Origin of the sequence: Pseudoalteromonas sp. A25 (assembly GCF_009176705.1) — a bacterium.
Taxonomy (GTDB): Bacteria; Pseudomonadota; Gammaproteobacteria; order Enterobacterales; family Alteromonadaceae; genus Pseudoalteromonas.
On the sequence record NZ_AP021846.1, the window covers coordinates 3,163,570 to 3,221,240 of the forward strand.

A 57,671-nucleotide genomic window follows, 5' to 3' on the forward strand; every position below is an offset into this window, starting at 1 on the left:
TTTCAGCTAAAGTGAACTTTTCACGCTCATCAGGCATTGACCAGCCCATACGGCCTAGGTAGTTCAACACGGCTTCTGGTAAAAAGCCCATTTCTTTGTAGTAATTGATTGATGTTGGGTTCTTACGTTTAGATAGCTTTGATTTATCTGGGTTACGCAATAGTGGTAAATGCCCAAGCACCGGTGGCTGCCAACCAAAATCTTCATAAAGCTTTAGCAATTTAGGCGCAGAGTTGATCCATTCTTCACCACGGAAAATATGGCTGATCTGCATATGATGATCATCCACTACATTGGCTAAAAAGTACGTTGGGAAGCCATCTGCTTTTAGCAGCACCTGCATATCAACGTTTTCCCAAGGGATCTCAATTTCGCCTCGTAGGTAATCGTTGAACTTGAAGGTCCCTTCCTCTGGGATCTTCATGCGAATAACATAAGGCTTACCAGCATCAAGGTTGGCTTTAACTTCGTCTTCGCTTAGCAATAAACCACGGCCATCATATTTAGGACGCAAGCCTTCTGCCATTTGCTGCTCGCGCATTTCATCCAACTCTTCTGCGGTTGCAAAACAGTAAAACGCTTTACCTTGTGCAACTAACTGGTGCGCATATTTTTTATATAAATCGCTACGCTCAGACTGGCGATAAGGGCCGAACTCGCCGCCAACATCGGGACCATGATCCCAATTTAGGCCTAACCAACGTAAGCTATCCATAATCGCTTGTTCTGACTCTGGTGTACTACGTACTTGGTCAGTATCTTCGATACGTAAAACAAACTCCCCACCTTGCTGTTTAGCAAAACAGTAGTTAAAAAGGGCAATATAAGCGGTACCTAAATGCGGATCACCCGTAGGTGAAGGGGCAACACGAGTACGGATAGTCATGGTGTTTCTCTTTAAATTTCTGACAATAGATGATGGGCGGTTATGCTAGCATAACCGCTTAGTAACTCAAACGCTCACACGTAGATAGTGGACTAAATTATGCGGCTTGCTCGAGCTTTTCAAGGTAGTTTACAATATCACTTGATTCGTATAGCCAAGTAACTTGGTTGTCCTGCTCTATACGCAAACAAGGCACTTTGACTTTCCCCCCTTGCTTCGCAAGTTCATCTCTAAAGTGCGGGTTATTTTTCGCATCGCGAGTTTCAATTTTAAGCCCTTGTCGCTTAATAGCACGACGAACTTTGACACAAAAGGGGCACGCTTTAAATTGATACAGCTTCAAATTTTGCGTATGAGCGTCTAACCTTTTTTGCTCATCAGAAGGACGCTTTTTGCCACGTGGAGTAAATATAAAATCAAGCAACAATATAATGCGCCCCAAAAACCAACGTATAAACTTCATGTTCGCTCCCATTAATAAACTTTAATGGGCGCTATAATAACACAGCCTAAAACAATTCAATATCGCCAGTTTGCTGCACTTTGTCTACGTAATTTAAACTAGAAAATGCGGTTACACGATTACGGCCAACTGACTTTGAGTGATAGAGCGCTCTGTCTGCACGGTCAACGTAATCAGATACTTGTACCCCTTCATTTATTTCTGTCACGCCCAAACTAATTGTGACATTATTCACTTGTGGAAAGCGCGTTGATGCAATCACCTCTCGTACATTGTCTAACTTATCAAGTGCTTCACCTTCATTTTTACACGGAAACACCATTGCAAACTCTTCTCCGCCATATCGAAAAACATAGTCACCAATACGAAAGTTGCTTTTTAACAACTGTGCCACCAGCAATATCACCTCATCACCAATCACATGACCGTAAGTATCATTAACAAGTTTAAAGTGATCGATGTCTGCCATTGCTAGATACCAACATATGTCGTTGCAGTGCTCTCTGACCAACCATGCTTCTTTTCCTGCGACAATTTCTAACACCTTTTCATCAAATGTTTGCCGGTTTAATAGTTGTGTAAGTGGATCGATCCGTGCGTATTGTAAAGTGGCTAGCTGATGCACATAAATATTAAGTATATGACTGAGCACGTTATGCTCTGAATTAGATATGAGTGTGTTTTGGGTCACAACCAAAAACCCCAACACAAGGCCTTGATAGCGTATTGGCAATACTTGCATCTGAGCTAAACTAAGCACTTGCACATCATGATTAAGTTTGTTTAAGCGCTCAAGAAGTGAAGGAACATCAATGTGTTCACAACAAGGCATCTGTTTTGATGTGAAGATTAAACATGGCACTTGTTGTATTGATAAACTTTTGCTGAAGAAAAACGCAAACGAACAAGTTTTACCTAAAACGGTTGATAAGATAATCGCTAAACACTTATCAAGGGTATGTTCACTATTTTGCGAAACAAGCTCAATTGTCCACTCATACCCGCATGATGAGACCTTACTCATTGGCTTCCTCACCTCATTCACAGTAAGTATAAGCTTAGCGTATGGTGCTCATTTTGCATGCGTTCAACTGGCTTTATAATAAAACCATATCATCTCTGTGGATCACAACACTGGACGCTTTGTAGCCCAGTGCACAAGCAATTTCAGCGCTATGGCACCCCTTGATGGTATCCAGCTCTCTATCTGAAAAACCACACAATCCTTTAGCAATAGCCTGTCCACTGGTATCCATGACGGTGATTAAATCCCCCCTTACAAATTGCCCAGTTATGGCAACAATCCCCTTAGCTAATAGGCTAGCCCCTTGTGTAGCGATTGCTCGACATGCCCCCTCATCTACTATTACGGTTCCGGTCGACTTTGGCGCTGATAAAAGCCATTTTTTGCGGCCTTCAACGGGGGCATCAAAACGCATAAATGTAGTGCTTTGTGCCTCTTTTGCCATAACCTTTAGCACTATATTCGCTTCACTACCTTTAGCTATCACCGTCTCAATGCCGGCGCGCTGCGCAATATCTGCTGCTTGCAACTTAGTTGCCATACCGCCTGTGCCCAAAGTTGTACCACTGCCACCCGCCAATGCGCGTAAGTCATCATCTATACGGTTTACTTGGGCAATTAATTCGGCTTCAGGGTTAGTACGAGGGTCTGCGGTGAATAAACCGACCTGATCAGTCAACAGGATCAACTTGCTTGCGTTAGCTAAAATAGCCACCATCGCAGATAAATTGTCGTTATCACCTACTTTAATTTCGCTAGTCGCTACAGCATCATTTTCATTAATGATAGGGATCACTTGATGTTTTAGCAGCTGTGTGAGGGTGTCTCTGGCCGTTAGATATCGTTCACGATGTTCTACATCAGCTCTCGTAAGCAGCATTTGTGCAACGGGAATATCGTACAGAGCAAATAAAGTTTGCCATAAATGAATAAGCTGACCTTGCCCTATTGCGGCCAACATTTGTTTTTCTGAAATAGAATCGCCACAGGGCTGAGCTAATTGAGAACGACCAGCGGCAACTGCCCCACTAGAAACCAATACAATTTGATGACCTTGTTTTTTTAGTTCAGCACATTGGCGAACCAGCTCAACCATGCGCGGTTTGTTTAAGTGAACATCTCCCGCAGTAAGCACACTAGTTCCCAATTTTATTACTATTATTTGCTGCCCCATAGCCCTATTCCAGTATTTAAAAAAGCAGTTATATCAAAGCCTGCGCGTGGCACAAGTTAATTTTGTTCATCTATGACTATGATGATAAAATCGCACGTCACTTTAAAGGCTTACACGTTGTAAAAGCACGGTTTATCAAGTGATAAATAAAACGCGTAAATGACTTTAATGATCAGCATCAATAATTGTTTGCTAAAAAAGCATCACACTGATAGGCGGGAGATTACATACATGAAAACACATTCAAAACGCAAAGAGCTGATCATGCTACCACTTTTACTTGTGACTATCTTATTATGCATAGGTGGGCATTACATCTTACAACCCAACTACCAAGACAGCCATATCGCAGAGTATGCATTAGCAGCGTTACCATTTCTAATGTTTGCCATTGTGCTTATTGCCATTAAAATTGCGATAAAAGCAGATAAGCACGAGTAAATGCTCACAGGATATGATAACCAAACCAATCCGGTGACAAAGCTTGGTTTTTGCCACTTGGCTTTAACTCAATAAAGTACTGTTCATCTAGTAAGTCAATGGCAAAGCAGTCGTCCACATCATGTAAGTTGTCTTTATGAAGGTGGCTCATGCCACTGAGTAACTGTTGTTTGGCTTTTGCTTTAGCCTCATGCGTATTGTGTGCAACAAACAAAGCAAAATCATGCTGCTCAGCTAAGCGCTCTGGCACATACGCTCCCATGTTTACAAAGTACAGTTTGAGTGAGTGTTCAGGCCGCTTTTTAGTCAAGCTTACTTCATACCCATCAACATGCTTTATTGCAACATAAGCGTCCATATGCACAGCGGCTTTATCACCAACCCATTGTGCTTTTAACTTTTGATAGCAAGCTTCAATTTTATCGCCAATCACAAAACGTACATCGTGCATTTCAATATGGCAGCCATTCACTCGACCGCCTAAATAGACCATAAACAACTGCATTGTAAGTTTCTCTTTTAACAACAAACTTCAATCATATCATTATTTTGAGTCAATCTTAAAACTAAGTTATGGTGGGTAATAATGACAATATAAAAATAGGCCCACCATGAAACTGTTCGCAAGTCTTGCTATTTTACTGTGCAGCACCATCAGCTATGCGCAAACCACAATTATTCATAATATTCACGGTTACACCCCTACCCTAAAAGGAGATTTAAATGAATTTAAAGTGTTGGTTTTTAAAGACGGAAAAGTCGTAAAAACTGGCGAACAAGACATTATAAAAGAGTTCCCTCAGGCAACTAAAATAGATGGCAAAGGCCACACAATGTTACCCGGTTTAATCGATGCACATGGCCATGTTATTGGTTTAGGTAACAACTTACTCAGGTTAGATGTCAGGGGCCTTAAATCAGTCTCAGCCATTGGAAAAAAGCTACGAGAATACGCTAAGAGCGCGCCCAAAGGATGGTTAATTGGTAGAGGCTGGGATCAAACCCTGTGGCCAGATAAACAGTTCCCAACCGCGAAACAGTTAGACCAATATGTTAGTGACCGGCCAGTCGTCCTAACTCGAGTAGACGGGCACGCTATATGGGTTAACAGTAAAGCAATGGCACTGGCTGGCGTTGATAAAAATGCAAAGGCGCCTGCAGGCGGAGAAATAATTCGCCTATCAAACCAACACCCAAGCGGTATTTTCATTGATAAAGCAGAGCAACTTATCAAAAGTCATATTCCTCCCGTAACGCCAGAGCAACGACAACTTGCTTTAAATAAAGCGGGCCAACACTTACTCAGTTTGGGTATCACATCAACGCATGATGCAGGGATTGAGTATGCAACCTGGCGCCTTTACCAGCAACGCGCTGAGCAACATACTCTTCCACTAAGAATTTATGCGATGTTGAGCGCCGACGATGAGCGCTTATCGGAAATGCTCAAACAAGGCGTAATCAAAGACAAAGGTGATTTTTTAAGTATCCGCAGCGTTAAGATTTATGCTGATGGCGCATTGGGTAGCCGAGGCGCAGCACTGTTAGAAGACTACCATGATAGGAAAAACCATAAGGGCCTCATGTTAGAGACACAAGCGCAGCTAGAATCATTGCTTAAACAAAGTTTCGCTCACGGCTACAGTGCACACACTCATGCAATTGGCGACAAAGCCAACCGCACGGTGCTTGATAGCTACGAGAACATATTTAAAACGGTTGGTGGCAAACTGCTACGTAACCGTATAGAGCACGCACAAATAGTTCATCCAGACGATATTCCAAGGTTTAAAACACTCAGCATTATCCCTTCAATGCAACCAATCCATGCAACATCAGATATGCATATGGCCGAGCAGCGCTTGAATGAGCAACAACTTCGCGGAGCTTACGCTTGGCAAACATTTTTAAAACAGGGGAGTAAAATAGCTGCTGGCTCTGACTTTCCGGTTGAATTAGCAAACCCATTTTTTGGTTTACATGCAGCGATCACTCGCATGTCTCGTGATGACAAACCTGAAAAGGGCTGGCGAGCTCAAGAAAAGCTAAACAAAGAGCAGGCATTAAGCGCATTTACGATTGATGCAGCCTACAGCGCATTTCAAGAGTACAAGTTAGGCAGTTTAGAAAAAGGTAAGTGGGCTGATTTTATTTTAATCGACAAAGACTATTTTAAAATGGATAAAACTGATATTGATGAGATAAACGTGATGCAAACTTGGCTTGGCGGACGCTTAGTCTATCAGCGCTAGGCTAGAAGAGCTGCATAGCGGTTAGTGCGCTCTATGCAGCTTATACAAATGGTAAATATTTACCAATGCCAGTAGTCCATTAGTAAAGGCAACTGGCCACGCACTGATCATTACACCATAAATTGTAAAACACACGCACCCAGTTAAATTAAACCAACGTAGCTTAATCACATTGCTCATCATTAAAGAGATCACTAAAAAAACAGAGGCGATATAACCTAAATATTCCCAAGTCATTTGTTCTCTCCGAAAAGTTGGGTTAGCATAGTGGGTCGCGTGATAACGATGTATGTATGGTTTAAGCCTAGAATAAAAAAACTAACTCACAAACCCCTTTAAATTAGTACCCTAGTAAGCTCTAACACGGGATTGGGGGGCTAAACGAGAAAACCTCAATAGCAAGCGTGAGTTAGCATAAAAATCATTAAGGCCATGCTATCTTTATTCAATATTAATAAATAGGACATATGTCCGAAGAGCCATCTAGATGTTTCAATATCATTTTTCAACCAACCTTGTGGAACAATTGCTAAGCTTTGCTGGTAATGCGTTTATACACAGTAAAAAAGACGTCTTAATCCACCAAGACGAGCCTTTAACTAAATTAATTTTAGTACGCAGTGGCACGGTTTCTTTTAGTTATGATGTTGGCAACGGTCGTCGCCTACTGCTCGGACAGCTAGACTGTAACAATACGCTCATAGGCGAAATAGAAGCGCTCAATAACCAGCCGTGTATTTATACAGTAACCTGTTTGAGCGATGTGCAATATAATTTAATTGAGCTGAAGCATTGGCGTCAACTGTTGCTAGACCAACCTGAGCTAAGCCTTTATACAGCGCAAACCATCGCAGCCAAGTTTGCAGAAAATCAAAAAATAAACCTTGATAAGTTGCTACTACCTTTGAGTTACAATATAGCCAAAGATTGCTTGTTGAGAGCGGAAAACAACAATCCAACGTTGCTACGAGCCTACCCGACAGTCAACGCAGAAGCAGAGCGCTTTGCAACCACTGAGCGAGCCTACAGACGCGTTGTAACAGAACTGGTTGATAAAGGGCTTATCGTGAGAAGTAACGAGGGATTAAAGCCGGTAGATTTAGATGCACTACAAGATTTTGTTGATAGCTTTGCACAAATATAATAACTAAGCTGGTTAACTCACCAGCTTAGTGTAAACAAGCGTTACTTAAACAACCCCTGAATATTGCGCAGATCAGACTTACCTTCGATGATCTCATCAGGCGTCAAACCTGATAGCTCATGAGGAAATACCAACCATTCGTCTGACTCATGAATAAAGTAGTCAGGCTTCATTGGCACTTTCGTATTCTTAGGTTTGTAATACGGGCAAGCAACACGAATTTCTTTTGGTAAATTAAGACGCATTAGCTCTGCCAGCTTTTCTTTTAGTGCATATATACTGCGACCAGAATCAAATACATCATCCACAATCAATAACGAGTCACCCGCATTGGCATTTTCTATAATGTAATGCAAACCATGTACTTTAATTTCTTTTGACTGTTTACCAATGCCGTAATACGACGAAGTACGCACGGCAATATGGTCAGTTTCAATGCCTTTGTAGTCATAATATTCCTGTACAGCGATGCCAATTGGCGCGCCACCTCGCCAAATACCAATAATAAAGTCTGGACGAAAGCCATCTTCATAAACTTGTGCAGCAAGACGAAATGAATCTTCTAGCAATTGTTGTGCGGTGATATAGCACTTATCTGACATACAAAAACCCCGTGAGAATGCAAATAATGTCGTGTATTCGCTACTTCAAAAGCTTCCCGAAAGATCGAAACAGCACATAAAGCAGCTTAAGTTATAACCGCTTATTTTAGCCCAGATAAATAAAAAATGCTTGTGTTGATACTCACGAGCAATAAAAAGAAACTGCACAAATGCCAATAGTTGTGAGAATACGCTCACAGTATTTTAAATTGTGTTTAAGCAGAATTATTATCTACACTGTGAATTAATGAATATGGATTATTCAACACAACCAAACTAACAAGGAGTAGACCGCATGCCAATTGATATAAATGTAAGATGGGTAGGATATTACGCAGTATTGTGCTTACTGTTTCCCGTATTAGCGTACTTTTTACTTAGGGGAGATAGAGCAACACCAGTAAAAGATTCATTTATAATCTTGCTACTGTCGGTCGCTCCTCCTCTGCAGCTTGTGGCTTTATTAGTATTTTATTCAATACCAAATAAACAGCCCGAGCATTAACACTATACGAAATAATGAACCTAGCGCTTTGCTGGGTTCATTATTTCGCTCGGATAAAAGTTAGCGTCATAAAAATACAAATGAGTCATAGTGATAAACATGAACCTAAGGCCCCTACAAAGCTTTTAAATAAGCCGTTCACATACAAAACTTGCATGCAAAACTAAAGATTGGCTTCATCTTTTGACTTTTGGATGAGAAATGAGAGTACTTCCAAAATTTGATGGTTAATTTTTTGTCGGACCTACATTTGAGCACCACCGCACGGCAAAGTAACGCTTACAAGTAAAATGCGAGTAATTATTTCTGGGGGAGTTTGAGACATAAAAAAACCCTAGCCATATGGCTAGGGTCATAAAAAGTGGTACCAGTGGGCGGACTTGAACCGCCACGCCCGAAGGCAACGGATTTTGAATCCGTCATGTCTACCAATTCCATCACACTGGCATAATTTTTCTTTCATCTTCTAAAACAAGAGAAAATAAAGAAAAACCACTTTGAGCTAGGGCTTTATTTATCATGCCTTCGTCTCTATGCTTTGCATTATACAAACATCACTTCACTGGGCAAGCAATTTTTTAACTATCCCACCTCAACTGCTTGGTATTTGTACAAAGCAGCCATAAATCTACTATTTATAATGATTTTCGCCATTGCTTGTTTGGTTGTGTAAAATACAAAATAATTAGTCTTGTTTGTTTTGCATAAGAGTTTACACATGTCACAAATCACTAAAGCTGGTTTCTTGCGTCGGTTCGCTTCGTTAATTTACGATGGGTTAGTTGTTATTGCTTTTGCAATGCTTACAACCGTTCTCTACCTTCTACTGGTACAAGGTCTTATTTCTGTTGGTCTATTAACGATTGGGGAGCATCCCGACGTATCGGCTTACATTCAAGACTCCCCCATTCTATACGGCATTCGCGCAGGTTTACTGGTGTTGGTTAGTATTTTGTTCTTTGCCTACTTTTGGACCAAAAGTGGCCAAACTATCGGTATGCGGGCTTGGCGCCTAAGAGTTCAAACCCACTGCGGTGAATTATTACCTTGGCCTACAGCCGTACTAAGAAGCTTATGTGCATTATGCGGTTTAGGTAACTTGTTGGTGCTCATTGACTTTAAAAAGAAGCGAGCCTTACAAGACTTATTGTGCAAAACCGAAGTGATTGTTTTAAGTAAAGAAGAGAATAAAAGAGTGTATAACAGCTTAGACTAACATGGATAAGCCCAGCCGACCTTGGCTGGGCTTATAAAGCTTATTGTTTGCGCTTTAATAGATAACTGGCGACCACAACAAATAAAACACTAGGCATCATTGCGCCCACCACCGCAGGCACGTTATACACCATAACAATTGGACCAAATATCTCATTGCTCAAATGAAACGCAAGCCCCGTGATCACGCCCATAATTATCCGAGCTCCCATACTCACAGAACGCAGTGGACCAAAAATAAAAGACAAAGCAACCAGCAGCATCACTGCAATGGTAAGCGGTTGCATCACCTTGCGCCACAAGGCTAAATCATAACTGCTGGTATCTTGATCATTTTGCTCAAGATAAGACAAGTAAGACCAAATACCTCTGAATGACAGGGACTCAGGGTCAACAGATACCACGTCTAACTTCTCTGCCGTAAGTTGTGAGTTATAGATTTGCGATTCCCGATAGTGGGTGGTTATTTTATCTTCGCTTAAGGTCACTTCTTCAATGCCATTAAAGATCCACCCTTGTGGTACGCTTTTCCCATGCTCTACCCGCATCACTTTACTGAGTGCTAAATCGTCATCAAAATAGTAAATGCTTACATCTTTAAGGTCGCCAGACTTTTCAATATTGCCGATATTAATAAAATTATTGCCATCTTTAGCCCAAACCCCTTTTTGGGCATTAAACACTTCTCCACCAAAAATGGCATTATTTCTTAGTTGCTTAGCTGCTTTCTCTGCTTGTGGAACGCCCCATTCACCCAAGGCCATCATGCACAGCGCAAGTACAATCGCCGTTTTCATTACTGAGCCAATTATTTGTAAACGCGACATACCTGCAGCTTGCATCACAACCAACTCGCTACTAGAAGCCAAAGCCCCCAACCCGGTTAGACCACCAATAAGCGCAGCCATTGGGAAAAATACAACGATATCAGCAGGCATGCTGTACAAGGTGTACAACATAGCGTCAGTCATATCGTAACTACCACGCCCTACCGACTTAAGCTGTTCTATGTACTTGATTAAAGTGTTTATTCCTACAAATACCAGCAGTGCAAACCCGGTGGTTTGCAAAATACTTCTACCTAAATACCAATCGAGAGTTTTCATCATGCAAGCGACGCCCGTTTAGTTAGCAGTGAACGCACCCAAACGCCAAATGGACGCCCTTTAGCAATCAAGTAAGCGCCTATAAATAAGATACTTAAGTGGATCCACCAAAGCCCAACCGCAGGAGGGAGCTTGCCTTCGGCCACCAAAAACTTGCCTGCGTTTAATAAAATAAAATAACCAAGATAGAGACTAATGGCTGGCACAAGTTTGGCAAACTTACCTTGACGAGGGTTCACCACACTAAGTGGCACAGCGAGTAAGGTTAGTAAAACAATTGAAATGGGCACTGATAAACGCAATTGCAACTGTGCAGCAGCTTGGGGAGTGTTCATTTCAAGTAGCTGTAAAGTGGGTATTGCTTCTAATTTACGTCGCTGATGTTCAATAATTTGCTCACGTATTTGTACTTGATAACTGGCAAATTCGGTTTTGCTCAATGCTTGACTCAAGCCATCGGTTTCATAGCGCTTGCCTTCGTTCAACACTAACTGTTGCTCACCACTTTCTTGCTCAATAACGCGACCTTTTTGAGCATAAACAATACGTGCTGCTTGATTTGAATCTTTATTGGGAAGTTGAGCAACGAAAACTTTATCCAGCTCTTTGCCCTGCTCAAGGATATTATGAACAAACACCACGGCTTTCTCGTTACCTGTTTGTTGAAATCGCCCAGCTCTTAGCGCAGACAGCCCTGATTCAGCTTCAGCTTGCTCTTTTAATTGATATTCTTTTTCAGATGCCCATGGCGCAACATATAAACTAATCACCCCGGCTAACACAGCAAAAACGGCACTTGATACCAAGGTTACTCGAACCACATACCACTCGCTGACACCACATGCTCTTAATACTGTCATTTCACTATCAGCATATACACGGCTGTACGCTAGAATAATCCCTAAAAACAAACTTAGCGGTAAAATATAGACTGCCAATTGGGGGAGTTTGAGCATCAACACCGATGCCACCAGCTTTGCTGGCAAGTCACCGTCTGACGCATCACTTAAGATCCGAACAAACTTTTGCGAGAGAAAAATCGTCATCAACGTGAGAAACACGGCGATTTGCGATTTTAATACCTCAGCAGTTAAATAACGAAAGATTAGCAATGTTTGCCCCTATAAAACTTCGTGTTTCACTGGAATAGTGGGAAATTTTGAGTAAACTGGTTATTTTAGTCAGTTTATTATATGCCATCAAATTTAATTATCATACCAACAGTCAGATATAATAACGCATTAATGGTATTGATAGTCACTTCGGCATAAAGTTCAAAAAGACATAACTTTAGACTCAGGAGTCGCAATGGAATTCAGCGTAAAAAGTGGTAGCCCAGAGAAACAACGCAGTGCCTGCATCGTAGTTGGTGTATATGAGCCTCGCCGTTTATCTCCCATCGGTGAACAGCTGGATAAGATCAGTGATGGTTACATCTCAAATTTATTACGTCGTGGTGATCTAGAGGGTAAACCAGGTCAAGTATTATTACTGCATCATGTTCCTAATGTACTCAGTGAACGTGTACTTTTGGTTGGTTGTGGTAAAGAAAGAGAATTAGACGACAAGCAATATAAGCAAATCATTTCAAAAACCATCAATACCCTCAACGACACAGGCTCAATGGAAGCAGTTTGCTTTTTAACAGAGCAGCACGTTAAAGGACGAGATACCTATTGGAAAGTTCGCCAAGCAGTTGAAACTACTCAAGATTGCTTATATACATTTAACCAGTTAAAAAGTAAAAAAGTCGATCCTCGCCGCCCACTGCGTAAAATCGTTTTTAATGTACCTACACGTCGTGAATTAACGATTGGTGAATCTGCTATTGAGCATGGCTTAGCGATTGCCGCTGGTGCAAAGCTGTGTAAAGACGTAGCAAATATGCCGCCTAATATCTGTAACCCTCGCTATTTAGGTGAGCAGGCAAAAGCATTAGAAGAGTTCGACAACGTTTCTGTTAACCTTGTTGGTGAAAAAGAAATGGAAGAGCTAGGCATGCACTCTTACCTGGCCGTTGGACGAGGCAGCGCTAATGAGTCGGTTATGTCGGTTATTCATTACAACGGCGGCACTGATGAACAAGCGCCTATCGTATTTGTAGGTAAAGGCCTGACTTTTGATTCTGGTGGTATCTCACTCAAGCCAGGCGAAGCCATGGATGAGATGAAATACGACATGGGCGGTGCTGCGGGCGTATTAGGTTTAATGCGCTCATTGGTAGAAATGCAACTTCCTATCAATGTTATTGGCGTGCTGGCTGGTTGTGAAAATATGCCCAGCTCAAACGCTTATCGCCCGGGCGACATACTCACTACCATGTCAGGTCAAACTGTTGAGGTGTTAAATACTGACGCCGAAGGCCGTTTAGTACTGTGTGATGCACTCACATATGTAGAAGCTTTTGAACCAGAGACAGTAGTCGATGTGGCCACATTAACAGGTGCTTGTATTGTTGCCCTAGGTGCCCATGCAACAGGGCTTTTATCAACGCATAACCCTTTGGCACACGACTTACTTAAAGCGGGTGAACAAAGTGGCGACAGAGCATGGCAACTGCCTTTATGGGATGACTATCAAGAGCAGCTGGAAAGCCCGTTTGCTGATTTTACCAATTTAGGGGGCCGTGCAGCAGGTACCATCACTGCCGCATGCTTTTTATCTAAGTTCACTAAAAAGTATAACTGGGCACACCTAGATATCGCAGGTACAGCTTGGCGCAGTGGCAAAAACAAAGGCGCAACAGGGCGACCTGTACCAATGTTAACCCAATACTTGTTAAATCGCGTTAACGTGAGTGACGCACAGCAAGATTAACCTAGCCAGATTGATTGATGGCATGGGGTTTCTGTGTCAAAATGCGGCTTTATTTTGAACGCTGAGTTTTGCCTGTAGTAATACAGAATAACCGCCCATTATGAAGTCAACGCCATGACCATCAATGCACAATTCTATGTGTTAAAGCATGACAATGAGCCGGATGCTAAACTACCGGCTCATTTTGATCTAGCAGCTCGCACGGCAGCTGCACAGTATAGAGCAGGTCAACGCGTATTTATCTATGTTGATAACGTTGAAGATGCCCATGCTATTGACGAGCATTTATGGTGTTTTGAAGCTGACAGCTTTGTGCCCCACAACCTACAAGGTGAAGGCCCAAAAGGGGGAGCACCAGTAGAGATTGGTCAAACACCTCCCGTTGGTAGGCGAACAGTACTCATCAATTTGGCGACTAGGCTACCGGACTTTATCCGACGCTTTGTACAGATTTATGATTTTGTACCGAGTGAGCCTGAGGCAACTCAAGCAGCACGCGAACGGTTTAAGCACCTACGCCAACTTGGCGCCAGTATTTCAACCAAAGAAATTGCAAACAAAAGTATTTATTAAGGTTCTGTGAAATGGATAAAACCTATAATCCACAAGATATAGAACAGTCTTTATATCAAGACTGGGAAGAGAATGGCTACTTCAAGCCATCGGGCAAAGGCGATGCATATTCAATCATGATCCCACCGCCGAATGTCACAGGTAGCCTACACATGGGCCACGCGTTCCAAGACACTATCATGGACACACTCATTCGCTACAAGCGCATGAAAGGTAACAATACTTTATGGCAAGTTGGTACTGACCACGCTGGTATCGCGACACAAATGGTTGTTGAGCGTAAGCTAGCAGCTGAAGAAGATAAAACCCGTCATGATTTAGGACGTGATGCGTTTATCGATAAAATCTGGCAGTGGAAAAACCAATCTGGCGGTACTATCACCAAACAACTTCGCCGTTTAGGCGCTTCGGTAGATTGGGAACGTGAACGCTTTACAATGGATGAAGGTTTATCCGAGGCTGTTAAAGAAGTATTCGTTCGCCTTCATAAAGAAAACCTCATTTACCGCGGTAAACGCTTAGTAAACTGGGATCCAAAATTACACACTGCAATTTCAGATTTAGAAGTTGAGAACAAAGACAAGCAAGGCCATATGTGGAACTTGCGCTACCCTCTTGCTGACGGTGTTAAAACCTTAGACGGCAAAGATTACATCGTAGTTGCAACAACGCGCCCAGAAACCATGTTGGGTGACACAGGCGTAGCAGTCAACCCTGATGATGAGCGTTATCAAAATCTGATCGGTAAAGAAATCTTACTACCAATTGTTAATCGTCGTATTCCTATCGTAGCAGATGAACATGCTGATATGGAAAAAGGGACGGGCTGTGTAAAAATCACCCCTGCTCACGATTTCAATGATAATGAAGTTGGTAAGCGCCATGAGCTACCAATGATCAACGTATTCAATAAAGATGCAGCGATTCTAAGCGTTGGTGAAACATATACTTTTGATGGTAAGCCGCTTGAGCTTGACGCACCTATTCCTGAGCGATTCCATGGCCTCGACCGTTTTGAAGCGCGTAAACTCGTTGTTGACGAATTCGAGCAAGCTGGTCTGTTAGAAAAAATTGATGATCATAGCTTAACCGTACCTTACGGCGACCGCTCTGGCGTTGTAATTGAGCCACTGTTAACTGATCAGTGGTATGTACGTGTTGCACCACTGGCTAAAGTTGCCACCGAAGCTGTTGAAAATGGCGAAATCCAATTTGTACCAAAGCAATACGAAAACATGTATTTTTCTTGGATGCGTGATGTACAAGACTGGTGTATTTCTCGCCAACTTTGGTGGGGACACCGTATCCCAGCTTGGTACGATGCCCAAGGCAATGTCTATGTAGGGCGTGATGAAGCGGAAGTTCGCCGTGATAACAACATCGCCGATGATGTTACTCTAAGCCAAGATGAAGACGTACTTGATACCTGGTTTTCGTCTGCACTTTGGACTTTCTCAACGCAAGGCTGGCCACAAAACACCGATGACTTAAAGGTATTCCACCCATCAGACACTTTGGTGACGGGCTTTGATATTATTTTCTTCTGGGTAGCTCGCATGATCATGATGACCATGCACTTCATCAAAGACGAAAATGGCAAACCACAAGTACCATTTAAAACGGTGTATGTAACAGGTCTTATTCGCGATGAAAATGGCGATAAGATGTCTAAATCTAAAGGTAACGTGCTAGATCCACTAGATATGATCGACGGTATCGACCTTGAAAGCCTCGTTGAAAAACGCACTGGCAACATGATGCAACCGCAACTGGCTAAAAAGATTGAAAAGAACACCCGTAAAACTTTTGCTGAGGGCATTGAACCTCACGGTACAGACGCATTGCGCTTTACATTAGCAGCAATGGCATCAACGGGTCGTGATATCAACTGGGATATGAACCGCCTTGAAGGTTACCGTAACTTCTGTAATAAGCTTTGGAATGCAAGCCGTTACGTACTGATGAACACCGAAGAACAAGATTGTGGTTTTAATGGTGGCGAAAAAGTATATTCATTGGCTGATCGCTGGATCTTAGGTCAGTTCCAAAGCACAGTGAAAACCTATAGTGAACACCTAGATAACTATCGCTTTGACTTAGCGGCTAATACTATCTACGAATTTACTTGGAACCAATTCTGTGACTGGTACCTGGAGCTTACTAAACCTATCCTATTTAAGGGGAATGAGCAGCAGCAACGTGGTACACGCCATACTCTGATCACGGTGCTTGAAGGCTTATTGCGTTTGATGCATCCGCTTATGCCATACATCACAGAAACTATCTGGAAGCGTGTAGCACCACTTGCAAACATTGATGCGCAAACCATCATGCTAGAGCGCTTCCCAGAGTTTGATCAAAGCCAAGTAGATGAAACCGCAATGGCAGATCTTGAGTGGGTTAAGCAGTTTATTCTAGCCATCCGTAATATTCGTGGTGAAATGGACATTAGTCCAAACAAACCACTTAATGTGTTGCTTGCAAAGGCCGATGAACAAGACTTGCGTCGCTTAGAGGAGAATAAAGCGTTCTTAAGTGCACTGGCTAAACTTGAGAGCTTTAAAGTGCTAAACGGCACTGAAGAAGCCCCAGCAAGTGCAACAGCATTTGTCGGCAACCTTGAGATCATGATCCCAATGGCTGGCCTGATTGATGTTGAAGCGGAGCTTGCACGTATCGCTAAACAGCTTGAAAAAGCACAAAAAGGTTTAGAGCAAGTTGAGAAAAAGCTCGCAAATGAAAAGTTTGTTAATAATGCACCTGAGGCAGTACTGGCAAAAGAGAAAGAAAAGCTTGCTGAATTCACTGATGCTAAAGCTAAGTTGCTAGAGCAAAAAGCTAAAATAGAAAGCTTATAATTATCAAGCTGCACAAAAAAGGGCGCACGATGCGCCCTTTTTAATTACAAGCCGTAATTAGCCGAAAGACAGATTAAAAACTTAGGTTATATTGAATACCTGCAACGGTTGCATGACCTTTTGATTCAAAGCCCCAAGCCTGACCCAAATTATCCCTCTCGATAAAATTTTGTGTTTTACCTCGTAAAATACTCAAGCCAAAATCAACTGAACTTTGTTTACCAACGCGATATTCAGCTCCCAATGAATACCACATACGGTCTGTATCTGGAATTGAGATTGAAAGGTGAAATTCATCCGCAGGAGATTCATCATAGGCGATCCCCGCTCTTAACTTCAGCATTGAATTATATTGATGCTCCATCCCGATTGAATAACGCAGTGAGTTAGAAAAGTTTTCGTCTTTACTAAATACCGTGCCACGACCTTCAACTTGTGCCGCAAGCGTTTTAAAGCTACTCCAACCTGTCCACAGTACACTGTAGTGTAGCGTGCTTTGCTCATCCACTAAATGAGACCCAGAAAACTCCGCTATCGCTGGTAAGGTCAGCTCAACAAAGCCAGGTAAAGCTTTGCCTTGAGTGCCGTAAAATGGCGCTCCTGCGGGTAACTGATTGCTAAACTCCCCTGCAAAGCGAATATCTGTTTCACTGCGATAATGAAACCCAAAGCGACTGTTACCATCTAGCTGGTAGCTTAAACCGATATTCCAGCCATAACCGCTGTCATCACCTTCAAGGTGTACCGCTTGAGTTTGCGCAGGCACAGGCAACGAAGAAGCACCAAAAGTACGCTCAATTTTGGCGTCTGCGTATACGTAATTAACACCCAAAGCAACGCTCAGCGCTTCAGATACTTGGTACGCAGCACTCACATTGGTGTTCACAGTCACGATTTCTGTTTCACCGGCAAGTTGGCCTGCGGCATAGTCTTTGGCAAATTTAGTTGCTAACCCAAATTGTGAGAAAACACCCATGCCAATTGACAGATTTTCTGCAACCGGCGTTGTATAATAAACAGCCGGTACAATTGCACTTGGCGCGATACTTGAGTCATCAAGTACACCGGCATCCATACCATTGTTTGTTGATATTCCACGAAGGCTAACATCAGGTTCAACAAACATCGCGCCAATACTCAGCTGAGCACTATCAAACTGGCTCATTAAAGCGGGGTTACGTGCTACTACAGATGCATCATCGGCCGCAGACGCTTCACCAGCATAGGCACGCCCTAACCCTGAAACATTTTGCTCCGCCAGTTGAAACGCAGCTGCGCAGGCTTGTGAAGAAACAAACATCAAGCTTGATGCTAATACAGTTTTCTTAAATACAGACATTTTTCAATCCCATGTGTACAGTCACATTTTTAAAACCCGCACACACTACCGAAAACGAACTCAAAAAGCTGCAAATTCGAGATAATACTCTAATCAATCGAACAATTTTACATCATCGCTTAATTTTCACACTTATCTACAACCCCACAAATAGAATTAATTCTCATTTGTATTGACAGAAAAGCGTGACTTCCTTAGACTTCTGCATAAAGGTTGAACGACAAGTAGGAAGGACATGTTATTACTGGTATTGAGTGCTTTGTTTTTTTCAGGAGCCAGCGTTTATTGTTGGTGTAAAGCCTCCTATTGCGCCTGCCAGCGCGCAGGACAATGTGATAATCCCATTAGTTTCTATTGGCTTGCAGGGATCTGCGCCTCAATGATAGCTCTACTCCTTTGCTGCTTAGCATTACACACAAACACAGGTACGGCATTGTGGTTGATTTTAACGCTGTCCTGTCTAACTGGTGCAACGTTATCAGCCAAATTGAGTGGCCAAAAACAGCGCAAACGCATTAAGCTAAAAGGTGATCTTTTAGTAGGCGAGATAAATTAATCTGATAATCTAAGGGGCGGATACTAGCAATCACTTTAACATCATGCTCAGGTACACTTAAATCAAGTTCTTTGGCCGTTATATGATGCATATGTTTAGTATTATAGAAAATTCTCACATTCGGTGCTGTGGGCGCGTGTTTATTACCTGCGAGCACCAAGGCCAATCGCTCGTTCGTCAATTTAACAATTGACCCTACAGGGTGTACCCCCTGACATTTTATAAAACGCTGCACCAGATCAGGATCAAACTTATCTTTGTTGGTTAACAAGTGACGCAGCGCATGAACGGGCTCTTCTCCTTGTTGATATGGGCGCTCAGATGTCATTGCATCATATACATCAACGATTGCCATGATCCTAGCAGCTTTGCTTATCTTTGAACCTTGTAGCCCTCTTGGGTAGCCGGTACCGTCAAGACGTTCATGATGGTTAATTATCATATCCATGATTAAAGGAGTTACACCTTGCTCGCCTTTTACCAAACCCAAAGAGTGAACCACGTGTTTCTTTACCGCTTTATATTCGTTGTCACTGAGCTTATCTTTTTTATTTACCAACCCTTGAGGCAAACGCGCATGTCCGACATCATGCAACATGGCCCCCATCGCAAGTTGTTGAATGAGACTTTGCGATAACCCTAGGTACTTGGCAAACACACTGATCAAAATTGCACAATTAATCATATGTCGCCAATTGTAACCTTCCTTATCCTGTAAGCGTGTTAAAATTGCCATCGCATTACTATTGCGTAATACCGAATCCACAATCTCTTTACTTATCTCATTGATCAGCCCGATGTCAGCCTTGAGCCCTGAGGTAATGTCGCCATACATGACTTGTACTTTTCTAGTGTGTAGTTCAAAGGCTTGACTAGCTAGTTCAAACTCCCGCTCAAGAGAGGTGGCCTCCGCGGTGCTGGTTTTTTTCTTTTTTACACGCTTTGATGTGGATTTCTCACTCGCTTTACCCGCTCTTCTGCGTCGTTCTCGGGCATCGATTTTTGCAACTTCAGTGGCACTTTCCTGTGCTTTATCTTCTTTTTGGTACTTATCAGGAATGGCTATTTCGCTCAAATCAAAGTCAATATTGAGCTCCAAGACACCTTCAGCAGTGAGCTTATCGATAATGCCACGATCTCTTACCATACCTCGGGATTTAATTTTAACACCCGTATCAGCCCGCTGTTTGTTGACGCTATCAACAAACATACCAGGCTTGAGTTCAGAAATAGGAAGAGTCACGCGCATAGTAGGATAATATCAAAAAGGATAACAGGTACGATTAATAGCACTTTTCGGCTCTAATAGTCTATATTTCGGCCATTAAATAATAATTAACTATTAGATAAAATGGCATTTTGACGGGGTTAACGTGGGGTTGATAGGTGTACACAGTGCGTATACACCTAAGTTTGTTGAAATGAGCTCTGGCTACAAACTACTCTTGGAAGTATGTACCCCAACCGTCATATTCAACATTATATTCTTGCGCCAAAGCAGCTAGTTTATCTACATCTTCCATGATCACATCTGCGTCTAACTCAGCTTCTACGACTATATCAAAGCCCCAGATTTTAGTGCCGTCTTCAAGCTCTAGTTCAGCGGGGTCTTCAACATCATAACCAAGCCTAAACGCCGCTAACGCTGCGTTTTCCAGCTTTTTAAAGTCTTCACATACAAAATGATGCTCAACTTCATACAACTTATCGGTTGCAGAGCCATCTTCTAAAAGTGACTCAACGATGTCTTCACTAATTTCGCGCCAGTTTTCCATTATTCTCTTTTACCTTTTCATCAAGCTCAGCAATACGTTGCGACATAACAGAATGTATCGCTTTTGCATGGTCACGGGCACTGATCTCTTTATCTAAATAAATCGGCGCCAAAATATCAATGTAGATTGTACCATTGTCCCACCTGTTTAGCTTAATACAATTGTTTGTACTATTCATACATACAGGTACAACAGGGACTTGCGCATTCATCGCTGTATGAAAAGCACCTGTTTTAAACGGTAATAAGCCCTGTCCATAACTGCGCGTTCCCTCTGGGAACATCCAAATAGACAAACCTTTACTCTTAATTTTTTCAGCTGACTTGCCAAGCGTTCCTACAGCCTTTGTACGATTACCTCTGTTTATCAGAATATTTCCTGAAAGCCAGTACATCTGACCAAAAAATGGGATCCATTTTAAGCTCTTTTTACCCATACTAACTGTTTTTTCGGGTACTACCGCTGGCAGAGTAAATAAATCATAGTTATTTTGATGATTAGCCACATACACAGCTGGCCCAACATTAATACTATCCGGGTGACGAGAAACAACTAATTTCACACCAATTACGGCTGACATTTTGCCAAACCAACTCGCAATTGTATGAACATTGTTAGGGTGAAATGGCCTTACGATGCACAAAAGTAACCCAAAAATACAGCTAAAAATAATAAACAATGCCATCGCTAAGATGCGTAATATTGCCAACAAAATCATCTCTCCTCACTTACGAACGCGCATTATAATCAAAATAGCGAACACTTGTAAGCTCAAAAAAATACACTCATCGACAAAAAATAAAAAAGCCGCTAACTAACTAGCGGCTTTTCTAAAAAATTCAATTATTTGTTAGCTCATTGCAGCTTGTAACTTTTTCATTGCTGACTTTTCTAACTGACGTACACGCTCTGCTGACACATTATACTTTTCTGCCAGGTCTTGTAGTGTTGCTTTTTCATCAGCTAACCAACGCGCACTGATGATATCTTGTGAACGCTCATCTAACGTTTTAAGGGCATTAAACAAACGAGTCTGTGATTGCTCTTGCCACTGCTCTTCTTCAACTACGTCAGCTAAGTCACCACTTGCATCAGTCAAGTATTGAACAGGAGAATAGCTGCTTGCAGGTGCGTCGTCGTTATCGTCTGATGTTAAATCAAAGCCCATATCTTGGCCGCTCATACGTGATTCCATTTCGCGTACTTCTTTTTCACTCACGCCAAGTTCATTTGCAACTGTGGTTACTTCGTCTTGGTTAAACCAGCCCAAACGCTTTTTATTCTTTCTTAAATTAAAGAACAGTTTACGCTGTGCTTTTGTGGTTGCAACCTTAACAATACGCCAGTTCTTTAACACGTACTCATGAATTTCGGCTTTTATCCAGTGCACCGCAAATGAAACGAGTCTAACACCGACATCAGGATTAAAACGTTTAACAGCCTTCATCAGACCTATGTTACCTTCTTGAATTAAGTCAGCCTGCGGTAAACCGTAACCAGAGTAACTTTTGGCAATATGGGCAACAAAGCGAAGGTGAGAAACGATGAGTTGTTTAGCAGCTTCCAAATCCCCTTCTTGCTGAAGACGGGTGGCCAACACTTTTTCTTGTTCAGCATCAAGCATAGGTATAGCACTTACAGTTTGTAAGTAGCCATCAAGGCTTGCGCTTTGTTGTCCAGCGGTTAGTGCTAATGCGTATAAATCTTTACTCATTTTTCACCTCAGTGATAAATATCTCAGTCCATTTTAGCACTCTTTAAGCAAGAGTGCTAATGTGTATATAATACTTTTTTTAAATAAAAAGCAAGCTTTTTATTTCCACTGTAAAACTAACACTTAAGTTTTTGATTTATATAAGATCAAAATAAAAGAAAGGCGTAGAAAACAGCTAGCAGTAATAGTAGTCTAACGTATTAATATGACTCAATCGTGACATTTTACAGGCACTTAGCAGCAATAAAAGAAAGCGTAAGTGCCAAAAATCCAGACGTTATACCTTATCCGGCTCAATATCTTTTATGTAACGATGTACGGAGAAAAACGACCCGCCAAATCCTAATGTTATCGCCAAAAGCAGTAAAATCATCAATTCATTTAAATTAAGGCCCTGTAATACAAATGAACTTTGATACACCCCAGCAACCATGGAAACCGCCGACTCTAACCACCAAAGCATCATTGCTACGCTCATAAACGCGACTAATCCACCAACAATGCCATACCATATACCTGTCCATATAAATGGGGTGTGAATAAACGTGTTTGTTGCACCAACCAGTTTTAATACTTGAATTTCTTCTTTTTTATCCATTATGGATAGGCGTATGGTGTTACCAATAATCAAGATCACTGCACTGAGTAATAACAGAGCGATGGTAACGACACTTTCTTTCAATAAACTTAAGAGTGCATTTAAACGCTCTAACCATTCAATATCTAGCTTACCAAACTCTACTTCACGTTCCTTTTCTAATTTATCTAGCAACTGCTGAGCAGCTTGAGGCTTTCTATAACGACTAGTCGGTGTAACCAATACCACATTTGGCAAAGGGTTCTCTTCTAGATAATCTAGCGCCTGTCCAAAGCCCGAGATCCGTTTAAACTCTTCCAAAGCTTGCGATTTAGATATTAATTTCACATCTGCTACTTCAGGATATAATGCAAGGCGCTTCACAAGAGTCTGAGTTTGTTGCTCGTTCATTGACTCTTTTACAAAAAGAGATATTTCTGCAGCATCGTTAAAGCCGCTGCTCACCTGCTGTACATTTTTTACCACTATATATAAGGTAGCTGGTAGCGTGAGACTTAACCCCAAAACCAAAATTGTCATCATCGAGGCCATAGGTGTACGCCACATCTCCCCTAAGCTATTTACCCCTTGACGGAATACCGTGAGTACAAAAAAGTAAATACGCAAAAACAAAGACTTATTTTGACTACTCGTTTGTGCTTCACGACTTTTGAATAGCAAACTCATAGCCCTCCCTCCATTAATGGATCTTGGCTCATACGGCCATGGCTCAATGTCAAACTACGATACTTCATTCTAGCGATAAGCCCAAGATCGTGTGTAGCTATAAGTACTGCTGTACCGTGACGATTAAAATCTTCAAATAGTTTCAAAATTTCCATCGATAGCTCAGGGTCTAAGTTACCTGTTGGTTCATCTGCCAGTAATAGTGGTGGAGAATTGACAATGGCCCTGGCAATTCCCACGCGCTGTTGCTCTCCTCCAGATAACGTACTAGGCTGGCAACGTACTTTATCTAAAAGCCCTACTTTATCTAATGCCGCATGGACTCTTTTTGCAATATGCTTATGATGCATACCTTCGATAACCAGGGGTAATGCAACGTTGTCGAATACGTTGTAACGCTCAAGTAAGCGGTGGTTTTGAAAAATGATGCCAATATCGCGTCTTACAAAAGGGATCTGTCGATTTTTAACGCTATTTAAATCAACGCCATTGATAAATACATGTCCTGCCGAGGGGCGCTCCATAACGCTGATCAACTTTAATAAAGTACTTTTACCCGCACCACTGTGACCGGTTAAAAAAGCAAGTTCGCCATTACCTAGCTCAAAACTCACCTTTTCCAGCGCTCTGTGACCACCTGGATATGTTTTGCTGACTTGGTCAAATTTGATCATGTTAGGCCTGCTTATAATTGTGTTTTAGACCAAAGAAAGGGAGCGCTTTGTCTCCCTTACATTCACTTAGTTAAGCATCATCATTACTGAATAATGCGTCAATGAAATCGTCGCTTTTAAATGTTCGCAAATCATCAATACCTTCACCAACACCAATGTAACGAATAGGGATCTGAAACTTATCAGCGACAGCGAAAATCACACCACCTTTAGCCGTACCATCAAGTTTAGTCAGTGTAATACCCGTTAATCCAACTGCTTTATTAAATAGGTTTACTTGGCTTATCGCGTTTTGTCCTGTGCCGGCATCAATAGTTAACATCACTTCATGAGGCGCATCAGGGTCAAGTTTTTTCATAACACGGGCTATTTTTTCTAGCTCTTGCATCAAGTTATCTTTGTTCTGCAGACGCCCAGCAGTATCGGCAATTAACACGTCCATATTACGCGCCTGTGCGGCTTGAAACGCATCAAATACAACTGACGCACTATCAGCACCTGTATGTTGTGCTATCACAGGGATATTATTACGCTCTCCCCAAACTTGAAGCTGTTCAACTGCCGCAGCTCTAAAAGTATCACCAGCTGCGAGCATGACTGACTTGCCCTGTTGTTGAAACTGCTTCGCTAACTTTCCGATCGTAGTCGTTTTACCTACGCCGTTTACACCCACCATTAATATTACAAATGGCTTTTTATTTTCCGGTAACTGCAGTGGCTTTTCAGCTTCTTTGAGCATATCAGCCATTTCTTGCTTCATTAATTCATAAAGCGCATCACCATCTTTTAATTGTTTGCGATCTGCGGCATCAGTCAGGTTGTCGATTAACTTCATTGTTGTATCAACACCAAGATCTGCTGTTAATAGCTGGGTTTCTAGCTCTTCAAATAAGTCATCATCTATTTTCTTACCTTTGAAAATCGAAGCAATACCAGAGCCTAGGTTAACTTTCGTTTTCAATAAGCCTTTCTTCAAACGTGAGAAAAAGCCTTCCTTTTTAGGTTTATCTGCAGCGTCTTTCTCTGCCTGTGCTTTAGCTTCTGCCTCAGCGGCTAAACGTTGACGCTCGGCGTCTTCTCGTGCCGCTTGCTCTGCAGCGTCTTTCTCCGCTTGTGCTTTAGCTTCTGCTTCGGCGGCTAAACGTTGACGCTCGGCGTCTTCTCGTGCCGCTTGCTCTGCAGCGTCTTTCTCTGCCTGTGCTTTAGCTTCTGCCTCAGCGGCTAAACGTTGACGTTCGGCGTCTTCACGTGCCGCTTGCTCTGCAGCGTCTTTCTCTGCCTGTGCTTTAGCTTCAGCCTCAGCGGCTAAACGTTGACGCTCGGCGTCTTCACGTACCGCCAGCTCTGCGGCTTCTTTCTCCGCTTGTGCTTTGGCCTGCGCCTCAGCGGCTAAACGTTGACGCTCAGCCTCTTCTCGTGCCGCTTGCTCTGCAGCGTCTTTCTCTGCTTGTGCTTTAGCCTGCGCCTCAGCGGCTAAACGTTGACGCTCGGCTTCTTCACGTTCAGCTTGCTCTGTAGCCGCCTGTTCAACCTGTGCTTTAGCGAGATTTTCCTCAGCTTCGGTTTGTTGCTGAGATTGCTCTGCTTCTTTTTTTCCAAATCCAAACCAAGACAGAAATTTGTTCTTTTTTCCCATGCTCGCTAAATACCGTATTTAATAAATCTGATAGACTGATGAAGGTTTCAATGTTTATTGTTTACAATTGACAACCACGATAAGTGACGAAGGTGCCTGTTTATTTACGCACGACCGTCAAATAAAATTCAAAATTAGCGCGCAGTGTATCATGTTCCTGATGGATGAAAAATGTAGCGGCCGCGATTTATCCAAGTGAAAATATTAAGATTCTGTGATCTATGACGCATATGAGAAAAAAAAAGCCCGCAAAACCTCACCAAAATGATGGCGTGATCCGTATTATTAGCGGTCAATTTAAAGGCCGCAAGTTACCCGTAAAAGATGTTGCAGGGCTGCGACCAACAACTGATAGAATCAAAGAAACCGTCTTCAATTGGTTAATGCAAGATACCAGAGACGCGACCGTATTAGATTGTTTTGCCGGTTCTGGCGGACTGGGATTTGAGTGTTTATCAAGGTTTGCGAAAAGCGCTTGCTTTATTGAGCTTGATAACCAAGCAGCTCAACAATTACACAGCAACATTAATACACTCAAGCTAAGCAATGCTCGAGTTTTAAATAGTAATTCGATTAATGTGCTGACTAACAATACAGACGGCCTTACCTTTGACCTCGTATTTGTCGATCCCCCTTTTCGACAGAACCTTGCTCAACAAACTTGCGATCTATTAGAACAAAATAATTGGCTTACAGACGACGCATTAATCTACGTAGAAGTAGAAAAAGAGCTCAACTTGAGCTCCCCTAGCAATTGGCAAATACTCAAAGAAAAGCAGGCAGGACAAGTCCTTTGCCGACTTTATCAACGTAACAACTAAATCATCGTAGATTTAGCTATAATTTAGACTTTACATGTGGTGTTGCTTCAGATTACAATACCGCACCATTTTTGAACCACTTGATCAATATTTGATCAGCGTGAGCATTGCTCATTTATTAGGTAGGTGAATTTTTAATGCCAGTAATTAAAGTAAGAGAAAACGAACCGTTTGACGTAGCACTTCGTCGTTTCAAGCGTTCATGTGAAAAAGCAGGTATCCTTTCAGAAGTTCGTCGTCGCGAGCACTATGAAAAACCAACAGCTGAGCGTAAGCGCAAAAAAGCTGCAGCGGTTAAGCGTCACATGAAGAAGCTTTCTCGCGAAAACGCACGTCGCGTTAAATTATACTAATCGGTTTCGGTCTTGTATAAATGAGCCTTTTAACTAAGCTAAAAGACGCACAAAAAGATGCCATGCGTGCAAAAGACAAAATTAGTCTTGGTGCAATCCGCATGGTACTTGCTGAAATTAAACAGCGTGAAATTGACAATCAAACAACACTAGATGACGCGGGCATTACCTCTGTTTTAGTGAAGTTAGTTAAACAACGCCGTGATTCTTTCACCCAGTACAAAGACGCTGGTCGTGACGATTTAGCTGAAATAGAAGCAAATGAAATTGATGTGTTAGAAACTTTCTTACCTCAGCCTTTGACTGAAGAAGAAATTATCGCATTAATCGACACTGCAATTGCCGATACCGGCGCAGCAGGTATGCAAGACATGGGTAAAGTTATGGGTGTAATCAAGTCTAAAGCTGAAGGTCGTGCCGATATGGGCAAGATTTCAGGTTTAATTAAACAACGATTAAGCGCATAACCCCGCATACAGATTGTATGATAAAGTGAACCGAGCCCTAGCGCTCGGTTTCTTCGTCTAGGCATAAAGGAACTTCGTTAGAATAAGTATGGCTGGAAAAATCCCAAGAGAATTTATTGATGATTTACTGGATAGAACCGACATCGTCGACTTGATCGACGCACGTGTTGGACTAAAAAAAGCTGGTAAAGATTATCAAGCATGCTGCCCTTTTCATAACGAAAAATCCCCATCTTTTACAGTATCAAGAGACAAACAGTTCTACCATTGCTTTGGCTGTGGCGCCAATGGCAATGCCATTTCATTTATGATGGAGTACGACAAACTAGAGTTTGTCGACGCGATTGAAGAATTAGCAAGTCTTCTAAATCTAGAAGTGCCTCGTGAACAAGGCTTAGGTAAGCCAGAGCGAACCGTTGAGCAGAAGCGCTCTGACTATGATTTAATGATGCAAACCGCTAAATTTTATCAACACCAACTCAAACATCATGCCAATGCTAGTCAAGTTATTGATTATGTAAAAGGTCGAGGTTTATCTGGAGAAACCGTTAAGCAGTATATGATTGGCTATGCCCCAGTTGAATGGGAATCCTTATGCCAACAAGTCGGCAGAAACCAACAGCAAAGACAACAGTTGTTAGAACTAAAACTGGCTTCTGAAAAAACACCTGGTCGTCAATTTGATTTTTTTCGCGATAGGTTAATGTTTCCTATCCGAGATAAACGAGGTCGCGTTGTAGCATTCGGTGGCCGTGTGATGGGAGACAGCCAAGGACCAAAATATCTGAACTCTCCAGAAACTAGAATTTTCCATAAAGGTTTTGAACTGTACGGGCTTTTTGAGGCAAAACAAGCGAATGACAAGCTCGATAGCATTCTTATCGTGGAAGGCTATATGGATGTGGTTGCCCTCGCTGAACAAGGTATAAGTTATGCGGTAGCAGCTCTGGGAACTGCAACAACAGCCGAGCATATGCAAACCTTGTTCAGAACAACAGATAAAGTTATCTGCTGTTATGATGGGGATAGAGCAGGTAAAGATGCCGCATGGCGAGCACTTGAACATGCGCTTGCCTATTTAAAAGATGGTAAATCATTACAGTTTGTATTTTTACCTGATGGCGAAGACCCAGACTCGTTAGTACAAAAAGAAGGTAAAGCGGCGTTCGAGCAGCGCCTAAATCAGGCCGATGACTTCTCAAAAGTCTTGTTTGATAAGTTATCGCAAAGTTGTGATTTAACAACCGATGCAGGTAAAGCTAAATTACTTAGTGACGCGTTACCTTTAATAAGTAAGTTACCCAGTGAGTTTTATCAAGAAAGTCTATTAGAAAAGCTCGCAAGGTTAATAGGCAGAACCACTGAGCAGCTTTCAACTAAGCTAGCGACCCCAAAACAACAAAAAAATATTGAGCGTAAGTTTAAGGTCACCCCCATGCGCAGGGCTATAGGTCTGTTAATACAGCATCCTAACCTAGCTTCCAGTGTGGAGTATCTCCCTGAACTTGCACAAATGAATATTCCCGGCATTGAATTACTGCTGGAATTACAATCAGTTTGTCTAAGTCACCCAAGTTACACAACAGCACAATTACTTGAGTATTTTAGAGACAAACCTCAGTATCAAGCATTACAAAAACTCGCCATTTGGCAACATGACATCAATGAGCAAGCTTTAACACAAGAATTTCAAAATACTTTTCAATTTATTGAAGATCAGTGTTTAAATTTTAGGTTAGAGACCTTATTTATAAAAGACAAAACACAGGGCTTAACCAGCGAGGAACGGCATGAGTGCGCACTATTGATGCAAGCGCTAAAGCGTTAGAAGAACTAGTCAAAACAAAATTTTGCTGTTATAATGTTCTATTCACTGCGTCATGCAAATTGTTGGGTGTTTTTAGCTGGCGCCTGTTGTATCAACTTATCAGAGTGGAAGCATAAATCTCTATGGATCAATCTCCTCAGTCACAACTCAAACTTCTGATTCAGAAAGGTAAAGAGCAAGGTTACTTAACTTTTGCAGAAGTTAACGATCACCTTCCACAAGACATAATAGACTCAGATCAGGTAGAAGACATCATTAGTATGATCAATGACATGGGTATTCAGGTTGCTGAAAACGCACCAGATGCCGATGAATTGATGATGCAAGAAACAACCACCGATGAAGATGCCGCTGAGGCCGCTGCTGCAGCGCTAGCAACGGTTGAAAAAGAAATCGGTCGTACTACTGATCCTGTGCGTATGTACATGCGCGAAATGGGTACCGTTGAGCTATTGACCCGTGAAGGCGAAATTCAAATCGCTAAGCGTATCGAAGAAGGTATCAATCAGGTTCAAATCTCTGTGGCAGAGTACCCTGAAGCAATCACATACTTGCTTGAACAATGGGATAAATTCGAAGCCGAAGAGATGCGCTTAAGTGACATTGTATCTGGCTTTTTTGACCCGAATGCCGAAGAGACACAAATCTCAGCTACACATATCGGTTCAGAGCTAAGTGATGAAGACTTAGCAGACGAAGATGACGATGACGACGATAGTGACGATGATGAAGAAGCGGATACAGGCCCAGATCCTGAAGAAGCGCGTGTTCATTTTGAACAGCTTAGAGCCCTTTACAACAAAGCAAGAGAAGTTTTTGACGCTAAAGGTCGTGCGCACCCTGATTCTCAAGCTGCAATTTTTGAAATTGGCGAGTTATTCCGCACCTTCAAACTAGTACCAAAACAGTTTGACCGTATGGTTAATAACATGCGCGAAATGATGGATAGAGTTCGTGTTCAAGAACGTATCGTCATGAAGCAAGCGGTTCAGATAGCAAAAGTACCAAAAAAGACGTTTGTGAAGCATTTTGCTAACAATGAAACTGATATGGCTTGGGTAGATGCTGAAATCGCAGCTGGTGAAAAATACTCAGATAAACTCGCTGAGGTAAAACCAGAAATAGAGCGCTGTATCAATAAGCTTAAAGCGATTGAAGAAAGTACAGGCCTAACCATCGAAAGAATTAAAGATATCAACCGTCGTATGAGCATTGGTGAAGCAAAAGCTCGCCGTGCGAAAAAAGAGATGGTTGAAGCAAACTTACGTCTTGTAATTTCAATTGCGAAAAAGTATACAAACCGTGGTTTGCAGTTCTTGGATCTGATCCAAGAAGGTAATATTGGTCTGATGAAAGCGGTAGATAAATTTGAATATCGCCGTGGCTATAAGTTCTCAACTTATGCAACATGGTGGATCCGTCAGGCGATCACCCGCTCAATTGCTGACCAAGCACGTACTATTCGTATTCCAGTACACATGATTGAAACTATCAACAAGCTCAATCGTATTTCTCGTCAAATGCTTCAGGAAATGGGCCGCGAGCCAAACCCTGAAGAACTGGCAGAACGTATGATGATGCCTGAAGATAAAATTCGCAAAGTACTTAAAATTGCCAAAGAGCCGATCTCTATGGAGACACCAATTGGTGATGATGAAGATTCGCACCTTGGTGATTTCATTGAAGATACCACCATTGAGTCGCCAATTGACTCTGCGACAATGGAAAGCCTTCGTGGTGCAACCAACGAAGTACTTGCAGGGCTAACAGCTCGTGAAGCAAAGGTACTGCGTATGCGTTTTGGTATCGATATGAATACTGATCACACATTAGAAGAAGTAGGCAAACAATTTGATGTTACACGTGAGCGTATTCGTCAAATAGAAGCCAAAGCGCTGCGTAAGCTGCGCCACCCTTCTCGCTCAGATCTTCTGAAAAGCTTCTTGGATGTAAAAGGTTAATGCCCTTTTAATTCACAAGAATTGAAATAAAGGCCGCTATTGCGGCCTTTTTAATAACTAGCAAACTTTAGGAAAGCTCATGGCTTGGATCCAAATCCGCATTCATGCTAACAAAGAAACAGCCGATAAACTAAGCGATTTATTACTCGATGTTGGTTGTCCTTCTGTCACATTTGTAGACGGCAGCAACAACCCCGTTTATGAGCCAAAACCAGGCGAGGTCATTTATTGGCCTGACACAACTGTAATAGGCCTGTTTGATGCTGCGCACGATATGGATGTAGTAGTTGCTTACTTACAAGCAAACAGCGAACAAACTCTGACGTATAAAATCGAGCAGTTAGAAGATAAAGACTGGGAACGTGAATGGATGGATAACTTTCATCCTATTAAATTTGGCGAGCGTTTATGGATCTGTCCGAGCTGGCGTGATATTCCAGAGCCTGATGCTGTTAACGTGTTACTTGATCCAGGACTTGCATTTGGCACGGGTACTCATGCTACTACTGCACTGTGTTTACAGTGGCTTGAGAGCCAAGATTTATCAGGTAAAACCGTTGTCGACTTTGGTTGTGGTTCAGGAATATTAGGGATCGCCGCGATTAAGCTGGGGGCAGAACGTGTTATCGGCATCGACATCGACCCTCAGGCTCTTGCTGCAAGTATAGATAACGCAGAGCGTAATGGCGTCGCTGACCAACTAGAAGTCTACTTGCCTGAAAATCAGCCGGAGTTTAGCGCTGACATCGTTGTAGCAAATATTTTGGCCCAGCCTCTAAGAGAGTTACACGATATTATCTTAGGGTTTTTAAAGCCGCATGGCAAAATTGCGATGTCTGGTATTTTAGAAGAACAAGCACAATCAGTTGCTGACGTTTATGCACCGTTTATTTCACTTGATGAAATCGAAAAAGAAGGCGAATGGACACGCGTGAGCGGTATTAAAAAATAATGTTGTAGTACATTATTACGCTATCAGTTAGTAACTTGTAACAGCTAAAGCCTGTGTTTAACAGGCTTTACTGTTTTTTTACAGCACTTTTGCCTATAAAAGTAAATACGCCCTCCTGCAATTTGATTAAAAACCAACCAAATAGACCAGCGACTCAAAATGTTATAAAAAGTCAACCCAGAAAGTTCAAAAAAAAAGCAATAATGTTCAATTTATAGCCTTTGATTTTTGCAAAAAAAACCGTAAACTTAGCGCCCCTTGAAAAGAGGCAATTGAACTACTGTGCGTATTGGTCCATACCAACTTGATAACAACATTATTGTGGCTCCGATGGCGGGGATCACTGATAGACCCTTTCGACAACTCTGTCGTCGATTGGGCGCAGGTTTAGCTGTATCAGAGATGATGTCATCAAACCCTAAGGTATGGAAAACAGATAAATCAATGAACCGTATGGATCATAGCGGTGAGTCTGGCATTCGTTCAGTACAAATTGCTGGTGCCGATCCTATATTGATGGCACAAGCAGCACAGTTCAATGTAGCAAATGGGGCGCAGATCATAGATATCAATATGGGCTGCCCTGCAAAGAAAGTGAATAAAAAACTAGCAGGCTCTGCACTGTTGCAGTATCCAGAATTAGTAGAGCAGATAGTTCAAGCAGTAGTAGAAGCTGTAGAAGTACCTGTAACACTAAAAATCCGAACGGGTTGGGATACACAAAATCGCAATGGTGTTGAAATAGCTAAAATCGCTGAACGTAACGGCATTGCTTCGCTTGCTGTACATGGTCGCACTAAAGCGTGTATGTACAAAGGCGAAGCTGAATATGCCACGATAAGGGATATCAAACGTGCAGTGAGCATACCTGTGGTTGCCAATGGAGACATTACCTCTCCTCAAAAAGCGAAACAGGTACTGGATTATACGGGCGCAGATGCCATCATGATTGGTCGAGCCGCCCAAGGTCGCCCTTGGATATTTAGGGAGATAGACCACTTTTTGCGAACTGGAAAACAGCTACCTGCACCAGAAGTATCTGAGGTGCGTAGCATATTGATGGAGCATTTAGTAAATCTTCATCAGTTTTACGGTGAGCCGATGGGAGCGCGCATCGCACGCAAACATGTATCATGGTATTTGCAAGCTCATGACCAAGCAGGTCAGTTTAGGCGAGTATTTAATGCCCTCGAAACGCCCAATGAGCAGATCGAGACATTAGAACAATACTTTGAAACACTAGCAGCTAACTAAGAAAGAAAGAGACATAATGATGTTCGAACAAAATGTGACTTCTCCATTTATCACTAACGCTCATGTTCAGTCACAAGAGAAACCGCAACCTTTACGCGATGCAGTAAAAAAAGCTGTTCATCACTACTTAAAGCAGCTTAACGGTCAAGATGTACAAGACGTTTACGATCTTGTTCTTTCAGAGCTAGAAGCGCCATTACTAGAGGAAGTAATGACTTATACTCGCGGTAACCAAACTCGTGCTGCGATCTTACTAGGTATCAACCGTGGTACTTTACGTAAGAAACTAAAAAAATACGGTATGAACTAAGCATTAGTTAGCTCATAACGTTCATAAAAAAGCACCTTTAGGTGCTTTTTTATAATCTAAAAACAACTTCTCTTCCCTCCCCTTAGCGCTAACATCTTGCTCATCCTATAAATTCAGAATTTCTCAATACTACATTGCGGTTTGTGATCGTTTTCTTACGTAAATTAGGCTAAAATAGCGCCCTTCTAAGCTAGCCCTTAACTTATCATTGAGGAAACCTAAACCATCATGGATATACATCGTCCAATTCGTCGCGCACTACTAAGCGTGTCAGATAAAACCGGTATCGTAGAATTAGCTCGCGCATTAAACGCGCATGGCGTAGAGATCCTCTCTACAGGCGGTACATTTAAATTACTAACGGATAACGGCATTGCTGCTACAGAAGTGTCTGACTATACAGGTCATCCAGAGATCATGGACGGACGTGTCAAAACTTTGCATCCTAAAGTACATGGCGGCATCTTGGCGCGTCGCGGCCAAGACGAAGCAGTTATGGCCGAGAACGATATTTCTGCCATCGACATGGTTGTGGTTAACTTATACCCCTTTGCACAAACTGTTGCAAAAGCTAACTGCAGTCTAGAAGATGCCATTGAAAACATCGATATCGGTGGACCAACGATGGTTCGCGCTGCAGCTAAAAATCACAAAGATGTGACAATTGTTGTAAACGCACACGACTATGACCGTGTCATTGCGGAGCTAAAAGAACATAACGGCTCAACGACCTACAAAACGCGTTTTGATTTAGCGATTGCAGCTTACGAACATACCGCACAGTATGACGGCATGATCGCCAACTATTTTGGCAACATGGTGCCAGATCACACTGAAGAAGCGGCAGTAGAAACTAAGTTTCCTCGTACCATCAATATGCAATTCACTAAAAAGCAAGATATGCGTTATGGTGAAAACTCACACCAAGATGCCGCTTTTTATGTCGAAAACGACTTACAAGAAGCTTCAGTTGCCACAGCTAAGCAGCTTCAAGGTAAAGCATTATCGTTCAACAACATTGCAGATACAGATGCAGCTCTTGAGTGCGTAAAAGAATTCGACGCACCGGCGTGTGTCATTGTAAAACACGCCAACCCGTGTGGTGTTGCGGTTGATGAAAACATTCTAGCAGCCTATGACCGCGCATTTAAAACCGATCCAACCTCTGCGTTTGGAGGCATTATTGCGTTTAACCGCGAGCTTGACGGTGATACTGCTGAAGCCATCGTATCTCGCCAGTTTGTGGAAGTGATCATTGCTCCTCGCATCTCTGAAGAAGCGGCACAAATTGTTGCTGCGAAAAAGAATGTTCGCCTATTAGAGTGCGGCCAGTGGGGCGCCAAGACCACACAAGCCGATATTAAACGCGTCAACGGCGGCATCCTTGTGCAAGACAGAGATCAAGGCATGGTGACTTTAGATGATCTAACGGTTGTATCTAAACGCCAACCTACTGAGCAAGAATTAAAAGACTTACTCTTTTGCTGGAAAGTGGCTAAATTCGTTAAATCAAATGCCATTGTTTATGCCCGTGATGGCATGACGATTGGTGTTGGTGCAGGCCAAATGAGCCGTGTTTATTCAGCAAAAATCGCAGGTATTAAAGCCGCTGATGAAAATTTAGAAGTAAAAGGTTCTGTGATGGCCTCTGATGCCTTCTTCCCATTCCGTGACGGCATCGATGCCGCTGCAGAAGCTGGCATTACAGCGGTTATTCAGCCAGGCGGCTCAATGCGCGATGAAGAAGTTATCGCAGCTGCAGACGAAGCAGGCATGGCTATGGTATTTACCGGTATGCGACACTTCCGTCACTAAAACTCATAGCGCGAACCGTTTAACGATTCGCGCTTTTTGTTTGCGCTAATTTCAAGTATTCTGCTTAAAACACAATCACAAAAGTGAAGGAACAGAGAATGAAATTTGGTTTAAAAACACTAATTGCTGCAACAGTTATAACAGCGCTTACAGGCTGTAATAGCAATAACGCTTCAAACAACACGGTTGAACGCTCGTCAAACGTGATATCTGCCGCTCAAAATACTGAACGCTCTGAAGCAAATCGCGCGCGTGACCAATACCGCAATCCGGTAGAAACACTCACTTTCTTCGGTCTACAAGACGACATGACTGTCGTTGAAATTGCCCCAGGTGGTGGTTGGTACTCTGAGATTTTAGCACCGACTTTAAAAGGCCAAGGTACACTCTATGCAGCGCACTTCCCTGCTGACTCTGAAGGCTACTTTAAGCGCTCACTGGATGGCTTTAAAGACAAGATAGCGAATGATGCGCGTTTTAGTGAAGTAAAAATAACCGAATTTGCACCTGTCACTCACTTAGATATTGCACCTGCAAGCAGTGCCGATATGGTTCTCACTTTTCGCAATGTGCACAACTGGTACATGCGAGGTGAACATCAGGGCGTGCTAAGTGCATTTAAAGCATTCAACAAAGCATTAAAACCTGGTGGAATTTTAGGTGTAGTTGAACACCGCCTACCAGAAGACCATGATGACGCTGACCAGAAACGTTCAGGCTACATGAAGCAAAGCTACGTGATTGAGGTAGCAAAACAAGCAGGCTTTGAATTAGTTGCACAAAGCGATATAAACGCTAACCCAAAAGATACAGCGGATCACCCTAAAGGCGTGTGGACTTTACCACCCCGTTTAGCACTGGGTGAAGAGCAAGCTGACAAATACAAAGCTATTGGGGAAAGCGATCGCATGACTCTGAAATTTAAAAAGCTTTAATAGGAAAATTACGCCATGAATGTACTTGTCATTGGCAGTGGTGGCCGCGAGCATGCTCTTGCGTTCAAAGCCGCTCAAAACCCATCGGTTAAAACAGTTTTTGTAGCACCAGGTAATGCTGGCACAGCGTTAGAGCCTAAATTAAGTAACGTAGCAATTGGTGTTGAAGACATTGATGCGCTGGTTAATTTTGCAAAAGATAACAAGGTAGAGCTGACGATTGTCGGTCCTGAAGCACCTCTTGTAATTGGTGTGGTCGACCGTTTTCGCGAAGAAGGCTTAGCCATTTTTGGTCCTACCGCTGCGGCTGCACAATTAGAAGGCTCGAAGTCTTTTACAAAAGATTTCTTAGCGCGTCACAACATTCCTACAGCCAAATACCAAACATTTGAGCAAGTAGAGCCCGCATTAGCCTATTTGAAAGAACAGGGTGCACCAATTGTAGTTAAAGCCGACGGATTAGCGGCTGGTAAAGGCGTAATTGTTGCAATGACAGAGGCGGAAGCCGAAGAGGCTATCCGCGATATGTTAGCGGGCAATGCCTTTGGTGAAGCTGGTAGCCGTGTCGTCATCGAAGAGTTCCTTGAAGGTGAAGAAGCCTCATTCATCGTAATGGTTGATGGCAAAAATGTTTTACCGTTTGCGACCAGTCAGGATCATAAACGTGCATATAATGGAGATGAAGGTCCAAACACCGGTGGTATGGGCGCATACTCTCCAGCTCCAGTTGTTACGGCACATATCCACCAGCGTATTATGGACGAAGTTATTCACCCAACCGTTGAGGGAATGGCTAGTGAAGGTAATCCGTATACCGGTTTCTTATACGCAGGTCTAATGATCACGGCAGACGGCACACCTAAAGTCATCGAATATAACTGTCGTTTTGGTGATCCTGAAACGCAGCCTATCATGTTACGCTTGCAATCAGATCTGGTTGAACTTATTGAAGCAGCAAACAAAGAGGAGCTTGATAAGTTTGATATTAAGTTTGACCCTCGAGCTGCTGTTGGCGTTGTTTTGGCAGCTAAGGGCTACCCTGGTAGCTACCCGAAAGGGGATGCCATTCAAGGTCTGCAAGTAAGCTATCCAGAAGGGGAAAAAGTATTCCACGCAGGCACAAAACAAGAAGGTGAAGACGTGGTCACTGCTGGCGGTCGTGTTTTATGTGCAACAGCACTGGGACACTCAGTCACAGAGGCGCAAAAGCGTGCTTATTCCCTTGTCAAAGATATCCACTGGGATGGTGTAGAGTATCGAACGGATATTGCGTATCGCGCTATTGCTCGAGAGCAAGAATAAACATTTACCAAGGCCAGCGTATGCTGGCCTACTTATTTTTCCACTAAACATCCTACTACAACGCATTCGCAACCTATAAAAAATTGGGTATACTCAAAGCATTAGCAAAGCTTTAGGATCAATCATGTCACAGAAATACCGCGTCGCATTTGTCGAACTAGACAACACTACAACAGCTGAAGAGGTTGTGACAAATTTAAGTACTAAGTTAAAAATTTCACCACAAAAGGCGGCTAGCTTTCTTGCTAACAAACCGCTATTTGCTGCGGCTGATAAAACCAAATGTTTGAAGCAGGTTAAGCTTCTTGCCAGTTTAGGCGTTCAAGCAAAGCTAGTTGCAATAGAGGAAAGTGCACCTCAAACAAGCATTCAGCAGCAAAAAGATGAACGCGTATTTGAAGCGTTAGATTACATCACGAGTAGCCTAATACGTATTGAAGAACGTTTAGAGGAGCTTGAACAGCGTCTACCCGAGCAAGCGCATGAGCCACAGGAGCAAGACTCACCGCAGTGGCAAGAGGAAGAGTTATTCAATGAGTTAGAGCTAGATATTGAACCAAGCGAAAAAGTGCCTGCGCGCAAAGTACAATATGCCCTTGGCGCTGTACTCGTACTGCTACTAATCGTGCTAGCTTTAGCTATTATGTACCCACACTGGTTTAGTTTAAATTAAATATATGGCGAATTATCAATCCCCTTCAACGTTATCTCGTAGAGAAATCCGCAAGAATATTAGAAAAAAAAGGAACAGCCTGACTCCTTCAGAACAAATTTCCGCCGCGAAAAAAATTAACATTAATTTTTTTCAACATAAAAACCTACCGAAAAACACCAAAATAGGGCTCTACTTAAGCAATGATGGAGAACTAGATACATCAAAATTAATTCAATCACTTATAAACAAAAACCACCATGTATTCCTGCCTATTATCCACCCTTTCAACGGCACCACTTTACTCTTTCAAAGATATGAAAAAAATTCACCCATGAAGCTTAATCGCTATGCTATCTTGGAGCCCAAGTTGAACTGCAGTCATATTTGCCCACTTTACGAGCTGGATTACTTGTTAATGCCACTTGTCGCATTTGACCACTTGGGAAATCGTTTAGGGATGGGCGGCGGTTATTACGATAAAACATTGGCTCGTTATTACAAAGAGCACATGAAAAAGCCAGAGCTAATTGGCCTTGCACATGATTGCCAAAAAGTTGAGCAACTGCCAACTGAAGCATGGGATGTTCCACTGCAGCAAATCATTACGCCAAGCAAATTTTATCAATGGTAAAGCGCAAACAGACTCATTCTAAAGAAACAATTACGGTATACTCACAGTGTTCTATTTGACAACACAGTGAATTACGTAATGACCCAAGATGAAATGAAAAAAGCAGCTGCGTGGGCTGCATTAGAATATGTAAAAAACGGAACTATAGTGGGTGTTGGAACTGGCTCTACAGTTAACCACTTTATCGATGCCTTAGGCAGTATTAAAGAGCAAATTAAAGGCGCCGTTTCAAGCTCTGAAGCATCAACACAAAAGCTCAAGGCACTAGGTATTGAAGTATTTGAGCTTAACGATGTAGACAAACTGGATATTTATGTCGACGGTGCCGACGAAATAAACACCAGTAATGACATGATCAAAGGTGGAGGAGCCGCTCTAACGCGTGAAAAAATCGTGGCCGCGGTTGCTAACCAGTTTATCTGCATTGTAGATAATACTAAGCATGTTTCTACGCTGGGTTCTTTTCCTCTACCGGTGGAAGTGATCCCAATGGCTCGCAGCTATGTTGCGAGAGAACTATTAAAATTAGGTGGCGACCCAGTTTATCGACAAGGGGTGATCACTGATAACGGCAATGTCATTCTTGATGTGCATAATCTGCAAATTAAGGAACCAAAGCAGTTAGAACAAACTATCAACCAAATCGTCGGCGTTGTGACTAATGGCTTATTTGCACAGCGTGGAGCCGATATTGTTATTACCGGGACCCCTGAGGGGCCTAAGATCAGTTAATAGGAATCAGTCATGAGTAAGGTATCGCTAGCCAAAGATAAGATTAAAATTTTGTTGTTAGAGGGCGTACACCAAAGCGCTGTCGAAACGCTAAAGCGCAATGGCTATAGTAATATTGATTACGTCAAAACATCGTTACCTGAAAATGATCTAAAAGAGCGTATCAAAGATGCCCACTTTGTGGGTATCCGTTCACGTACCCATCTAACTGATGCAGTGCTCAATGCGGCAGAAAAACTGGTTGCGGTGGGCTGTTTTTGTATCGGCACGAATCAAGTTGACCTGCAAGCCGCACGCGAACGTGGCATTGCGGTTTTTAATGCTCCTTTTTCAAACACGCGCTCTGTAGCCGAGCTTGTGTTGGGTGAGATCTTGCTCCTCTTACGTGGTATTCCACAACGCAACGCTATGGCACACCGTGGAGAATGGTTTAAATCTGCCATCGGCTCATATGAAGCCCGCGGTAAAACCCTCGGCATTATTGGCTACGGCCATATTGGCACGCAGCTGGGGATCATGGCAGAAAATATCGGCATGAAGGTCGAGTTTTATGATATTGAAGACAAACTCACACTGGGTAATGCACAGCAAATTCAAAACATGACGCAACTTTTACAACGTTCTGACGTTGTGAGTTTACATGTGCCCGAAACACCATCAACCAAAAACCTAATCGGCATGGCTGAATTAGAAGTAATGAAACAAGGTGCTATTTTAATTAACGCCTCTCGCGGTACCGTGGTGGATATTGATGCCCTAGCTGAAGCGCTTAGAGATAAAAAGCTGGCTGGCGCTGCAATAGATGTATTCCCTGTAGAGCCGAAGTCTAATGATGAAGAGTTTGTTTCTCCGTTACGCGAGTTTGATAATGTTATTTTAACCCCTCACGTTGGTGGCTCAACACAAGAAGCTCAAGAAAACATTGGCATAGAAGTGGCTGGAAAAATAGCTAAATACTCTGACAATGGCTCAACGTTGAGTGCAGTTAACTTTCCTGAAGTATCGCTGCCAGAACTTGCTAACCGCAGCCGATTATTACACGTACACCAAAACCGACCTGGCGTACTAACACAAATTAACCAAGCATTTGCACAGCATGGTATTAACATTGCTGCGCAATATCTACAAACAGATGACACGATAGGCTATGTTGTTATTGATGTAGATAGCGATCATTCAGAAGTCGCTTTAAAAGAGCTCAGTGCTGTTGAAGGGACTATTCGTGCCCGTATATTACATTAATTAAGCACGTTATTTTGGGACATAGAGCCTTAGCGATAGCAAAGCTTCATTAGTAAATTAGTAAGCTGCTCGCTTGTGTGGGGTTTAGCTCCTTGAAATAAAAAAGATTAAGGCCGCATTTGCGGCCTTATCTTTTTTATTGCCCGGTAATTTGCAAGTTGATGTGATCAGCAAACGCTTCCGGCTCTCCCTCAAAAGATTGCACTTGTTCCGAGAGCTCCCCCATACTCGTGCCCTGAGGCAACTGTAAAGACACATCCAAACGTTGCAAGCCACGCGCAAAAGCCAGCAGTGCTTTTTTGGTGCGCTGAGCCATCTGCGCATTATGCAGCTGGGTTTCAAGCATTTGATAAAAGTCACCCCTATCAAGAGCAGAGCCCAACAATAGTTCAGTAAACAACTGCTGCAACTGCCCTTTATTTTGCACACTGAACTGTACCGTATCTAATTGAGCACGTTGCAAAGCTTCAAGCGCAGAGTTTTGTAACGCGCTTAGCTGAGCTGGTGAGCTATCACTGGGTTGCTGCATTAAACGCTGAGAAGCCTCCATCAATGGTGTCATGTTTTGCAATTGAACAGACAAATTGGCCGCCATAACATCACGTGCACCTAAACTGACTTTTATTGCACTTTTACTTGTACTGCGCTCAAAAGATAATGAAAAGCTAAAATCCACTCGGCTACTTTGTAGAAGCGGTGGTAGATCAGGGAACTGTTTTTTATAAAAATCACTTAAGTGTACGCCAATCAAACTCACTTCGGTTAGTTCACTAACCTTGTGTTTTTGATACCCTTCTAAACTCACGCGTTCAGCACTGACTATTTGGCGCTGCTTAGCATCTGTAACAGCCACGCCCTGCAAACTTACTTTATCTGTAAACAAAGATGCATCTAAACTATTATAACTAACTGAAATACCGCTTTTTTCCTCTACTGCCGTTAGTTGTTGCTCAAGCTCAGCGGCGGCTTTTTTATTTACCACATGCTGGGCAACACCGTATAACACAAGCCCAGCCCCTAGTACGACCAACAATGCCTTACGCATTAGCTACCTCTTTATTAAAATAGAGCCTCAAGTGCATCACTTAAGCTATTTACAGCAATGACTTCCATTCCTTCGATGGGCTCTTTTGGTTTATTTGCATTAGGCACGATAGCGCGCTTAAAGCCATGCTTGGCGGCTTCTTTTAAGCGCTCTTGACCACTTGGCACAGGTCGGATCTCGCCCCCAAGCCCCACTTCACCAAAAACAACCAGCTGTCGCTCCAAAGCATAATTTTTAAAACTCGAAACCAGCGCAACTATCAACGCTAAGTCGGCACTGGTTTCTGATACCTTAACCCCGCCAACAACGTTCACAAATACGTCCTGATCAGCGACTTGTAAGCCACCATGGCGATGTAAAACAGCAAGCAGCATCGCTAAGCGGTTTTGCTCCAACCCAACCGTAACCCGTCTTGGGTTAGCCAATTGCGAATAATCAACCAATGCTTGTACTTCAACTAATAAAGGCCTTGTTCCTTCCCAGATCACCATCACTAAAGAGCCTGGAGTTTGCTCTTCTGAGCGGTTTAAAAAAATAGCAGAGGGGTTACTCACCTCTTTAAGGCCTTGGCCTGTCATCGCAAAAACCCCAAGTTCATTCACCGCACCAAAGCGGTTTTTATTGCCTCGTAGGGTTCGAAAACGGCTATCAGCACTGCCTTCTAGCAAAATAGAACAGTCAATGCAGTGCTCTAATACCTTTGGACCTGCTAAGCTACCATCTTTGGTAACGTGGCCTACCATAAAAATTGCCACTTGATTTTGCTTTGCAAATCGAGTGAGATACGCCGCGCTCTCTCTTACCTGAGAGACACTACCTGGTGCCGATTGCACATCGTTCATATGCATAACCTGAATGGAGTCAATCACCATAATGCTAGGTTTTTCTTGTAAAGCTAATTGGCAAATAGTTTCTACATTGGTTTCAGCAAGTGTGCGTAGTTTATCCGTTGGCAACCCAAGGCGATTGGCACGCATGGCCACCTGCTGAAGCGACTCCTCACCTGTTACGTATAATGTGTTCATTGTCTGAGCGAGCAAACACATGGTCTGCAAAAGTACGGTACTTTTACCCGCACCAGGTGAACCACCAATCAAAATTGCACTACCAGGCACAACACCACCACCCAGCACCCTGTCAAACTCTTTAAAACCAGTACTAAAGCGCGGTAAGCTTTCTAGGTTTACCTCATCCAACGTTTGCACTTTAGCATCAACCATCCCTGCGTAACCTGCCATTGCAGCACTACGCGGGGGAGCCTTAACCGAAGGGACGCGAAACTCAGTGACTGTATTCCAAGCTCTACACTCTGAGCACTGCCCTTGCCAACGTGCAAACTCAGCACCGCAGTCGCTACAAACAAAAGCCGTTTTCTTTTTCACCATACTATTGGGCACACTTATTGCTTAATTTCTGTAACTTTATCTTGCTAAAATGTAAGTGTTTCATTAGCAGACTAAGTTAACAGAATTGTTTAGAATTAATTAACTATGATTTAGTATTGTCATAGTTTTGACTTGATATAACAAATAATAACGAATAAGCCTTGAAGCTTAAACACGGATAATAGAATGGGTCATTATGGCTGAAGATAAGCTACAGAAATATCAACCTCTGATCAAAGAGTTAAAATCGCAGTTGGGTGAACCTAACTTCGATAAGATTTTTGATCAAATGACTAAAGATATTTCCAAACCTGATCGATTCTTATTGAAAATGGAAATGTCGCGCCTATCGCAGCCTATTGCACGTTTTATTGACTTACGAGGCCAAGTTGCCGGTGAAGTTAAGCCTTATGAATATGAAGGGAAGCAACACTTTATGGATGACTTGGCCATAGAAGTGTTTGAACGTGAGATTGAGCGCCACGGTAAATATACGCTCGCTGTGTATGAAGAAGTAATGCAAACCGAAAATAATTATCGGGTAATGCAAAAAAAAGCACAAGACAACGAAAGTCTAACTGATGATATTGTTGCTGAACAACCGGACCACGCCAAGTTGATCCGCTTTGCTTCATACGAAAGCCGTATTGAAGAAAGGATGAACTACTCTATCAAGATCTCTGTTGAGTTAGGCAAAGGTCATGCTATCAATGGCACAACTTCTGATATTTCTCTCAGTGGTGCAAAAATAAAAATTCCAGCAAAAGAGCGCGTCAGACCGGCTCAACTTGTCAGTGTACGTCTGATCGGTTTAGAGCAAGAGTTTGAGCTTGGTCTGAAAGAGGGCATCCAATATGAGGTGGTGGCTGTAGAGCCTTTATCTAAAGAGCAACAGCATGTGCGCCTTAAAAGAACGTTTGTTGAAAACAGTAACGCTTTCGATGAGTTTTTAGATAGCTTCATTCACGGCAACAAACGTCGCTATAAAGTGAACCTAGATAACACGATGGATGCCATCGTGTGCAAGGGATATGAACAGTATTACCAACCAAGAGTCAGCTCGTTATTTGTTTTTATCTCGCAAACTGACAAGCACCTTTTGCCGACAATCGCGTTAACCAACGAAAACAATGCGTTCATTAATTATTACTTTGAGGATGAGAAAAAGTTCTCATGTTTGTACCAAGTGCTATCGCAAGCTCGGTTAAACGCCATGTTATCTTTACCAAGTGCCGTCAAAGAGGCGACGTTATATTGCTTCACGCATATTAAAGATGGAAAAATTTATCATTATTCAGCGTTTGACTTTGAACTCGCTAAGCAAGCACAAATTCGTAACCTGTTTGTAGCTTATGGCGCGCAAAAAAACAGCTGGCGAACCTTTAAAATACAACTGATGCCAAGCCACCCAGAGGATGCGTTTATTCCTTTGTCTTTACCAGCTAATGCAGGTAAAAATATTGAAAAACTCAACAAACCACCCACACCTCGAGTCCAAAGCTACATTAACAATGTCAAATATTTAGCCCTGATCACAGATATTTCTTCTAAACAGCAAAAAGATGCATATCTGGCACTTTCTTTTAACAAAGCTATTGTCAATCAACTCAAGATTTTTGGTCGTGGCAAGGCGTTAAATCCACCTAAATTAGAGGTGGTGTCTTTAGAGTATGTCAACTTACGCTCTCACAAACGCTATTTATATAAAACAGCAGTAACAATACATACCGAAAACCAAGCGCAAATCAGCGGCCATACTCTAGACTTATCCGTAATGGGGCTTCAGGTACAACTGGCTCAACCTTCAACAATGACGAAGGGCGATATTATTCACCTCGATTTACCTGATCTGCAAAAAATCACAAAGCAATACACGTTAAGTCATTTACGTTATGAAGTAGTGGCTGTAAGTAAAACTAAAACGACGATTAACCTCAAAGTCAGTAAGTTGACTGATTTACCGCAAGTAGCCAGTGAATTTTTTAAACTATTGATAGACAGTAATAAAGACAAACTACAACCTTGCAAAGAGTCGCCAAGGATCCCTGGGTTGTCTACGGCTCTAAGAAATATGGTCACCAAAAGCGTGTGTCAGTTCCCATTTTATTTACACAAAGAAACATCACATTATAAAATAGGTGCCGTAGGTGTAGGGCTCTACCCAACTCCAATCCATCGCTTACTTATGTATTATCACAATGCCAAGCCTGAACAGTTGAATATTAAACCTCTGTTCCCATCTGGGTTTATTGAGAGCACCTTGACTGAAACAATAAGAAAGCATAGCCGAAAAAGCAAACCCCTTAAATATACGCTTTTCGTTAGCTTTAACAACAACGAACAAGAGCTCACTAAAGCGCTGAAAAGCCATTGTATTGAACAAGGTGAGTCACTTGAGTCACTCGAACTTTTCTTGAAGCGCGCCGTGACCAAGCATATTTTGTTTGTGTTTCATTTACACGTATCTAAAACAGGCCGCCCGGATACCGATTATTTAGCAAATGAATTACGCTACGTCAGCCATTACGCCTTACACAAAGCAAAAGAGCTTGAAGAGGGTCTATGGCAAGTGACAGGTGTTTGCGACTTAATTGATGTGACAGATGAACAACTCAGGACGCTCAATCTAGATAACAAATTAATCACAGCGATGCGATTGAGAAAGCAAGCTTGGCTTAAAAGCTTGCTCAGTTAACGCGCACAATTAGAGTGGTTGCACCACTCTAATTGTGACTATCGATTATGCCAAATTACCAAATAGCGTAAGCAAAGCTATTAAAACCAAGTAGAACAATATGTTACGCTTTACTAAGCGCATCATGCAGGTGGCTTCATAAGTACACCCCGCGTATTGTTGTTCAATTTGCTCGGCGGCAAGCGCAGTCGAGGTAACTACACAACGATTCGAGACTTTAAAATCTAATACATATTTAAGCCAACAACTTGTTCCCTTTGAAAAGTTACCGATTATCAAGTAGCCAAAACTGGCCAGTCTCGCGGGTAACCAATCTAACCAGTGCAACAAAGTTTGCAGTCGTTGTCCGTGCTCTTTAAGCACATGCTCGGAACTTTCATCAATTGCCTCCAATATACTGCGGGATAATGCGTACAACACAGCGCCCGGTGCACCTAATAACACAAACCAAAACATCACCGCACAATAGTGACGAAAGTTGACCCAAACAAGCGTTTGTCCAAACCACTCCCCGCCTTGCTCTTGCTCTGTACGCTTTTGACCAATTTGCAGAGCATATAGCGTGGCGGCCTCATTATCACCTCTGGTTAATGCATTTAAATATCCCTTATAACGCGCTCGCTGATGTGCACATCCAAAACAAATGAGTAACACGCACACATTCAACAACAGTTCAATCAGTATAGAGTCAAACGCATCGTAGATAATCGCCAACAACATGCTTGGCATTACCAGCCAAATAAGCACCCCAAAGCCAGAATTAAAAATGCTTTTAATTGAACCGCTATGGGTAACGTACATATCAGCATAGTGACTCATTTGCCAATACTTTCCTCGTGCAGCCAAACGCTCAATAATCAACGCCAAAATGATCGAAATTAAAATCATAACAATGCTCTTTGCTGTTCTAATAGTTGATAAAATTTGGGCCATAAAAATGCAGGCCCAGGATCTGTTTTTCGCCCAGGTGCAATATCACAGTGTCCTACAATTCGTTGCTTAGTAATTGCTGGGTACGCTGTCATTAACTGCGATGTTAACGAGGCCAATTGTTCATACTGTAACTCGGTGTAGGCACAGTTATCTGTTCCTTCTAGCTCAATGCCAATGCTAAAATCATTGCAGTGCGCTCTATTTAAAAAACTCGACACCCCGGCATGCCATGCTCGCTTGCTAAAAGGCACATACTGGAGTACTTGCCCGTCTCGCCTAATAAAGCAATGCGCAGACACTTTAAGCCCGTTTAAATCACCAAAGCTTTCGTGTGCACTGCAATCAAGCATGCCGCAAAATAGCGCATCTACGTATGGCGTGCCAAACTGACCAGCTGGTAAAGAGATATTATGCACAACCAATAAAGAAACGCTCTCTTCCTCTGGCCTGTCGTCATAAAATGTACAGGGCCGCCTGTGAGCGCCTTCAAACCAGTCTAACGACATAATAAAAATGCTCTCTAATTATCATACTGTTACCTTATCAAGGTTGATATAAATTCACTAGCAACGATTGTGTATAAGTGCACAACACAGTAAAATTCTCGCTCTCTGCACATTAGCCAATACAAGTGACAAAACGATGCAAAGCCAACTTATCTCTAGTGAATTAATTAGCCAACTTGTAAAACAAGCACTTAACGAAGACTTAAACTATCAATCAGCAGCCGACGGTGATATTACGGCACAATTAATCCCAGCAGATGAGCAAGCCAACGCTTATGTGATCACGCGAGAGGACTGCGTTTTTTGCGGCAAAGAGCTTATTTTAGAAGTGTTTCAACAAGTCGACCCGCAAGTTAAAGTGGACGTGCTAGTCAATGATGGTGATCATGTCAGTGCAAACACCACGCTATTTGCAGCATCGGGCTCTGCTCGCGCTATTTTAACAGCTGAACGCACTGCACTGAACTTTGTACAAACCTTATCAGGCACAGCAACCACTACCGCGCATTACGTTAAAGCATTAGCAGGCAGTCAAACACAACTGCTTGACACCCGAAAAACAGTACCTGGTTTACGTGCACTACAAAAGTACGCTGTAAGCTGTGGTGGTGGGAAAAACCATCGCATTGGGCTGTTCGATGCCTTTTTAATAAAAGAAAACCACATTGCAGCATGTGGTGGTATAGCTAAAGCTGTATCGCAAGCGAAATGTAACCACCCAGACAAACCTGTGGAAGTTGAGGTTGAAAACCTAGAGGAGCTTAATCAAGCTTTAGCAGCTGGTGCCGATATTATTATGCTTGATAACTTTAGTGTTGCAGACATAAAACAAGCCGTTGCTTTGACTCAAAGCAAAGCGAAATTAGAGGTATCGGGTAACATGACGCTCGAGACATTAAGCACCTATGCGCAAGCCGGGGTCGATTTTATCTCCAGTGGTGCGCTAACTAAGCATGTGCACAGTATTGATCTTTCAATGCGTTTTAAATCATAGGTGCCAAGTAATTGCTTGTTTTTACAACTAACTTGTTGACAATATTGTACCTAAGCCTTTAAATACGACAAAAGAATGAGTGTTAAACACAAATTAACAAGCAAGCTTTCATAAACGACATAAAGCGCTGCTCGCTAAAAAAGCCTATACTTAACGTAGAATAGGTTCGTAACCATAAAGATTTTAATATCTTTTTAACTTACAATGCGTAAGGTATATATTTTTCCTTTAGGAGACAAAACATGGCAAGACAACAACAGGGTGGTTTTACCCTTATCGAATTGATGATAGTAGTGGCTATCATCGGTATTTTATCTGCTGTTGCATTACCAGCATATCAGGATTACGTCGCTAGAGCACAAGCAACCGAAGCGGTATCACTTTCAGCGGGTGCGAAAACTGCAATTGCTGAGTATCATCAAGTTAATGGATCATACCCTGATGCTAACTCAACGCCAACAAATACTAGCTTAGCAACTACTGGTACATACTCATCGCTAGCAGTTACTGCTGATACTGGTGTGATCACTGTAACAATGGGCTCAAACGCCGTTTCAGCCTTAACAGGAAAAACCTTTACATTAACTCCAAGTACTACTAATAACGCTTTTAAATGGGCGTGTACCAGTAATGCCGATGCAGCTCTACTACCGCAAGGTTGTACTGTGGCGTCATCTGGTGGTTCAGGCGGTTCAGGCGGCTAATCGCTGACAAACATAAATAGCAGCTGTTTATCAGCTGCTTTTCTTTAGTAAACTCTTTAAAAAGTGATCCTAATATGTCAAAAAACACTGATGATAAGTCATTAGATACTTTCAAATGGGTTGGAGTCAGTACACGAGGCAAGCGCCTTGAAGGTGAAATGACAGGCACTAGTATTGCGCTGGTAAAAGCGCAGCTACGCAAGCAAGGCATCACCCCCTCTAAAGTCAAACGCAAACCTAAAGCACTCTTTGGCCTAAATCGTACGCCCAAAATCGATGCCAAAGACATCGCTGTAACAACGCGACAAATTGCCACCATGCTTAACGCTGGCGTGCCATTAATTCAAGTTTTAGACATGATTGGCTCTGGGATCAATAATAAAAGTATGAAAAAGCTGATAACTTCAATTGCCGATGAAGTTAGAGCTGGACAACCTTTATCTAAATCACTGCGCGCCTACCCGCGCCACTTTGATGACTTGTATTGTGACTTAGTGCAATCAGGAGAACAGTCTGGCTCTCTTGACCGTGTATTTGAGCGCATTGCGGTATATAAAGAAAAAGCCGAAGCACTTAAGTCAAAAATAAAAAAAGCGTTGTTTTATCCAATTGCGGTGATAATCGTTGCCCTCATAGTGACTTCTATTTTATTAATCTTTGTTGTGCCGCAATTTCAAGAAATTTTTAACGGTTTTGGGGCTGAACTCCCTGCTTTTACCCTGATGGTTATTGCTATTTCTGAGGTTATGCAGAAATACTGGTGGATACTACTTGGCGTGCTATTTTTAGGTGGCTACACCTACAAAGAAATGCTATTTCGCTCTAAGGCACTGCGTAACTTTAACGACCGATTGCTACTCAACTTACCGGTTGTTGGGCAAATATTAGATAAAGCAGCTGTTGCACGTTATGCCCGAACACTCTCAACCACCTTTGCCGCTGGCGTACCTTTGATAGATGCGCTTGACTCTGCGGCGGGTGCATCCGGTAACGCAATATTTAGAAATGCCATTTTAGACATAAAAAGTGAAGTAAGCTCAGGTAACCAGATGAATTGGGCAATGAGAAATACCAGCGTCTTCCCCGACATGGTAATACAAATGGTTGCCATAGGTGAAGAGTCTGGTTCACTCGATAGTATGCTAGCTAAAGTTGCCAGCATTTATGAGCAAGAAGTGGACGATCTCGTTGATGGCTTATCAAGCTTACTTGAGCCTTTAATTATGGCGGTGCTGGGCGTTTTAATTGGTGGCCTTATCATAGCGATGTATCTGCCTATCTTCCAATTAGGGTCGGTTATTTAACCTGCCCTTTTAATAATAAGAATAACGATGCTTGAAGTACTTCAACTAATGCAGTCACACTCTTGGTTTTTTTACCTCGTAGTAGGAATGGTTAGCCTATGTATAGGTAGTTTTTTAAATGTGGTTATCTACCGTCTGCCCAAAATACTGCATCAGCAATGGCGCAACGAGTGTGAGCTACTAGTTAACGATAACTCTGCCACAGAGCAACAAAATACAAATGCATCTACATTTAATTTAGCAACGCCCAGTTCTCACTGTCCTTCGTGTAATGCCAAAATAAAGCCTTGGCAAAATATACCTTTGCTAAGCTGGTTAATATTACGAGGTCGATGCAGCCAGTGCCAAACAGCAATATCTGTTCGCTACCCCTTGATTGAGCTTGGCACGGCTATAAGTTCATTATTTATTGCTTGGTATTTTGGGCCAACGCCGCAAACAGCTTTATACCTTGTACTAACATGGACGCTGATTGCACTTATTTTTATCGATATTGATCATATGTTATTGCCAGATCAACTCACACTCCCGCTGCTGTGGTTGGTGCTCATCGCCAGTACATTTAACTTAACAATTGCCCCTAGTGAGGCTATCGTTGGCGCAGCCGTCGGCTACTTGAGCTTATGGAGCGTCTATTGGCTATTTAAGTTGGCGACAGGCAAAGAAGGCATGGGCTATGGAGATTTTAAGTTACTTGCCGTTTTTGGCGCCCTATTAGGCTGGCAAGCCATTTTAACCATTGTGCTGTTATCAAGTCTTGTAGGAGCAGTCATAGGTAGCATCCAATTAGTAATCCAAGGCAAAGATAAGAGTACACCGATCCCATTTGGTCCCTACTTAGCCATAGCCGGTTGGTTAACACTGCTATATGGCGAGGCCATTGTAGACTGGTATTTTAGTTTTATTTTGGCGTGATATTATTATGAGTAATTGGGTATTAGGACTAACAGGTGGCATTGGCGCAGGAAAAACAGCAGTGAGTAATGCCTTAGCAAAAAAAGGGATTGCGATTGTTGATGCAGATGTCATCGCCAAGCAAGTCGTTGCTATCGATAGTGCTGGTTTAAAAGCAATCGAGAAAAGATTTGGCACTGATATACTTGACTCAGAAGGTAATTTAAATAGAGCCAAGCTACGTGCCATTATCTTTTCAGATGAATCTAGTAAAGTATGGCTTGAGCAACTACTTCACCCGATGATCCGCGATGAGATCCTATCACAACTACAGCAAGCAACCGGTCCTTATGTTGTGTTATCTGCACCATTACTTTTTGAAAATGGCCTAGATAAACTATGTGATCACACCCTACTTGTGGACGTACCAGAACATATCCAAGTGGCACGCACCACAGCACGTGATGATGTATCCAATGAGCAAGTAAAAAGCATTATCGCAGCACAAATGTCTCGCTCTGAGAAACAAAAGCGCGCAAATACTATTCTAAATAATGATAAATCATTAACTGATATGTATAATGAATTAAATATACTACATCAAAACTTTGTTTCTACTGCATTAAATCATTCAACAAATGGTTAAATTAGCATATTACATTCGGGTCTATAAGTTTATTTATATCCAAATAATGTAAATTAATAACTAGTTGATATGACTATGTCTGAGGGCTTATGGAACATCATTCACCGTTATTACGTAAATTTATTACGCTTGGCCGAGTAACACCAGAACAAATCAAAAGTAAGCAACAAGAGGCACAATCAACCGCCGAGCTCATTTGCTTATGTAGCGGCATGAGCAGTGCAGCGCTTGCACAGCAATGCTTAGATTTATTTCGCGTCCCATTATTCGACTTAGACGAGTTTGACATAGCGCAAATCCCTGAAAAGCTGATAAACGATAAACTTATCCGTAAGCACCAGGTATTACCGCTTTATAAAAAAGGTCGCAAATTATACATTGCCGCCTCAGATCCAACAGATTATGGTGCATTTGAAAACTTTGAATTTAGCAGTGGCTTACAATGTGATGTGGTTGTGGTTGACCATAAGCAACTTGAAAAGAAAATTGAGCAACTGTTTGACTCTTCTGAAGGCTTATCGCTAAGTGAAGACGAATTCAAAGAATTTGCCAATCTCGATGTAGAGGATGAGCAAAACGCTCTACAAAATAATAACGACAAAGAAAAAGATAAAGATGACGCTCCTATCATTGTTTACATCAACAAAATACTGATGGATGCAATCAAAAAGGGGGCATCAGATCTTCATTTTGAACCTTACGAGCATAAGTACCGTGTTCGCTTTAGAATCGACGGTATCTTGCATGAAATGGCAAGCCCGCCGATCACATTGGCGACTCGTATTTCAGCACGTATTAAAGTAATGTCTCGTCTCGATATTGCAGAAAAACGTAAACCGCAAGATGGCCGTATCAAACTGAAAATATCAGAGCGTAAAAGTATCGATTTTCGTGTTAGTAGCATGCCCACCATGTGGGGCGAGAAAATAGTAATGCGTATTCTTGATTCATCTAGTGCAATGATGGGCATAGATGCGCTTGGGTACGAGCCAGAGCAAAAGCAAATGTATCTCGATGCTCTAGGACAACCACAAGGTATGATCCTAGTAACTGGACCGACAGGTTCAGGTAAAACCGTCTCTTTATACACCGGCTTAAACATATTAAATAAGCCAGAGCGCAACATCAGCACCGCAGAAGATCCGGTAGAGATCAATCTAGAAGGTATCAATCAGGTTCAGATCAACCCCAAAGCCGACATGACGTTTGCGAATGCATTAAAAGCCTTTTTACGACAAGACCCTGATGTGATCATGGTCGGTGAGATCCGTGATCTAGAAACTGCAGAAATCTCTATCAAAGCAGCACAAACTGGTCACTTAGTAATGAGTACCTTACACACCAATTCAGCGGCAGAAACTCTCACTCGTTTACTAAATATGGGTGTACCCGCATACAACGTTGCCAGTTCCGTTAACCTCATCATTGCACAACGTTTGGCTAGACGCTTATGCAAGCACTGCAAAGAACCCGAAACACTACCGCAAGAAGAATTGCTAAATCAAGGTTTCACGCAAGCACAGTTAAGTCAAATAACCTTATTTACGCCCAAAGGTTGCGAACACTGTACAGACGGTTACAAAGGCCGAGTTGGTATTTACGAAATGGTCAAAATTACCCCAGAAATAGCCCAGTTAATCATGGCTGGGGGTAACTCGATGGAAATTGCCAAAATAGCCAGTCAACTCGGTTTTGCAAATTTAAGAACCTCAGGTCTTAAAAAAGCAGCCTCTGGCGTCACATCGTTAAGCGAAGTAAACCGAGTTACCAGCTATTAGTGGTATCTCAGTTTAAATTTATTTACACTGTGGGCAAAATATCTCAAGGGAGCCGTTTATGCCCACAGTAGTAAAATGTCCAACCTGCCAAGCTGACGTAATTTGGTCTGAACAAAGCCCAAATCGCCCCTTTTGTTCAAAGCGTTGCCAGTTAATTGATCTTGGTGAATGGTCTTTTGAAAACAACAAGATTTCTACTGCAATTACATCAAATACGCAAATGGATGCGCAAGATCAACAAGATATGCTTGAAGACATCGAAGCCATGCTTGCTAAAAGTGAAGATTCATTTTTCAAAGAATAGCAAAGGCGCAAAGGCGCCCTCCATCCTATACATATGCAAAGACTATTTTGTATGCCTATGCGCTTTTCGCTGCTTGAGCTTTTCCATTTTTGCGCGCTGCTCGGCAGTAAGCACCTGCCAGATCTGCTGTTTACTTCTTAGTTTTGCAAGTAACAGGTCATTTTTGGCGTCACTACTTTTAGCAATTAAAGCGCGAGCTTGCTGCTCATCAAAATAGTCGTTTTCAATTAACGCTTTGAATGCATCTTTATTATTGTGACGTGTCATTTTGAGCGCTTTCATTGACGCCTTTTTTTGCTCCACTATTGTCGCAATTTTATCTTGTTGTGCTTGGGTTAAATTTAATTTTTTTGCCGCCTTCTCTGAGAGTAAAAAGTGTTCTGCGTGATGTCCTGCATGTCCCACCGCGCTAAATAGTAAACCGCCACTGATCATTAATATTGAGATTGCTGATTTTACTTTCATTTTATTGCCTTATATTTGCTCTTGAACTTACATTTTTAGCTTAGCGAATGGGATGAAAAGTAACGCAAAGCAATGTAAAGACTACGTAAAGATCTGCAATTTCATATTTTGCAAGGTAAACTAGAATAATGAAGTAATGAGAAATACGCTTATGAGCAAGCTGCTACTTATTGAAGATGACCATACATTAAGTGACCTTTTAAAGGAGTATTTAACTAACCAAGGTTGCCAAGTCTTTCAAGCATTCGATGGTGAACAAGGATTATTACAAGCAACTCAAGGACATTACGATGTGATCCTGCTTGATGTTATGCTACCTCTGTTAGATGGCTTTGAAGTACTCAAAAGGTTGCGCGCCACTCATTTAACCCCTGTCATTATGCTTACGGCTAAAGGGGATGATTTCGACCGAATTTTTGGGTTAGAGCTTGGTGCAGATGACTACTTACCTAAACCCTTCAATCACCGCGAGCTACTAGCAAGAATTCACGCGATAAGTCGTCGTATTGAGTTTGTAAAACAAGCCAGTAACCATAATGCTGAGCTCATTATTAATAGTGTCACGCTCAACCATCTCGCTCGCCGAGTACATGTATTAGGGCACGAGCTGACATTAACGGGCACAGAGTTTTCAGTACTACATCAACTCATGAGCCATGCAGGAGAAGTGGTTACCAAAGACTCTTTGAGTCAACAAGTATTAGGCCGCAGGCTAGCCCCTTTTGACCGCTCTATTGATATGCATGTCAGCAACTTAAGAAAGAAAATCGCACAATACAATAACGCCAATTGCATTCAAACTATCAGAGGAAGTGGTTATGTCTTTTTGGCACAATGATCTGATAAAAAACAATATTGTTTCATGGGCCAAATTTAAACCTTCTGGACTATTTTTGCAGGCATTTTTAGCTTTTTGGCTGACTATCATCAGCATTTTACTACTATTGGTGGCACTGAGCCAATTGCAGCCAGAGCAATTAGAAACCAAACCGCTCAAAGGAAAGCTACGTGATACCATCAGTCACCTTACACACAATATCGAGCGTTTGGTTAACGTGAAGCAAAAGCCGATCAACAAGGTCATTGCTCATCCTCGTTTTAATCAACATAAATGGCTTTATTTGGCACATGAAAATATTGAACAAAGTATCAGCTCTGAAGTAAACAAATATAACCTTGACCTGTCTTTGCTGCATTTTCAAACGTCAGATCAGCCTTTATTTATCGCAACTGAGCGATATTTTGCCTATGGCCCATTTCCTATTAAACTTAACAACGAGCATTACCTATTATATCAAATTAAACCTGTTCGAGAGCCAGCCTTGATGATGCGCATTAAAATGCTGCCATTTTGGCTCAAGGCTGTTGCCGTTATATTACCGTCTATTTTGCTAAGCGTTCTATTTAGTCGTCGCTTGGTCGCGCCGCTAAACTCTCTGGGCGGCACAGCCAAGTCTCTGGCCCGTGGTCAATTAAACGCCCGAGTAAACATCCCCAAACATCGCCATGATGAAATCACCACGCTCATGCACGACTTTAATCATATGGCTGATAAACTTGAGCAAAGCGTATTGACCCACAAACAGCTACTGGCAGACGTGTCACATGAGCTACGCTCACCATTAACCCGACTCACACTCGCCAATGCGCTTGCACAAGATCATGCCAATGCAGCTCAATTAACGTACCTTGCCCGCATTGAAAAAGAAGCCCACTGTTTAGATAAAATGCTATCCGATATCCTTACGCTATCGCGTTTAGAATACGGCCAAGAAAGCTTGCATTTACAACAAGTCAGTTTTGCGACGCTGCTGGATAATGTACTTTTAGATGCTCAGTTTGAAGCAGAGCAAACAGGCAAAACATTAATCGCAAACGCTCCCCCAATGATTAGCTTGCAGTGTAATGGTGAACTCTTAAGTAGCGCCATCGAAAATGTGCTACGTAACGCGATAAAGTACGCACAGACGCAGGTTGAATTGTCATTTCACTTATCCAAAAACGAGGTTGTACTGCGTATTTGTGATGATGGTGAAGGAGTCTCTGATAGTGCTTTGGCGCAACTGTGTCGCCCTTTCTATCGTACAAGCCAATCAAGAAACAGAGACAGTGGCGGCATTGGCTTAGGTTTAGCCATTGCCAAACGTGCTATTTTCGCGCACCATGGTAGCTTAGCGTTTAAACATAATCAGCCGCAAGGCCTAGTGGTTACTATCACATTACCTATATGAACTTTTACAGCTACAGTACACAGCTAGCGCAGCATAATAGCGACATAGAAACACACTGGCAGAACTCTGAACAAGGTTACTTAAAAGCATCCAGTGGTAAACTGTTTTATAGCTATCACATACCTAAAACAGCCAAATATAGTGTTGTACTAGTCAATGGTAGAATTGAGTCTGCTTGGAAGTATCAAGAGCTATTATGGGAACTCGCGCAAAACAACATCGCCGTATTTACTTATGACCATATTGGTCAAGGGTTATCTGAGCGCTTAACCCCTAACCCTCAAGTTGGCTATATTAAAAAATTTACAGATTATGGTGACGATCTGAATGCGTTTATCGAAAAGATAGTCACGCCTTTGCAACAAGGACCGCTCTTTATTCTTGCCCATTCAATGGGAGCGGCCGTTAGCTGTGATTATTTATCGCGCTATTCGCCTGCTATAAATGGCGCTTTCTTATCAGCGCCAATGTTCGATATTCATACTCATAACACACCCTACAAGCTTGCAAA

General features: G+C 42.3%; 56 protein-coding genes and 1 tRNA gene (2 of these 57 only partly in view). 34 read left to right on the forward strand and 23 right to left on the reverse strand.

Annotated features, from left to right (window positions below; translation table 11 throughout):
* From gltX to proB, 4 genes are all read right to left on the reverse strand, one after another.
* Window positions 1-886: the 5' portion of a glutamate--tRNA ligase gene (gene gltX, locus GDK41_RS13620; protein WP_152086921.1), read on the reverse strand. The gene continues 599 nt to the left of window position 1, outside the view; the window shows 886 of its 1,485 coding nt (coding positions 1-886); the start codon lies at window positions 884-886; its stop codon lies off the left edge, out of view.
* A 97-nt stretch (window positions 887-983) separates the two neighbouring features.
* Window positions 984-1,349, reverse strand: coding sequence for a glutaredoxin family protein (locus tag GDK41_RS13625; RefSeq protein WP_152086922.1), 366 nt, complete (start codon window positions 1,347-1,349; stop codon window positions 984-986).
* Between the two features lie 46 nt (window positions 1,350-1,395).
* Window positions 1,396-2,373 (reverse strand): GGDEF domain-containing protein, encoded by a 978-nt coding sequence (locus tag GDK41_RS13630; protein WP_152086923.1) that lies wholly within the window; start codon window positions 2,371-2,373, stop codon window positions 1,396-1,398.
* A 73-nt stretch (window positions 2,374-2,446) separates the two neighbouring features.
* Window positions 2,447-3,547, reverse strand: a complete 1,101-nt coding sequence (proB, locus tag GDK41_RS13635; protein ID WP_152086924.1) for a glutamate 5-kinase — start codon at window positions 3,545-3,547, stop codon at window positions 2,447-2,449.
* A gap of 231 nt (window positions 3,548-3,778) precedes the next feature.
* Here proB and GDK41_RS13640 point away from each other — a divergent pair, with 231 nt between their 5' ends.
* The gene (locus tag GDK41_RS13640) at window positions 3,779-3,988 is read left to right on the forward strand and encodes a hypothetical protein (RefSeq protein ID WP_152086925.1); all 210 of its coding nucleotides are present in this window, start codon (window positions 3,779-3,781) and stop codon (window positions 3,986-3,988) included.
* A gap of 4 nt (window positions 3,989-3,992) precedes the next feature.
* Here the strand turns inward: GDK41_RS13640 and GDK41_RS13645 are convergent, their stop codons facing one another.
* On the reverse strand, window positions 3,993-4,493 hold the full coding sequence (locus GDK41_RS13645; RefSeq protein WP_152086926.1) for a DUF1543 domain-containing protein: 501 nt from the start codon (window positions 4,491-4,493) through the stop codon (window positions 3,993-3,995).
* A gap of 106 nt (window positions 4,494-4,599) precedes the next feature.
* Between GDK41_RS13645 and GDK41_RS13650 the strand changes: the two genes are divergently transcribed.
* Window positions 4,600-6,240 carry an amidohydrolase gene (locus tag GDK41_RS13650; RefSeq protein WP_152086927.1) on the forward strand — a complete coding sequence of 547 codons (1,641 nt, stop codon included), beginning with the start codon at window positions 4,600-4,602 and terminating at the stop codon, window positions 6,238-6,240.
* A gap of 21 nt (window positions 6,241-6,261) precedes the next feature.
* Here GDK41_RS13650 and GDK41_RS13655 read toward each other — a convergent pair whose 3' ends face one another.
* The gene (locus GDK41_RS13655) at window positions 6,262-6,477 is read right to left on the reverse strand and encodes a YgjV family protein (protein WP_152086928.1); all 216 of its coding nucleotides are present in this window, start codon (window positions 6,475-6,477) and stop codon (window positions 6,262-6,264) included.
* 250 nt (window positions 6,478-6,727) lie between these two features.
* Between GDK41_RS13655 and GDK41_RS13660 the strand changes: the two genes are divergently transcribed.
* Window positions 6,728-7,384, forward strand: coding sequence for a Crp/Fnr family transcriptional regulator (locus GDK41_RS13660; RefSeq protein WP_152086929.1), 657 nt, complete (start codon window positions 6,728-6,730; stop codon window positions 7,382-7,384).
* Window positions 7,385-7,425: 41 nt separating this feature from the next.
* Here GDK41_RS13660 and GDK41_RS13665 read toward each other — a convergent pair whose 3' ends face one another.
* Window positions 7,426-7,986 (reverse strand): phosphoribosyltransferase, encoded by a 561-nt coding sequence (locus tag GDK41_RS13665; protein WP_152086930.1) that lies wholly within the window; start codon window positions 7,984-7,986, stop codon window positions 7,426-7,428.
* Between the two features lie 295 nt (window positions 7,987-8,281).
* On the opposite strand from GDK41_RS13665, the gene GDK41_RS13670 reads away from it, so the two are divergent.
* Window positions 8,282-8,491, forward strand: a complete 210-nt coding sequence (locus GDK41_RS13670; RefSeq protein ID WP_152086931.1) for a hypothetical protein — start codon at window positions 8,282-8,284, stop codon at window positions 8,489-8,491.
* 362 nt (window positions 8,492-8,853) lie between these two features.
* On the opposite strand, the gene GDK41_RS13675 is transcribed toward GDK41_RS13670, so the two are convergent.
* A tRNA-Leu gene (locus GDK41_RS13675) sits at window positions 8,854-8,938 on the reverse strand.
* Between the two features lie 271 nt (window positions 8,939-9,209).
* Between GDK41_RS13675 and GDK41_RS13680 the strand changes: the two genes are divergently transcribed.
* Complete coding sequence (locus GDK41_RS13680) at window positions 9,210-9,707, forward strand: RDD family protein (RefSeq protein WP_152086932.1); 498 nt, start codon at window positions 9,210-9,212, stop codon at window positions 9,705-9,707.
* A 40-nt stretch (window positions 9,708-9,747) separates the two neighbouring features.
* Here the strand turns inward: GDK41_RS13680 and lptG are convergent, their stop codons facing one another.
* Both lptG and lptF read right to left on the reverse strand, forming a co-directional pair.
* Complete coding sequence (gene lptG / locus GDK41_RS13685; protein WP_152086933.1) at window positions 9,748-10,815, reverse strand: LPS export ABC transporter permease LptG; 1,068 nt, start codon at window positions 10,813-10,815, stop codon at window positions 9,748-9,750.
* A complete protein-coding gene (gene lptF, locus GDK41_RS13690; RefSeq protein WP_152086934.1) occupies window positions 10,812-11,924 on the reverse strand; it encodes an LPS export ABC transporter permease LptF in 1,113 nt (370 codons plus the stop codon). Before lptF ends, lptG begins: the two co-directional genes overlap by 4 nt.
* Window positions 11,925-12,120: 196 nt before the next feature.
* Here lptF and pepA point away from each other — a divergent pair, with 196 nt between their 5' ends.
* From pepA to GDK41_RS13705, 3 genes are all read left to right on the forward strand, one after another.
* Window positions 12,121-13,629, forward strand: a complete 1,509-nt coding sequence (gene pepA / locus GDK41_RS13695) for a leucyl aminopeptidase (RefSeq protein WP_152086935.1) — start codon at window positions 12,121-12,123, stop codon at window positions 13,627-13,629.
* Window positions 13,630-13,743: 114 nt separating this feature from the next.
* A complete protein-coding gene (locus GDK41_RS13700) occupies window positions 13,744-14,202 on the forward strand; it encodes a DNA polymerase III subunit chi (protein WP_152086936.1) in 459 nt (152 codons plus the stop codon).
* Window positions 14,203-14,213: 11 nt separating this feature from the next.
* The gene (locus GDK41_RS13705; RefSeq protein ID WP_152086937.1) at window positions 14,214-17,060 is read left to right on the forward strand and encodes a valine--tRNA ligase; all 2,847 of its coding nucleotides are present in this window, start codon (window positions 14,214-14,216) and stop codon (window positions 17,058-17,060) included.
* A gap of 73 nt (window positions 17,061-17,133) precedes the next feature.
* On the opposite strand, the gene GDK41_RS13710 is transcribed toward GDK41_RS13705, so the two are convergent.
* From GDK41_RS13710 to ftsY, 8 genes are all read right to left on the reverse strand, one after another.
* A complete protein-coding gene (locus GDK41_RS13710; protein ID WP_152086938.1) occupies window positions 17,134-18,399 on the reverse strand; it encodes an outer membrane protein transport protein in 1,266 nt (421 codons plus the stop codon).
* Between the two features lie 515 nt (window positions 18,400-18,914).
* Window positions 18,915-20,204, reverse strand: a complete 1,290-nt coding sequence (locus GDK41_RS13720) for an HD-GYP domain-containing protein (protein WP_152086940.1) — start codon at window positions 20,202-20,204, stop codon at window positions 18,915-18,917.
* Window positions 20,205-20,394: 190 nt separating this feature from the next.
* Window positions 20,395-20,730 (reverse strand): ribonuclease E inhibitor RraB, encoded by a 336-nt coding sequence (gene rraB, locus GDK41_RS13725; RefSeq protein ID WP_152086941.1) that lies wholly within the window; start codon window positions 20,728-20,730, stop codon window positions 20,395-20,397.
* Window positions 20,708-21,415 carry a 1-acylglycerol-3-phosphate O-acyltransferase gene (locus tag GDK41_RS13730; RefSeq protein WP_442960215.1) on the reverse strand — a complete coding sequence of 236 codons (708 nt, stop codon included), beginning with the start codon at window positions 21,413-21,415 and terminating at the stop codon, window positions 20,708-20,710. Before GDK41_RS13730 ends, rraB begins: the two co-directional genes overlap by 23 nt.
* A 165-nt stretch (window positions 21,416-21,580) precedes the next feature.
* Window positions 21,581-22,444 carry an RNA polymerase sigma factor RpoH gene (rpoH, locus tag GDK41_RS13735; protein ID WP_152086943.1) on the reverse strand — a complete coding sequence of 288 codons (864 nt, stop codon included), beginning with the start codon at window positions 22,442-22,444 and terminating at the stop codon, window positions 21,581-21,583.
* A 277-nt stretch (window positions 22,445-22,721) separates the two neighbouring features.
* Window positions 22,722-23,708 carry a permease-like cell division protein FtsX gene (gene ftsX / locus GDK41_RS13740; RefSeq protein ID WP_152086944.1) on the reverse strand — a complete coding sequence of 329 codons (987 nt, stop codon included), beginning with the start codon at window positions 23,706-23,708 and terminating at the stop codon, window positions 22,722-22,724.
* On the reverse strand, window positions 23,705-24,382 hold the full coding sequence (gene ftsE, locus GDK41_RS13745) for a cell division ATP-binding protein FtsE (protein WP_152086945.1): 678 nt from the start codon (window positions 24,380-24,382) through the stop codon (window positions 23,705-23,707). Before ftsE ends, ftsX begins: the two co-directional genes overlap by 4 nt.
* A gap of 70 nt (window positions 24,383-24,452) precedes the next feature.
* Window positions 24,453-26,018 carry a signal recognition particle-docking protein FtsY gene (gene ftsY, locus GDK41_RS13750; protein WP_152086946.1) on the reverse strand — a complete coding sequence of 522 codons (1,566 nt, stop codon included), beginning with the start codon at window positions 26,016-26,018 and terminating at the stop codon, window positions 24,453-24,455.
* 230 nt (window positions 26,019-26,248) lie between these two features.
* On the opposite strand from ftsY, the gene rsmD reads away from it, so the two are divergent.
* From rsmD to serA, 15 genes are all read left to right on the forward strand, one after another.
* Entirely contained in the window at window positions 26,249-26,839 is a 591-nt protein-coding gene (gene rsmD, locus GDK41_RS13755) for a 16S rRNA (guanine(966)-N(2))-methyltransferase RsmD (protein ID WP_152086947.1), read from the forward strand.
* Between the two features lie 137 nt (window positions 26,840-26,976).
* The gene (gene rpsU / locus GDK41_RS13760) at window positions 26,977-27,192 is read left to right on the forward strand and encodes a 30S ribosomal protein S21 (RefSeq protein WP_010362466.1); all 216 of its coding nucleotides are present in this window, start codon (window positions 26,977-26,979) and stop codon (window positions 27,190-27,192) included.
* Window positions 27,193-27,212: 20 nt separating this feature from the next.
* Window positions 27,213-27,659 carry a GatB/YqeY domain-containing protein gene (locus GDK41_RS13765; protein WP_152086948.1) on the forward strand — a complete coding sequence of 149 codons (447 nt, stop codon included), beginning with the start codon at window positions 27,213-27,215 and terminating at the stop codon, window positions 27,657-27,659.
* Between the two features lie 88 nt (window positions 27,660-27,747).
* Window positions 27,748-29,487, forward strand: coding sequence for a DNA primase (dnaG, locus tag GDK41_RS13770; protein ID WP_152086949.1), 1,740 nt, complete (start codon window positions 27,748-27,750; stop codon window positions 29,485-29,487).
* 122 nt (window positions 29,488-29,609) lie between these two features.
* Entirely contained in the window at window positions 29,610-31,448 is a 1,839-nt protein-coding gene (gene rpoD, locus GDK41_RS13775) for an RNA polymerase sigma factor RpoD (RefSeq protein ID WP_152086950.1), read from the forward strand.
* Between the two features lie 79 nt (window positions 31,449-31,527).
* Window positions 31,528-32,400 carry a 50S ribosomal protein L11 methyltransferase gene (gene prmA / locus GDK41_RS13780; protein WP_152086951.1) on the forward strand — a complete coding sequence of 291 codons (873 nt, stop codon included), beginning with the start codon at window positions 31,528-31,530 and terminating at the stop codon, window positions 32,398-32,400.
* Window positions 32,401-32,682: 282 nt separating this feature from the next.
* Complete coding sequence (dusB, locus tag GDK41_RS13785) at window positions 32,683-33,654, forward strand: tRNA dihydrouridine synthase DusB (protein ID WP_152086952.1); 972 nt, start codon at window positions 32,683-32,685, stop codon at window positions 33,652-33,654.
* Window positions 33,655-33,673: 19 nt separating this feature from the next.
* On the forward strand, window positions 33,674-33,964 hold the full coding sequence (gene fis, locus GDK41_RS13790; RefSeq protein WP_005491017.1) for a DNA-binding transcriptional regulator Fis: 291 nt from the start codon (window positions 33,674-33,676) through the stop codon (window positions 33,962-33,964).
* Window positions 33,965-34,192: 228 nt separating this feature from the next.
* Window positions 34,193-35,779, forward strand: a complete 1,587-nt coding sequence (purH, locus tag GDK41_RS13795; RefSeq protein WP_152086953.1) for a bifunctional phosphoribosylaminoimidazolecarboxamide formyltransferase/IMP cyclohydrolase — start codon at window positions 34,193-34,195, stop codon at window positions 35,777-35,779.
* 98 nt (window positions 35,780-35,877) lie between these two features.
* Entirely contained in the window at window positions 35,878-36,714 is an 837-nt protein-coding gene (locus GDK41_RS13800) for a class I SAM-dependent methyltransferase (RefSeq protein ID WP_152086954.1), read from the forward strand.
* A gap of 15 nt (window positions 36,715-36,729) precedes the next feature.
* Window positions 36,730-38,016 carry a phosphoribosylamine--glycine ligase gene (purD, locus tag GDK41_RS13805; RefSeq protein ID WP_152086955.1) on the forward strand — a complete coding sequence of 429 codons (1,287 nt, stop codon included), beginning with the start codon at window positions 36,730-36,732 and terminating at the stop codon, window positions 38,014-38,016.
* Between the two features lie 124 nt (window positions 38,017-38,140).
* A complete protein-coding gene (locus GDK41_RS13810; RefSeq protein WP_152086956.1) occupies window positions 38,141-38,689 on the forward strand; it encodes a hypothetical protein in 549 nt (182 codons plus the stop codon).
* Window positions 38,690-38,693: 4 nt separating this feature from the next.
* The gene (locus GDK41_RS13815; RefSeq protein WP_152086957.1) at window positions 38,694-39,302 is read left to right on the forward strand and encodes a 5-formyltetrahydrofolate cyclo-ligase; all 609 of its coding nucleotides are present in this window, start codon (window positions 38,694-38,696) and stop codon (window positions 39,300-39,302) included.
* Between the two features lie 78 nt (window positions 39,303-39,380).
* The gene (gene rpiA / locus GDK41_RS13820) at window positions 39,381-40,034 is read left to right on the forward strand and encodes a ribose-5-phosphate isomerase RpiA (RefSeq protein WP_152086958.1); all 654 of its coding nucleotides are present in this window, start codon (window positions 39,381-39,383) and stop codon (window positions 40,032-40,034) included.
* Between the two features lie 12 nt (window positions 40,035-40,046).
* On the forward strand, window positions 40,047-41,276 hold the full coding sequence (gene serA, locus GDK41_RS13825) for a phosphoglycerate dehydrogenase (protein ID WP_152086959.1): 1,230 nt from the start codon (window positions 40,047-40,049) through the stop codon (window positions 41,274-41,276).
* Window positions 41,277-41,412: 136 nt separating this feature from the next.
* On the opposite strand, the gene GDK41_RS13830 is transcribed toward serA, so the two are convergent.
* Both GDK41_RS13830 and radA read right to left on the reverse strand, forming a co-directional pair.
* Complete coding sequence (locus GDK41_RS13830; protein WP_152086960.1) at window positions 41,413-42,321, reverse strand: hypothetical protein; 909 nt, start codon at window positions 42,319-42,321, stop codon at window positions 41,413-41,415.
* Between the two features lie 14 nt (window positions 42,322-42,335).
* A complete protein-coding gene (gene radA, locus GDK41_RS13835; protein ID WP_152087590.1) occupies window positions 42,336-43,706 on the reverse strand; it encodes a DNA repair protein RadA in 1,371 nt (456 codons plus the stop codon).
* A gap of 196 nt (window positions 43,707-43,902) precedes the next feature.
* On the opposite strand from radA, the gene GDK41_RS13840 reads away from it, so the two are divergent.
* Window positions 43,903-46,401 (forward strand): PilZ domain-containing protein, encoded by a 2,499-nt coding sequence (locus GDK41_RS13840; RefSeq protein WP_152086961.1) that lies wholly within the window; start codon window positions 43,903-43,905, stop codon window positions 46,399-46,401.
* A gap of 45 nt (window positions 46,402-46,446) precedes the next feature.
* On the opposite strand, the gene ampE is transcribed toward GDK41_RS13840, so the two are convergent.
* Both ampE and ampD read right to left on the reverse strand, forming a co-directional pair.
* A complete protein-coding gene (gene ampE, locus GDK41_RS13845) occupies window positions 46,447-47,289 on the reverse strand; it encodes a beta-lactamase regulator AmpE (RefSeq protein ID WP_152086962.1) in 843 nt (280 codons plus the stop codon).
* Window positions 47,286-47,840 (reverse strand): 1,6-anhydro-N-acetylmuramyl-L-alanine amidase AmpD, encoded by a 555-nt coding sequence (gene ampD / locus GDK41_RS13850; RefSeq protein WP_152086963.1) that lies wholly within the window; start codon window positions 47,838-47,840, stop codon window positions 47,286-47,288. The genes ampE and ampD overlap by 4 nt, the downstream gene beginning before the upstream one ends.
* A 136-nt stretch (window positions 47,841-47,976) precedes the next feature.
* Here ampD and nadC point away from each other — a divergent pair, with 136 nt between their 5' ends.
* The 7 genes from nadC (at window position 47,977) to yacG (ending at window position 54,464) form a co-directional block, all read left to right on the forward strand.
* A complete protein-coding gene (gene nadC / locus GDK41_RS13855) occupies window positions 47,977-48,834 on the forward strand; it encodes a carboxylating nicotinate-nucleotide diphosphorylase (protein WP_152086964.1) in 858 nt (285 codons plus the stop codon).
* 242 nt (window positions 48,835-49,076) lie between these two features.
* The gene (locus GDK41_RS20455; protein ID WP_152086965.1) at window positions 49,077-49,538 is read left to right on the forward strand and encodes a pilin; all 462 of its coding nucleotides are present in this window, start codon (window positions 49,077-49,079) and stop codon (window positions 49,536-49,538) included.
* Window positions 49,539-49,612: 74 nt separating this feature from the next.
* Entirely contained in the window at window positions 49,613-50,842 is a 1,230-nt protein-coding gene (locus GDK41_RS13865) for a type II secretion system F family protein (protein WP_152086966.1), read from the forward strand.
* 27 nt (window positions 50,843-50,869) lie between these two features.
* Window positions 50,870-51,757, forward strand: coding sequence for a prepilin peptidase (locus tag GDK41_RS13870; protein WP_152086967.1), 888 nt, complete (start codon window positions 50,870-50,872; stop codon window positions 51,755-51,757).
* Window positions 51,758-51,764: 7 nt separating this feature from the next.
* Entirely contained in the window at window positions 51,765-52,382 is a 618-nt protein-coding gene (coaE, locus tag GDK41_RS13875) for a dephospho-CoA kinase (RefSeq protein ID WP_152086968.1), read from the forward strand.
* Window positions 52,383-52,471: 89 nt separating this feature from the next.
* Window positions 52,472-54,160, forward strand: coding sequence for a type IV-A pilus assembly ATPase PilB (gene pilB, locus GDK41_RS13880; protein WP_152086969.1), 1,689 nt, complete (start codon window positions 52,472-52,474; stop codon window positions 54,158-54,160).
* Window positions 54,161-54,218: 58 nt separating this feature from the next.
* On the forward strand, window positions 54,219-54,464 hold the full coding sequence (gene yacG / locus GDK41_RS13885) for a DNA gyrase inhibitor YacG (protein WP_152086970.1): 246 nt from the start codon (window positions 54,219-54,221) through the stop codon (window positions 54,462-54,464).
* A 42-nt stretch (window positions 54,465-54,506) separates the two neighbouring features.
* Here the strand turns inward: yacG and GDK41_RS13890 are convergent, their stop codons facing one another.
* On the reverse strand, window positions 54,507-54,929 hold the full coding sequence (locus GDK41_RS13890; protein WP_152086971.1) for a Spy/CpxP family protein refolding chaperone: 423 nt from the start codon (window positions 54,927-54,929) through the stop codon (window positions 54,507-54,509).
* 151 nt (window positions 54,930-55,080) lie between these two features.
* Here GDK41_RS13890 and GDK41_RS13895 point away from each other — a divergent pair, with 151 nt between their 5' ends.
* The 3 genes in view from GDK41_RS13895 to GDK41_RS13905 are tightly spaced (each overlapping or abutting the next) and all read left to right on the forward strand, a layout consistent with a single transcriptional unit that may run on beyond the window.
* Window positions 55,081-55,767, forward strand: coding sequence for a response regulator transcription factor (locus GDK41_RS13895; RefSeq protein ID WP_152086972.1), 687 nt, complete (start codon window positions 55,081-55,083; stop codon window positions 55,765-55,767).
* Complete coding sequence (locus tag GDK41_RS13900; protein WP_152086973.1) at window positions 55,748-57,160, forward strand: ATP-binding protein; 1,413 nt, start codon at window positions 55,748-55,750, stop codon at window positions 57,158-57,160. Before GDK41_RS13895 ends, GDK41_RS13900 begins: the two co-directional genes overlap by 20 nt.
* On the forward strand, window positions 57,157-57,671 hold the 5' portion of the coding sequence (locus GDK41_RS13905) for an alpha/beta hydrolase (protein ID WP_152086974.1). It continues 454 nt past the right edge of the window; 515 of the gene's 969 nt are visible here — the first part of the coding sequence; its start codon is at window positions 57,157-57,159; the stop codon falls past the right edge of the window. Before GDK41_RS13900 ends, GDK41_RS13905 begins: the two co-directional genes overlap by 4 nt.

Bases quoted from the DNA above. Each gene is read 5' to 3' on its own strand.
- GDK41_RS13670 (WP_152086931.1), top strand. From the start codon at position 8,282: ATGCCAATTGATATAAATGTAAGATGGGTAGGATATTACGCAGTATTG.
- GDK41_RS13890 (WP_152086971.1), bottom strand. From the start codon at position 54,929: ATGAAAGTAAAATCAGCAATCTCAATATTAATGATCAGTGGCGGTTTA.
- radA (WP_152087590.1), bottom strand. From the start codon at position 43,706: ATGGTGAAAAAGAAAACGGCTTTTGTTTGTAGCGACTGCGGTGCTGAG.
- GDK41_RS13800 (WP_152086954.1), top strand. From the start codon at position 35,878: ATGAAATTTGGTTTAAAAACACTAATTGCTGCAACAGTTATAACAGCG.
- ampD (WP_152086963.1), bottom strand. From the start codon at position 47,840: ATGTCGTTAGACTGGTTTGAAGGCGCTCACAGGCGGCCCTGTACATTT.
- proB (WP_152086924.1), bottom strand. From the start codon at position 3,547: ATGGGGCAGCAAATAATAGTAATAAAATTGGGAACTAGTGTGCTTACT.
- GDK41_RS13645 (WP_152086926.1), bottom strand. From the start codon at position 4,493: ATGCAGTTGTTTATGGTCTATTTAGGCGGTCGAGTGAATGGCTGCCAT.
- yacG (WP_152086970.1), top strand. From the start codon at position 54,219: ATGCCCACAGTAGTAAAATGTCCAACCTGCCAAGCTGACGTAATTTGG.
- GDK41_RS13710 (WP_152086938.1), bottom strand. From the start codon at position 18,399: ATGTCTGTATTTAAGAAAACTGTATTAGCATCAAGCTTGATGTTTGTT.
- rpsU (WP_010362466.1), top strand. From the start codon at position 26,977: ATGCCAGTAATTAAAGTAAGAGAAAACGAACCGTTTGACGTAGCACTT.
- ftsE (WP_152086945.1), bottom strand. From the start codon at position 24,382: ATGATCAAATTTGACCAAGTCAGCAAAACATATCCAGGTGGTCACAGA.
- GDK41_RS13815 (WP_152086957.1), top strand. From the start codon at position 38,694: ATGGCGAATTATCAATCCCCTTCAACGTTATCTCGTAGAGAAATCCGC.
- GDK41_RS13810 (WP_152086956.1), top strand. From the start codon at position 38,141: ATGTCACAGAAATACCGCGTCGCATTTGTCGAACTAGACAACACTACA.
- purD (WP_152086955.1), top strand. From the start codon at position 36,730: ATGAATGTACTTGTCATTGGCAGTGGTGGCCGCGAGCATGCTCTTGCG.
- GDK41_RS13625 (WP_152086922.1), bottom strand. From the start codon at position 1,349: ATGAAGTTTATACGTTGGTTTTTGGGGCGCATTATATTGTTGCTTGAT.
- ftsX (WP_152086944.1), bottom strand. From the start codon at position 23,708: ATGAGTTTGCTATTCAAAAGTCGTGAAGCACAAACGAGTAGTCAAAAT.
- rsmD (WP_152086947.1), top strand. From the start codon at position 26,249: ATGAGAAAAAAAAAGCCCGCAAAACCTCACCAAAATGATGGCGTGATC.
- rpoD (WP_152086950.1), top strand. From the start codon at position 29,610: ATGGATCAATCTCCTCAGTCACAACTCAAACTTCTGATTCAGAAAGGT.
- purH (WP_152086953.1), top strand. From the start codon at position 34,193: ATGGATATACATCGTCCAATTCGTCGCGCACTACTAAGCGTGTCAGAT.
- GDK41_RS13870 (WP_152086967.1), top strand. From the start codon at position 50,870: ATGCTTGAAGTACTTCAACTAATGCAGTCACACTCTTGGTTTTTTTAC.
- nadC (WP_152086964.1), top strand. From the start codon at position 47,977: ATGCAAAGCCAACTTATCTCTAGTGAATTAATTAGCCAACTTGTAAAA.
- rraB (WP_152086941.1), bottom strand. From the start codon at position 20,730: ATGGAAAACTGGCGCGAAATTAGTGAAGACATCGTTGAGTCACTTTTA.
- GDK41_RS13895 (WP_152086972.1), top strand. From the start codon at position 55,081: ATGAGCAAGCTGCTACTTATTGAAGATGACCATACATTAAGTGACCTT.
- GDK41_RS13660 (WP_152086929.1), top strand. From the start codon at position 6,728: ATGTTTCAATATCATTTTTCAACCAACCTTGTGGAACAATTGCTAAGC.
- GDK41_RS13900 (WP_152086973.1), top strand. From the start codon at position 55,748: ATGTCTTTTTGGCACAATGATCTGATAAAAAACAATATTGTTTCATGG.
- rpiA (WP_152086958.1), top strand. From the start codon at position 39,381: ATGACCCAAGATGAAATGAAAAAAGCAGCTGCGTGGGCTGCATTAGAA.
- GDK41_RS13680 (WP_152086932.1), top strand. From the start codon at position 9,210: ATGTCACAAATCACTAAAGCTGGTTTCTTGCGTCGGTTCGCTTCGTTA.
- GDK41_RS13830 (WP_152086960.1), bottom strand. From the start codon at position 42,321: ATGCGTAAGGCATTGTTGGTCGTACTAGGGGCTGGGCTTGTGTTATAC.
- coaE (WP_152086968.1), top strand. From the start codon at position 51,765: ATGAGTAATTGGGTATTAGGACTAACAGGTGGCATTGGCGCAGGAAAA.
- ftsY (WP_152086946.1), bottom strand. From the start codon at position 26,018: ATGGGAAAAAAGAACAAATTTCTGTCTTGGTTTGGATTTGGAAAAAAA.
- GDK41_RS13655 (WP_152086928.1), bottom strand. From the start codon at position 6,477: ATGACTTGGGAATATTTAGGTTATATCGCCTCTGTTTTTTTAGTGATC.
- GDK41_RS13640 (WP_152086925.1), top strand. From the start codon at position 3,779: ATGAAAACACATTCAAAACGCAAAGAGCTGATCATGCTACCACTTTTA.
- lptG (WP_152086933.1), bottom strand. From the start codon at position 10,815: ATGATGAAAACTCTCGATTGGTATTTAGGTAGAAGTATTTTGCAAACC.
- GDK41_RS13865 (WP_152086966.1), top strand. From the start codon at position 49,613: ATGTCAAAAAACACTGATGATAAGTCATTAGATACTTTCAAATGGGTT.
- GDK41_RS13700 (WP_152086936.1), top strand. From the start codon at position 13,744: ATGACCATCAATGCACAATTCTATGTGTTAAAGCATGACAATGAGCCG.
- GDK41_RS13650 (WP_152086927.1), top strand. From the start codon at position 4,600: ATGAAACTGTTCGCAAGTCTTGCTATTTTACTGTGCAGCACCATCAGC.
- GDK41_RS13665 (WP_152086930.1), bottom strand. From the start codon at position 7,986: ATGTCAGATAAGTGCTATATCACCGCACAACAATTGCTAGAAGATTCA.
- dnaG (WP_152086949.1), top strand. From the start codon at position 27,748: ATGGCTGGAAAAATCCCAAGAGAATTTATTGATGATTTACTGGATAGA.
- serA (WP_152086959.1), top strand. From the start codon at position 40,047: ATGAGTAAGGTATCGCTAGCCAAAGATAAGATTAAAATTTTGTTGTTA.
- GDK41_RS13730 (WP_442960215.1), bottom strand. From the start codon at position 21,415: ATGGCATTGTTTATTATTTTTAGCTGTATTTTTGGGTTACTTTTGTGC.
- rpoH (WP_152086943.1), bottom strand. From the start codon at position 22,444: ATGAGTAAAGATTTATACGCATTAGCACTAACCGCTGGACAACAAAGC.
- GDK41_RS20455 (WP_152086965.1), top strand. From the start codon at position 49,077: ATGGCAAGACAACAACAGGGTGGTTTTACCCTTATCGAATTGATGATA.
- prmA (WP_152086951.1), top strand. From the start codon at position 31,528: ATGGCTTGGATCCAAATCCGCATTCATGCTAACAAAGAAACAGCCGAT.
- GDK41_RS13630 (WP_152086923.1), bottom strand. From the start codon at position 2,373: ATGAGTAAGGTCTCATCATGCGGGTATGAGTGGACAATTGAGCTTGTT.
- GDK41_RS13705 (WP_152086937.1), top strand. From the start codon at position 14,214: ATGGATAAAACCTATAATCCACAAGATATAGAACAGTCTTTATATCAA.
- GDK41_RS13720 (WP_152086940.1), bottom strand. From the start codon at position 20,204: ATGCGCGTGACTCTTCCTATTTCTGAACTCAAGCCTGGTATGTTTGTT.
- GDK41_RS13765 (WP_152086948.1), top strand. From the start codon at position 27,213: ATGAGCCTTTTAACTAAGCTAAAAGACGCACAAAAAGATGCCATGCGT.
- fis (WP_005491017.1), top strand. From the start codon at position 33,674: ATGTTCGAACAAAATGTGACTTCTCCATTTATCACTAACGCTCATGTT.
- pepA (WP_152086935.1), top strand. From the start codon at position 12,121: ATGGAATTCAGCGTAAAAAGTGGTAGCCCAGAGAAACAACGCAGTGCC.
- pilB (WP_152086969.1), top strand. From the start codon at position 52,472: ATGGAACATCATTCACCGTTATTACGTAAATTTATTACGCTTGGCCGA.
- ampE (WP_152086962.1), bottom strand. From the start codon at position 47,289: ATGATTTTAATTTCGATCATTTTGGCGTTGATTATTGAGCGTTTGGCT.
- GDK41_RS13840 (WP_152086961.1), top strand. From the start codon at position 43,903: ATGGCTGAAGATAAGCTACAGAAATATCAACCTCTGATCAAAGAGTTA.